General features: G+C 73.5%; 46 protein-coding genes, 1 pseudogene and 1 riboswitch (2 of these 48 running past the window's edge). Of the genes and pseudogenes, 24 read left to right on the top strand and 23 right to left on the bottom strand.

Annotation, left to right across the window (positions count from 1 at the left end; genetic code table 11):
• The 8 genes from ACZ66Z_RS26015 to ACZ66Z_RS25980 all read right to left on the bottom strand — a co-directional run.
• On the bottom strand, nt 1-1,269 hold the 5' portion of the coding sequence (locus ACZ66Z_RS26015) for a glycoside hydrolase family 64 protein (protein ID WP_469937783.1). Its footprint begins 399 nt before the window's first position; the window shows 1,269 of its 1,668 coding nt (coding positions 1-1,269); its start codon is at nt 1,267-1,269; its stop codon lies off the left edge, out of view.
• Nucleotides 1,270-1,411: 142 nt separating this feature from the next.
• Nucleotides 1,412-1,603, bottom strand: a complete 192-nt coding sequence (locus ACZ66Z_RS26010; protein WP_469937782.1) for a hypothetical protein — start codon at nt 1,601-1,603, stop codon at nt 1,412-1,414.
• Nucleotides 1,604-1,980: 377 nt separating this feature from the next.
• Nucleotides 1,981-3,132: a S1 family peptidase gene (locus ACZ66Z_RS26005; protein WP_469937781.1), complete on the bottom strand. Its 1,152-nt coding sequence runs from the start codon at nt 3,130-3,132 to the stop codon at nt 1,981-1,983.
• A 225-nt stretch (nt 3,133-3,357) separates the two neighbouring features.
• A complete protein-coding gene (locus ACZ66Z_RS26000; RefSeq protein ID WP_469937780.1) occupies nt 3,358-4,788 on the bottom strand; it encodes a cellulose binding domain-containing protein in 1,431 nt (476 codons plus the stop codon).
• 47 nt (nt 4,789-4,835) lie between these two features.
• Nucleotides 4,836-6,320: a beta-N-acetylhexosaminidase gene (locus ACZ66Z_RS25995; protein WP_469937779.1), complete on the bottom strand. Its 1,485-nt coding sequence runs from the start codon at nt 6,318-6,320 to the stop codon at nt 4,836-4,838.
• A 9-nt stretch (nt 6,321-6,329) separates the two neighbouring features.
• A complete protein-coding gene (locus ACZ66Z_RS25990; protein WP_469937778.1) occupies nt 6,330-7,163 on the bottom strand; it encodes a carbohydrate ABC transporter permease in 834 nt (277 codons plus the stop codon).
• On the bottom strand, nt 7,160-8,143 hold the full coding sequence (locus ACZ66Z_RS25985; protein WP_469937777.1) for a carbohydrate ABC transporter permease: 984 nt from the start codon (nt 8,141-8,143) through the stop codon (nt 7,160-7,162). The genes ACZ66Z_RS25990 and ACZ66Z_RS25985 overlap by 4 nt, the downstream gene beginning before the upstream one ends.
• Nucleotides 8,140-9,399 carry an extracellular solute-binding protein gene (locus ACZ66Z_RS25980; protein ID WP_469937776.1) on the bottom strand — a complete coding sequence of 420 codons (1,260 nt, stop codon included), beginning with the start codon at nt 9,397-9,399 and terminating at the stop codon, nt 8,140-8,142. Before ACZ66Z_RS25980 ends, ACZ66Z_RS25985 begins: the two co-directional genes overlap by 4 nt.
• Before the next feature lie 174 nt (nt 9,400-9,573).
• Between ACZ66Z_RS25980 and ACZ66Z_RS25975 the strand changes: the two genes are divergently transcribed.
• On the top strand, nt 9,574-10,341 hold the full coding sequence (locus ACZ66Z_RS25975) for a GntR family transcriptional regulator (RefSeq protein ID WP_469937775.1): 768 nt from the start codon (nt 9,574-9,576) through the stop codon (nt 10,339-10,341).
• Nucleotides 10,342-10,376: 35 nt separating this feature from the next.
• The gene (locus ACZ66Z_RS25970) at nt 10,377-11,141 is read left to right on the top strand and encodes a GntR family transcriptional regulator (protein WP_469937774.1); all 765 of its coding nucleotides are present in this window, start codon (nt 10,377-10,379) and stop codon (nt 11,139-11,141) included.
• A gap of 255 nt (nt 11,142-11,396) precedes the next feature.
• Here the strand turns inward: ACZ66Z_RS25970 and ACZ66Z_RS25965 are convergent, their stop codons facing one another.
• From ACZ66Z_RS25965 to ACZ66Z_RS25950, 4 genes are all read right to left on the bottom strand, one after another.
• Nucleotides 11,397-11,876: an MSMEG_6728 family protein gene (locus ACZ66Z_RS25965; RefSeq protein ID WP_469937773.1), complete on the bottom strand. Its 480-nt coding sequence runs from the start codon at nt 11,874-11,876 to the stop codon at nt 11,397-11,399.
• 126 nt (nt 11,877-12,002) lie between these two features.
• Complete coding sequence (locus tag ACZ66Z_RS25960; RefSeq protein WP_469937772.1) at nt 12,003-12,320, bottom strand: YkvA family protein; 318 nt, start codon at nt 12,318-12,320, stop codon at nt 12,003-12,005.
• Nucleotides 12,321-12,540: 220 nt separating this feature from the next.
• Nucleotides 12,541-13,740, bottom strand: a complete 1,200-nt coding sequence (locus ACZ66Z_RS25955) for an acyl-CoA dehydrogenase family protein (protein ID WP_469937771.1) — start codon at nt 13,738-13,740, stop codon at nt 12,541-12,543.
• 23 nt (nt 13,741-13,763) lie between these two features.
• On the bottom strand, nt 13,764-15,329 hold the full coding sequence (locus ACZ66Z_RS25950) for a class I adenylate-forming enzyme family protein (protein WP_469937770.1): 1,566 nt from the start codon (nt 15,327-15,329) through the stop codon (nt 13,764-13,766).
• Nucleotides 15,330-15,502: 173 nt separating this feature from the next.
• On the opposite strand from ACZ66Z_RS25950, the gene ACZ66Z_RS25945 reads away from it, so the two are divergent.
• Nucleotides 15,503-16,099, top strand: coding sequence for a TetR/AcrR family transcriptional regulator (locus ACZ66Z_RS25945; RefSeq protein ID WP_469937769.1), 597 nt, complete (start codon nt 15,503-15,505; stop codon nt 16,097-16,099).
• A 48-nt stretch (nt 16,100-16,147) separates the two neighbouring features.
• Here ACZ66Z_RS25945 and ACZ66Z_RS25940 read toward each other — a convergent pair whose 3' ends face one another.
• Complete coding sequence (locus tag ACZ66Z_RS25940) at nt 16,148-17,500, bottom strand: MFS transporter (protein ID WP_469937768.1); 1,353 nt, start codon at nt 17,498-17,500, stop codon at nt 16,148-16,150.
• A 195-nt stretch (nt 17,501-17,695) separates the two neighbouring features.
• On the opposite strand from ACZ66Z_RS25940, the gene ACZ66Z_RS25935 reads away from it, so the two are divergent.
• From ACZ66Z_RS25935 to ACZ66Z_RS25915, 5 genes are all read left to right on the top strand, one after another.
• Nucleotides 17,696-18,883, top strand: coding sequence for a serine hydrolase domain-containing protein (locus ACZ66Z_RS25935; protein WP_469937767.1), 1,188 nt, complete (start codon nt 17,696-17,698; stop codon nt 18,881-18,883).
• 176 nt (nt 18,884-19,059) lie between these two features.
• A complete protein-coding gene (locus ACZ66Z_RS25930; RefSeq protein WP_469937766.1) occupies nt 19,060-21,294 on the top strand; it encodes an MMPL family transporter in 2,235 nt (744 codons plus the stop codon).
• A 174-nt stretch (nt 21,295-21,468) separates the two neighbouring features.
• Nucleotides 21,469-22,992 carry a streptophobe family protein gene (locus ACZ66Z_RS25925; protein ID WP_469937765.1) on the top strand — a complete coding sequence of 508 codons (1,524 nt, stop codon included), beginning with the start codon at nt 21,469-21,471 and terminating at the stop codon, nt 22,990-22,992.
• A 70-nt stretch (nt 22,993-23,062) separates the two neighbouring features.
• A complete protein-coding gene (locus ACZ66Z_RS25920) occupies nt 23,063-23,809 on the top strand; it encodes a response regulator transcription factor (protein ID WP_469937764.1) in 747 nt (248 codons plus the stop codon).
• The gene (locus ACZ66Z_RS25915; protein WP_469937763.1) at nt 23,806-25,449 is read left to right on the top strand and encodes an ATP-binding protein; all 1,644 of its coding nucleotides are present in this window, start codon (nt 23,806-23,808) and stop codon (nt 25,447-25,449) included. The genes ACZ66Z_RS25920 and ACZ66Z_RS25915 overlap by 4 nt, the downstream gene beginning before the upstream one ends.
• Nucleotides 25,450-25,595: 146 nt before the next feature.
• Here ACZ66Z_RS25915 and ACZ66Z_RS25910 read toward each other — a convergent pair whose 3' ends face one another.
• On the bottom strand, nt 25,596-26,957 hold the full coding sequence (locus ACZ66Z_RS25910) for a helix-turn-helix domain-containing protein (RefSeq protein WP_469937762.1): 1,362 nt from the start codon (nt 26,955-26,957) through the stop codon (nt 25,596-25,598).
• Nucleotides 26,958-27,110: 153 nt separating this feature from the next.
• Here ACZ66Z_RS25910 and ACZ66Z_RS25905 point away from each other — a divergent pair, with 153 nt between their 5' ends.
• The gene (locus ACZ66Z_RS25905) at nt 27,111-28,463 is read left to right on the top strand and encodes a M64 family metallopeptidase (RefSeq protein WP_469937761.1); all 1,353 of its coding nucleotides are present in this window, start codon (nt 27,111-27,113) and stop codon (nt 28,461-28,463) included.
• Nucleotides 28,464-28,938: 475 nt separating this feature from the next.
• Here the strand turns inward: ACZ66Z_RS25905 and ACZ66Z_RS25900 are convergent, their stop codons facing one another.
• On the bottom strand, nt 28,939-29,712 hold the full coding sequence (locus ACZ66Z_RS25900; protein WP_469937760.1) for a hypothetical protein: 774 nt from the start codon (nt 29,710-29,712) through the stop codon (nt 28,939-28,941).
• A 290-nt stretch (nt 29,713-30,002) separates the two neighbouring features.
• Between ACZ66Z_RS25900 and ACZ66Z_RS25895 the strand changes: the two genes are divergently transcribed.
• From ACZ66Z_RS25895 to ACZ66Z_RS25885, 3 genes are all read left to right on the top strand, one after another.
• A complete protein-coding gene (locus ACZ66Z_RS25895; protein WP_469937759.1) occupies nt 30,003-31,478 on the top strand; it encodes an FAD-dependent monooxygenase in 1,476 nt (491 codons plus the stop codon).
• 263 nt (nt 31,479-31,741) lie between these two features.
• Complete coding sequence (locus ACZ66Z_RS25890) at nt 31,742-32,674, top strand: ScbA/BarX family gamma-butyrolactone biosynthesis protein (RefSeq protein ID WP_469937758.1); 933 nt, start codon at nt 31,742-31,744, stop codon at nt 32,672-32,674.
• 17 nt (nt 32,675-32,691) lie between these two features.
• A complete protein-coding gene (locus tag ACZ66Z_RS25885; RefSeq protein WP_469937757.1) occupies nt 32,692-33,531 on the top strand; it encodes an NAD(P)H-binding protein in 840 nt (279 codons plus the stop codon).
• A 127-nt stretch (nt 33,532-33,658) separates the two neighbouring features.
• Here ACZ66Z_RS25885 and exaC read toward each other — a convergent pair whose 3' ends face one another.
• A complete protein-coding gene (gene exaC / locus ACZ66Z_RS25880; protein ID WP_469937756.1) occupies nt 33,659-35,182 on the bottom strand; it encodes an acetaldehyde dehydrogenase ExaC in 1,524 nt (507 codons plus the stop codon).
• A gap of 44 nt (nt 35,183-35,226) precedes the next feature.
• Nucleotides 35,227-36,720 carry a GAF domain-containing protein gene (locus ACZ66Z_RS25875; protein ID WP_469937755.1) on the bottom strand — a complete coding sequence of 498 codons (1,494 nt, stop codon included), beginning with the start codon at nt 36,718-36,720 and terminating at the stop codon, nt 35,227-35,229.
• Nucleotides 36,721-36,812: 92 nt separating this feature from the next.
• Nucleotides 36,813-36,920: riboswitch (ZMP/ZTP riboswitch) on the top strand.
• Nucleotides 36,921-36,948: 28 nt separating this feature from the next.
• On the opposite strand from ACZ66Z_RS25875, the gene ACZ66Z_RS25870 reads away from it, so the two are divergent.
• Complete coding sequence (locus ACZ66Z_RS25870) at nt 36,949-37,803, top strand: bifunctional 5,10-methylenetetrahydrofolate dehydrogenase/5,10-methenyltetrahydrofolate cyclohydrolase (protein ID WP_469937754.1); 855 nt, start codon at nt 36,949-36,951, stop codon at nt 37,801-37,803.
• 356 nt (nt 37,804-38,159) lie between these two features.
• Nucleotides 38,160-38,957 (top strand): hypothetical protein, encoded by a 798-nt coding sequence (locus ACZ66Z_RS25865; RefSeq protein WP_469937753.1) that lies wholly within the window; start codon nt 38,160-38,162, stop codon nt 38,955-38,957.
• Here the strand turns inward: ACZ66Z_RS25865 and ACZ66Z_RS25860 are convergent.
• The gene (locus ACZ66Z_RS25860) at nt 38,938-40,392 is read right to left on the bottom strand and encodes an SWIM zinc finger family protein (RefSeq protein WP_469937752.1); all 1,455 of its coding nucleotides are present in this window, start codon (nt 40,390-40,392) and stop codon (nt 38,938-38,940) included. The two genes, ACZ66Z_RS25865 and ACZ66Z_RS25860, sit on opposite strands and share 20 nt — an antisense overlap.
• Nucleotides 40,389-43,511 carry a DEAD/DEAH box helicase gene (locus tag ACZ66Z_RS25855; RefSeq protein ID WP_469937751.1) on the bottom strand — a complete coding sequence of 1,041 codons (3,123 nt, stop codon included), beginning with the start codon at nt 43,509-43,511 and terminating at the stop codon, nt 40,389-40,391. The genes ACZ66Z_RS25860 and ACZ66Z_RS25855 overlap by 4 nt, the downstream gene beginning before the upstream one ends.
• Before the next feature lie 300 nt (nt 43,512-43,811).
• Here ACZ66Z_RS25855 and ACZ66Z_RS25850 point away from each other — a divergent pair, with 300 nt between their 5' ends.
• Both ACZ66Z_RS25850 and ACZ66Z_RS25845 read left to right on the top strand, forming a co-directional pair.
• Complete coding sequence (locus tag ACZ66Z_RS25850) at nt 43,812-44,900, top strand: fatty acid desaturase family protein (RefSeq protein ID WP_469937750.1); 1,089 nt, start codon at nt 43,812-43,814, stop codon at nt 44,898-44,900.
• A 90-nt stretch (nt 44,901-44,990) separates the two neighbouring features.
• On the top strand, nt 44,991-45,536 hold the full coding sequence (locus ACZ66Z_RS25845; RefSeq protein WP_469937749.1) for an MOSC domain-containing protein: 546 nt from the start codon (nt 44,991-44,993) through the stop codon (nt 45,534-45,536).
• Nucleotides 45,537-45,554: 18 nt separating this feature from the next.
• Here ACZ66Z_RS25845 and ACZ66Z_RS25840 read toward each other — a convergent pair whose 3' ends face one another.
• The 4 genes from ACZ66Z_RS25840 to ACZ66Z_RS25825 form a co-directional block, all read right to left on the bottom strand.
• Nucleotides 45,555-46,943, bottom strand: a complete 1,389-nt coding sequence (locus ACZ66Z_RS25840) for a tannase/feruloyl esterase family alpha/beta hydrolase (protein WP_469937748.1) — start codon at nt 46,941-46,943, stop codon at nt 45,555-45,557.
• Nucleotides 46,944-47,109: 166 nt separating this feature from the next.
• Entirely contained in the window at nt 47,110-47,931 is an 822-nt protein-coding gene (locus tag ACZ66Z_RS25835) for a hypothetical protein (protein WP_469937747.1), read from the bottom strand.
• A 99-nt stretch (nt 47,932-48,030) separates the two neighbouring features.
• Nucleotides 48,031-48,366: a hypothetical protein gene (locus ACZ66Z_RS25830; protein ID WP_469937746.1), complete on the bottom strand. Its 336-nt coding sequence runs from the start codon at nt 48,364-48,366 to the stop codon at nt 48,031-48,033.
• A gap of 138 nt (nt 48,367-48,504) precedes the next feature.
• Nucleotides 48,505-49,110 carry a class I SAM-dependent methyltransferase gene (locus ACZ66Z_RS25825; protein ID WP_469937745.1) on the bottom strand — a complete coding sequence of 202 codons (606 nt, stop codon included), beginning with the start codon at nt 49,108-49,110 and terminating at the stop codon, nt 48,505-48,507.
• Between the two features lie 160 nt (nt 49,111-49,270).
• Here ACZ66Z_RS25825 and ACZ66Z_RS25820 point away from each other — a divergent pair, with 160 nt between their 5' ends.
• From ACZ66Z_RS25820 to ACZ66Z_RS25785, 8 genes and pseudogenes are all read left to right on the top strand, one after another.
• The gene (locus tag ACZ66Z_RS25820) at nt 49,271-50,104 is read left to right on the top strand and encodes an MHYT domain-containing protein (protein WP_469937744.1); all 834 of its coding nucleotides are present in this window, start codon (nt 49,271-49,273) and stop codon (nt 50,102-50,104) included.
• A 158-nt stretch (nt 50,105-50,262) separates the two neighbouring features.
• Nucleotides 50,263-53,430: a sensor histidine kinase gene (locus tag ACZ66Z_RS25815; protein ID WP_469937743.1), complete on the top strand. Its 3,168-nt coding sequence runs from the start codon at nt 50,263-50,265 to the stop codon at nt 53,428-53,430.
• Nucleotides 53,427-53,861 (top strand): roadblock/LC7 domain-containing protein, encoded by a 435-nt coding sequence (locus ACZ66Z_RS25810; RefSeq protein WP_469937742.1) that lies wholly within the window; start codon nt 53,427-53,429, stop codon nt 53,859-53,861. Before ACZ66Z_RS25815 ends, ACZ66Z_RS25810 begins: the two co-directional genes overlap by 4 nt.
• Nucleotides 53,862-53,874: 13 nt before the next feature.
• A complete protein-coding gene (locus ACZ66Z_RS25805; RefSeq protein WP_123458101.1) occupies nt 53,875-54,291 on the top strand; it encodes a DUF742 domain-containing protein in 417 nt (138 codons plus the stop codon).
• Nucleotides 54,272-54,889, top strand: coding sequence for a GTP-binding protein (locus tag ACZ66Z_RS25800; RefSeq protein ID WP_469937741.1), 618 nt, complete (start codon nt 54,272-54,274; stop codon nt 54,887-54,889). Before ACZ66Z_RS25805 ends, ACZ66Z_RS25800 begins: the two co-directional genes overlap by 20 nt.
• Nucleotides 54,890-55,062: 173 nt before the next feature.
• Nucleotides 55,063-55,476: a roadblock/LC7 domain-containing protein gene (locus tag ACZ66Z_RS25795; protein ID WP_469937740.1), complete on the top strand. Its 414-nt coding sequence runs from the start codon at nt 55,063-55,065 to the stop codon at nt 55,474-55,476.
• Between the two features lie 138 nt (nt 55,477-55,614).
• Nucleotides 55,615-56,286 (top strand): annotated as a pseudogene (locus tag ACZ66Z_RS25790) (DUF6397 family protein); the annotation flags it as partial.
• A 464-nt stretch (nt 56,287-56,750) separates the two neighbouring features.
• Nucleotides 56,751-57,098: the beginning of an ATP-dependent DNA ligase gene (locus tag ACZ66Z_RS25785; RefSeq protein WP_469937739.1), read on the top strand. The gene runs 1,200 nt beyond the window's last position; 348 of the gene's 1,548 nt are visible here — the first part of the coding sequence; it begins with the start codon at nt 56,751-56,753; the stop codon falls past the right edge of the window.

Genomic DNA, 57,098 nt, shown 5'->3' with positions numbered 1-57,098 from the left:
GGCGCTGACCCCGCCGCCCGTGGCGGTGGCGGTCGGCGTCGGGGTCGGCGTGCCACCACCGCCGGTCATGCCGCCGACCGTGATGGTCCAGCGGCTGGGGCTGCCGGACTGCACCTTGCCCTCGAAATCGACTCCGGCCGGGTGCACGTCGTCGTAGGGGAAGGCGTACCCGAGGTGGTCGGGGGTGGTGCCGTGCAGGATGCGGGCGTAGTGGTTGGTGCGCGGCCGGGTGTAGAAGGCGGCCGGGTTCTCGGAGGTCGGCTGGTGGGGGTTGTCCAGCAGGGTGGAGCGGTTGAAGGCGGCGGCGAGCCGTGCGCTGAGGTTGCCCATCAGGTCGTTGCCCGTGGTGAAGGGCGCGTCGCTGCAGGAGAAGATCGAGAGGGTCGACGGCCTGGCGAAGACGCCGACTCCGGGGAAGGCGAGGGTGTCGCCGTTCACCCGGCCGGTGACGGTTCCCCAGGTGAACTGGGTGTCGATGCGCAGGTCGGTGGAGCGGTACTTGTTCCACACCTCGTCGACGTAGCCGTCGAAGTAGCCCCGGAACAGGGCGCTGTTGCCGCGGATCGCCAGGTTGGGGCTGAGGACGCGCAGGTCGCCGCCGCCCTTGGTGACGATCAGTCTGCTCCAGTCGCTGCCGTCGGCGGCGGACTGGGCCCGCAGCGCGGCGGCGACCCGGGACAGTCCGTCGGCGGGCAGCCCGCGCACGGTCTGGGTCCCCTGCCCGGTCTCCAGCTGGAAGGCGATCGGCAGCGAGACCATGTCGACGAACGTGATGTTGGCGTACAGCTGGTCCCTGTTGAAGGTGAATTCGCAGAAGTCGTGGGGGACGTTCGCGTTGGGGTCGGTGGGGTTGCTCACCGACGGCAGGGCCAGGCCGCCGCCGCGGTTCATCAGGAAGGTGAGCTTCGCGCCGACGGAGAAGTAGACGCGGCCGCTGTCCAGGTGCGGCAGCGTCACCCTCCGAGCTCCGGCACCGGACGCGTTGAGCGGGACGGCACAGTCGACCCCGAGCGGGGTCTGGTCGGCGGCCGGGGCCGGCGGGTGGTGGAGGGTGGAGCCGTCGGCCTGGATGAAGGCCCAGGTGCCGCCGGCGGCCGGGTCGCGGCCGAGCACGTAGGCGTACACCGTGTTGTTGCCGGTGGTGTTGACCAGGTCGAGGGGGAGCGTGGCGGCGGTGGAGGCGTTGGCGCCCCCCTCGAACCAGGTGGCCGCTGCGGGCACCGCCAGGGCCAGGCCTGCGGTCGTGGCGAGGAGTTTTCTGCGGGACATCGTTCGCTGGTGGCGTGCCGTCACGGTGGGGGTCCGTTCTTCGTGAGGTCGGGTGGGGTCGGGTGGGGTCGGATGGGGGAGCGGCCGGATGCGAGGACGGAAGGGGAGAGGGGCGGGCATGCCGGCCGGCGGGGCGGGACGGTCAGCCGACCGCCCCCTTCTGGTCGACGGCGCCGTCGAACTCGTCGGACCGGGTCTGCGCGGCGACCGCGGCGCCGGCCCGCGGGGCGACCGAGCCGGTGAAGGGGACGGGTGACGCCGCGACCGGAGCGCCGGTGACGACGCGCCCCACCCCGCCGAAGGACCGGCGTCGTGCGCGATGAGCGGCGGCCATGGGCATGCATCCTCGTCTGGGAGGGGGAAGGGACGACCGGGCGGAGCGGATCGTTGGGCCAGTGTGTGAGAGCGCTCTCAGGAATGACGTGGCGTCACCCGTCGGGCAGTGAGTATCACGGAGGAACAACTCCCGTGGCAACGCCAGGCGTCGTTCCGTGCACGCCTCTGAACTGCGGTTTTCTCTCACGCCCTGGGGCTTAACGCTCCTTTAAGGCTGCCTTGAGGGAGTGAGGGGGCGGGTCGGACCTCCCGGGGCGATCGGCCGGACAGCCGTCGCCCGGTGCTCCGCGCGGGCCGTACGGCTGCCGTACGGCTGCCGTACGGCGGGTCCTTCCGGGCGTTCGAGTCCGGAAGGACCCGGTCGCCGTGTCGACCTCAGGCGGTGTGGAGCCGCAGGCCGTACCGGCCGAGGATCTCGTTGACCGGCTGGAACCACGTCTCGCCTCCGGAGGAGCAGTTGCCCCAGCCGCCGGAGGTGACGCCCTGGGCCTGGTCGCCGCTGAGGAACGAGCCGCCGGAGTCGCCGCCCTCGGCGCAGACGCTGGTCTTGGTCATCTGGTACACGGCGCCCTGGCTGTAGTTGACCGTCTCGTTCTTGGCCAGGACCGCGCCGCAACGCCAGTGCGTGGTCGAGCCGGAACGGCAGATCGAAGCGCCCACCGGGGCCTCGGAGGAGCCGCGGACCAGCTGGTCGGGGACGGTGCCCCAGCCCAGCACCACGGGCACGGTCCACCAGCCGCTGTGGATCGAGACGTACGCGTAGTCGTCGCCGGGGAACGACGAGCCCTGGAAGGTGCCCATCGCGGACCCGTCCCAGCCGCGCACCGCCGCGCCGGGCTGCCCGCAGTGTCCGGCCGTCACGAAGCCCCCGTACACGGAGAAGCCGATCGAGCAGCGGACGTTGCCGGTGTAGTAGGGGTCACCGCCGACGGTTCCGGCCGCGTACGTGCGGGGCGCCCGTGCCGTCTCGGCGACGGTGACCGGGCCGCCGGCCCGGGCCCTGGCCACGAAGGACCGGACGTCAGGGGCCTGCCGTTCGGTGCGCACGACGTCGACCACGATGCTGTTGGTCCTCGGGTCGACGTGCCAGCCGGCCACTCCCGCAGGCGCGTGGAGTGCGTCCAGGCGGGCCTTGGCGCGGTCCAGCGCGGCGGCGCTGTGCCGGACCAGCCGGGTGTCGGCACCCAGCGCTCGTACGTCCGCCTCCTCGGCGCGGTCGGTCACGGCGACGACCAGCCGGCCGGTCGCGGGATCGAACCACGAACCGCCGTAGGCGGCACCCGTGCGCTGACGGGCGGCCTTCTCCACCTCGGCGGCGGCCTTCTCCGCGCTCAGCCGATCCTCTGCCTCGGCCGCGGTGAGCCCGAGGTCCCGGCGCATGGCGTCGAGCAGTCCGGCCGAGGCGGGCGCCGCCGGGGCGGGCTCCGGAAGCGGGGCCGCGCTCGCCGCGCCGGAATGGGCGGCGCCGAGGCCGACCGTCAGGAACAGGGCGGCGACGGCGGCGCGCAGGGGGGTGGTGCGTTTCACGGGACCTCCTGGTGTGGGGCGACCAATCCTTGAGAGCGCTCTCACCGAGCGCAGCCGTCACGTTAACCGGCCGCGCTTGTCAGGTCCATACCAAGTTTCGGACGTCGTCGCGGTGGCCCCGCGCGACCGCTCCCGGGCACGGCGAGTCCCGGACCGCGGACCCGCGTCCGCGATCGGCTTCCCCCGGCCGGGGGCCCGGTCCGGTGGGGACCGGGCCCCCGGGGGTCACGGTGCGGTGGGGACGGTGTCCTCGAAGGTGGTGCCCGCGGAGCGGTAGGCGCCGACCTTGGCGGCCACCTGGGCCGGTGTGAGCACCTGGTCCTTGACGTGCAGGACGTAGTCGACCTTCTGGTCGTAGGCGCGGGGAGTGGTCGACGTCTGGCCGGCCAGGTCGATCAGCCACTGGTTGAAGTTGATGGACATGGGGCGCTCGGGGAGGTAGCGGGCGTCGTGCCGGCCGAACTCCCGGCCGTCGATGTAGTAGACGATCGCGTTGCCGTCGATGGTCAGGACGAGGTCGTGCCAGCCGTCGTGGCTCGTGCGGGACTCGGAGTGCTGGTTGACGGCCTCCCAGGGGTCGGGCCGGTAGGTCTCCCACGAGGTGGTGTAGAGGATGTCGGCCGGCTCGCCCCAACCGCCGTTGGGCAGGTACTCGAAGTCGTACTCGGCGTAGTCGTCGGCCATCGGGGCCTTGAGGTCGTTGATGGTGAAGAAGGTCTGGACGACGTGGTCGCCGTCCGGGCCCGAGAGCGGCGCGTCGGAGAAGCGGACGCGCGCCGCGTAGGTGCCGTTCCTGAACTTCGAGGCGCGGGTGAGGACCTCGGTGTGGCGGGTGGACTCGCCGGTCCCCGCGGTGGAGGTCCGCAGGTTCATGATCGAGTTCGTGCCGTCCTTGGCGAAGGTGACGTTCTCGGGGGCCCAGGTGGCGCCGGCCACGCCGGGGCCACCGGAGTGGGAGCGCACGCTCCAGCCGTGGGCGCCGATCGCCGGGTCCGTGTGCCCGGTGTAGTCGAAGTCGTCGAAGAGCACGGCCCCCGTGGGCGGTGGTGTGGTGGGGTCGGTCGGGGTGGGGGTCGGCGTGGATTCGTTGCCGGCGGGCGCGGCGCCCCATACCGGGACGCCGGCGACGGTCGCGGTGATCTTGGACCAGTCGGCGTACGTGGTCCGGCCGGGACCGAAGGAGTAGTCGTCGTTCTGGTCGAGCGGCTGCCAGTCGGAGCGGTGGAAGCGCAGCTGCATGTCGCCGGTGTCGGCGCCGGGGGCGAGCGAACCGGCTCCGGCGGTGAAGCCGACCTCCAGGTAGCGGTCCGCGGTCGCGGTGGGCCGGGCGAGGGCGCCGAAGGTGCCGGTGAGGTTGGCGCAGCCCTTCACGGCCCACGAACAGGCGTAGGTGTACGACGCCCCGGCGTCGGCCTTGAAGTAGTAGCGCACCTTCACCTGGCTCAGCGGGACGCTCGACGCACCGGTGTTGACCACCTTCAGCCAGGGCTCGACCTGGTCGCTGCCGGTGGCGCTCTGCCGGTACTGGACGGTGACGGCCTCACCGGCCGCCTCCGCGGGAAGCGCGGCGAGGGCGGTGGCGCCGAGCCCGGTCACCGTGGCGACGACGAGCGCGGCACGGATCCGCGGCTTCCTGTTCCTCGACGGGTCGCTCATGGGGGTTCCTCTCCTGTGAAGGGGGTGGAGCGGGGGTACGGGGGCGGTCACGGGGACACGGGGGAAAGACGGCGCGGCACCCCGAGGGCGTCGAGCCGGGTCCGGTGGTGGCGGAGGCGTTCCTGGAAGCCGGGCCAGTCGTGCCGGCCGGTCCAGACGACCTCGGCCAGCGCGCAGAGCCGGGGGAAGGTCAGGTACTCGGCGTGCGCGGCGGTGGGCACGTACTCGGTCCACAGCTGGACCTGGGAGCCGAGGACCCGGTCGGCTTCCTCGGGGCTCCAGTCGGCCGGTGCCGGGTCGTTGCCGTGGACGGCGCGCAGGTCGACGACCCGGCCCGTCTGGCCGGGCGGCTCGGCCGGGCTGGTGGACTGGGGGTAGTCGAGGTACGTGGTGCGGTGCGGTGCCATGACGACCTGGTGTCCGCGGCGGACCGCGGTGCGTCCGTGGTCGGCGTCGCGCCAGGGCATGACGGTGAAGTACGCGGGGAGGTCGGCGCCGTTCTCGGTCCAGCCGAGCGGCCTGCGGCCGGCGTCGAGGAGGTGGCGTCCGATCCGTTCCATGAACCAGCCGTGCAGGGCGTCCGGGCCGGACAGCCCTTCCTCGGCGGCCCGGCGGCGGGCGGCGGGGGAGGCGTGCCACTCGGTGGCGGGGCACTCCTCGCCGCCGACGTGGACGTACGGGGACGGGAAGACGTCCATCACCTCGTCCAGGACGGTGCGGCAGAAGGCGAGGGCCCCGTCGTGGACGCCGAGGACGGTGTCGCAGACGCCCCAGCGGTCCCAGACGTCATAGGCGCGGCCCGGGTGGTTGCCGAGCTCGGGGTAGGCGGCGAGGGCGGCGCGGACGTGGCCGGGCATCTCGATCTCGGGCACGACGGTGACCCCGCGCCCGGCCGCGTACGCGACCAGGCCGGTGAGCTCGGAGCGGGTGTACGCGCCGCCGTGCGGCAGGCCGCCGATCTCGGTGAGCCGGGGCAGGGCGCCGACGGGCATCCGCCAGCCCTGGTCGTCGGTGAGGTGGAGGTGGAGGACGTTGAGTTTGTGGAGGGCGAGGAGGTCGACGTACCGCCGGAGGAAGGAGACGGGGCGGAAGCGGCGGGCGACGTCGAGCATGGAGCCGCGCCAGGGGAAACGGGGGACGTCGGTGATCTGCGCGCAGGGGACCGACCAGGCGACGTCGGGCACCGGCTCCGGGTGGAGGGCTTCGACGGGCATGAGCTGGCGGAGGGTCTGGACGCCGGAGAGGAGGCCCTGGGGGCGGGCGGCCCGCAGCAGGATCCCCCCGGTGCCGACGGTCAGTCCGTACCCCTCGTCGCCGAGGCCCGTGAGGGCGCGGTCGAGGGCCAGGACGACGGAGCCGTCGGGGCGGGCGGGCAGGGGCAGCCCGGTGGCCGGCCCGAGGAGGGTGCGCAGCAGGTCGGCGGCGGCGTCGGCGCCGGGGGAGACCTTGAGCGCGGTCGTGGCGTCGAAGGTGAAGCGGCCCGGGAGGACCGAGAGGTGGGTGGGCTCGGGGACGAGGTGGGGCACGGGCATCGCGGTGCGTTATCCCTTCACGGCTCCGCCGGTCGTTCCGGCGGCGACCCGGCCCTGCAGGACCAGGAAGAGGACGAGGACGGGCAGGGCGAAGAGGGTGGAGGCGGCCATGGTGGCGCCCCAGTCGGTGCCGAAGACGTTGGAGAAGGACGAGAGCCAGACGGGCAGCGTGCGGTCGTCCTGGTTCTTGATGATCAGCATGTTGGCGAAGGCGAACTCGTTCCAGGCGGTGATGAAACCGAACAGCGAGGTGGCGAGGAGGCCCGGGGCGAGCAGGGGCAGGGTCACCCGGCGGAACGCGGCCGCGCGGGTGCAGCCGTCGACCTGCGCGGCCTCCTCGAGCTCCGCGGGCACACCCGCCAGGAAGGAGCGGAGGGTCACGACGGTGAAGGGCAGGGTGATCATGAAGTAGACCAGGCTGAGGGTCGCCAGCCGGTCGAGCAGGTCGGCGTCCCGGGCGATGACGTACATCGGGATCAACAGCGCTTCCCAGGGGGCCACCTGGGCGAGGAAGACCATGAGCAGGAAGCCCCGTCGGCCGTGCCAGCGCAGCCGTGCCACGGCGAAGGCGGCGGCGAGCGCCACCACCAGGGCGAGCAGGACGCACCCGGCGGTGACCAGCAGGCTGTTGCGCCAGAAGGCCCAGAAGCCGTCCGCCGCGACCGCGTTCCGGAAGTGCTCCAGGGTGACGGAACCGGGCAGGAAGCGCGGGGTCTCGGACTGGATGTCGCGGGTCGGACGGAAGGCGGTGAGGACCATCCAGTAGACCGGGAAGACGGTGAGGACGAAGACGAGCGTCGCCGCGGTGTTCAGCGGAAGCCGGCGCAGGGCGCGGGGTGTCACCGTTCGGCCTCCTGTCGGAGCAGCTGGCGGAAGTAGGCGATGAGCACGGCCACCAGGAGGAGGACGGTGAGGGTCGAGACGGCGGCACCGAGGTCGTACCGGTGCAGGGACTGCGCGACCCGGTAGGCGTAGACGGGCAGGGTGGTCGTCGCCTCGCCCGGACCGCCCTTGGTGACGGCCCAGATCTGGGCGAAGCAGCGGAAGACCCAGATGACTTCGAGGCAGAGGACCAGTCCGAAGACCGGTCTCAGCAGGGGCAGGGTGATCGACCGGAAGATCCGTCGCCCGTCGGCCCCGTCGAGCCTGGCCGACTCGTACAGTTCGGCCGGGACGGTGAGCAACGCCGAGTGGAGGGTGATCGCGACGAACGGCACCGACTGCCACACCACGAGCAGGACGAGGACCGTGAACGCGGCGGGACCGCCGGCCAGCCAGGAGTAGCCCTCGAAGGACGAGAACCCCAACCGGACGAGGACCCAGTTGACCACGCCCAGGCGGGACGCGAAGAGCCACTGGAAGACGGTGGTGGTGGCGATGACGGGACTGGCCCAGGCGAGGACGAGCCCGCTCGTCACCACGAACCGCATCCGCCGGCCGAGCCGCCGCATCATCAGGGCGACCAGAGTGCCGATCACCATGATCAGCGTGACGTTGACCAGGGTCCACCAGAGCGTGCGCCGGACCACCTCCCAGAACTCGGGATCGGCCAGCACCGTCCGGTAGTTGCGGAACCCCACGAAGCCGGCGCCCCCGCGGATGAGTTCGCCCATGCCGTACTCCTGGAAGGAGATCAGAAGGTTGCGCACCAGGGGGTAGCCGAGGAGGAGCGCGCCGCCGAGGACGGTGGGGGCGACCAGGAGATAGGGCCGGAGCGCCGGTCCGAGCGGCGGCCTCGCCCGTCGGGGCCCGGGTGGCGCGAGGGGGCGTTCCCGCGGAGCGATCCGCGGTGGGCGGGTGGCGAGCCGGCGGTCGTGACTCACGAGCCGAGCGTCCTGGTGATGCTCGCGGACGCGGTCGCCGCCGCGCGAGCGGGGTCGGTTCCGGTCAGGACGGCGGTCATGTACTGCTTGATCGGGTTGGTGGCCTCGACGGCGGCCCACTGCGGGGAGTTCGGCGTCGCACGGCCACGTGCCGCGCCCGCGGCCATGGCCGCCGTGCCCTCGTCGTCCTGGATCACGCGGGCGAGAGAGGTGCGGTTGGGGACGTAGCTCATCGTCTTGGCCATGTCCGTCTGCCACTTCTCGCCGGCCAGCGCCTTCACCACCCGGTAAGCGGCGTCGGGGTGGCCGGAGGCCTCCGGGACGACGAGGTCGGAACCGCCGGTGAAGACGGCGCCGGGCTGGGCCGCCGTCCGGCCGGGTACGGGGAAGAAGCCGAGCTTTCCCTTGAGGGCGGGATTGATCTCCTCGACGATCTTCGCCCCGCCGGGGACGGCGACGATCTGGGCGACGTCGCCCTTGGCGAAGACCTCCGCCTGCGGGGGCTTTGCCTCGTCGGAGTCCTTGGGGCCCTTCCCGAGAGCCTGGAGCCGTCGGTAGAAGTCCATGCCGGCGAGGGCCTGCGGGGTGTCGAGCGCGCCCTTCCACGTCGTGCCCTCCCGGACGGCGAGGTCGCCACCGGCCTCCCAGACGAAGCCGGAGAGCGTGTACCAGTTCTGGCCGGGGAGGTAGATGCCCTGGGTCCCGCCGCGGTTGAGCCCCGCGGTGACGGCGAGCCATTCGGCCTGGGTCTTCGGCGGGGCGGTGACCCCCGCCCGGGCGAAGAGGTCCTTGCGGTAGATGACGACGCGGTTGGCCGCGTACCAGGGGATGCCGTACTGCCGGCCGTCGACCTTGCCGGGTTCGGCGAGCCCGGGCAGCCAGTCGGCGCCGTTCAACTCGGCGGTTCTGGAGCTGAGATCGCGCACCCCTCCGCTCGCCGCGTACTGGGCGACCTGGGTGTTGCCGACCTCGATGACGTCCGGGGCGTCCTTGCTGGCGAGGGCGGCGGTGACCTTCTCGCCGATGCCGTCCCACTCCTGGATCTGGACGTCGAGGTCGATGTCCTCGTGCTCGGCCTCGAAACCCGTGCGGAAGCGGGTGAGGAAGGCGTCGGTGACGCTGTCCTTCATGATCCAGACGGTGACCTTCTGCGATCCGCCGGAGGCCGCCGGATCGCCGGGGCCGCCGCAGGCCGTGGTGGCGAGGGCGATGGCCGCCGCGAGGGCGACGGAGCCGGCGAGGGGACGAGTCTTCACGGGCACCTCGATGCATAGTTGACCAATTGGTTAAGTGGTCAGGTGTGTGACCAGAAGGTGGCACGGACCATGGAGGGCGTCAATCCCTTGGAAAACATGCGCTGTTCACCCGGTGACAGGTCAGTACATCCCGCTACTATCGGCCTTACCAGTTGACCAGTCAGGGAGAGTGGCATGAAGGACGGCTCCTCCGGCGGGGTGCTGAAGCGGGAGCGGGTACGGGAGCACCTCCTCGGCCTCGTCGAAGGCCTCGGCCCCGGCGACCCGATCCCCTCCGAGCGCACCCTCTGCGCCGGCCTGGGCGTCTCCCGGCCCACGCTGCGCGCCGCCGTCGACGAACTCGTCGCCACGGGCGCGCTGGTACGGGAGCACGGCCGCGGCACGTTCGTCGCCCCCGCCAAGATCACCCAGCGACTCGCCCCGGACGAGACGGCCTTCGCCGTACCCAGGGCCTCCGGCGATTGGTCCAGCACCGTCCTGGAGTCCGCCACCGTCCGGGCCGGCGCCCGCATCGGCCGCAGGCTCCGCCTCTCGCCCGCCGCCGAACTGCTCTACGTCGCACGCCTCCGCCTCGTCGACGGAGCACCCATGGCCATCGAGCACCTGCACATCCCGGCCGACCTGGTGGGCGCCGCGCTCAGCCCGGAGGAACTCGAAGCGGGCGACCTCTACGACCACCTGAGGGAGCACCACCGGGTGCACGTCAAGGAGGCCACCCAGTCGATCGAACCGACCGTCGTCAGCGAGGACGAGGCCGCACTCCTGGACGTCCCCGTCCTCTCGCCCGCGCTGCTGATCGAACGCCTCACCCTCGACACCGCCGGCCTGCCCGTCGAGTACGTCCACTCCGTCTACCGGGGGGACCGCTACCGCATCGTCTCCCGCCTCGACTTCACCCGCGACGGCCTGGTGACGTCCTCGACCGAAGGGGATGCATACTGACCGGCGGGCGGACGGCGCACCGGCGGGGGGACGGCATGGAACTGAAGCGGGCACGGGTACGGGAACACCTGCTGGCGGTGATCGACGGCCGCCGCCCCGGCGACGCCATCCCCTCCGAGCGGACCCTCTGCGCCACCCTGGAGGTCTCCCGGCCCACGCTGCGCGCCGCCGTCGACGAACTCGTCGCCACCGGACTGCTGGTACGGGAGCACGGCCGCGGCATGTTCGTCGCCCCCGCCAAGGTCACCCAGGAGCTCGTCGCCGACGACCACCCGGCGAGCGCTCCCCGCAGTCCCGGCGGCTGGACGAGCACGGTGCTCGAACTCCGCACCACACGGGCCGGGGCGCGGATCGGCCGCAAACTCGCGATCTCCCCGGCGGCGGAGCTGGTGCACGTGACCCGCCTCCGCCACGTCGACGGCGCGCCGATCGCCCTGGAACAGCTGCACGTCCCCGCCGACCTGGTCCCCGGACTCACCGCCGCCGACATGGAGGGCGGCTTCTACGCCCATCTGCGCGAACGGCGCGGCATCCGGACGGCCCACGCCGTCCAGTCCATCGAGCCGACCGTGCTCAGCGAGGAGGAGGCGGCCCTCCTGGAGGTGCCCGTCCTCTCGCCCGCCCTCCTCTTCGACCGGATCACCTCCGACACGAACGCCCGGCCGGTCGAGTACGTCCGCTCCCTCTACCGCGGCGACCGCTACCGCGTCGTCACCCGCCTCGCCCTCGACGACGGCGCGCCCGACCACCCGGCGGCGGACGCCACCCGGGGCGGGGCGTGGTGGGGAACGGTGGGGTGACCCCACCGCGCGGAGCAGCGGCACGGCATCGGAGGCGTCACGACAGCACCGCCCCCCCGGCGTCGCGGGAGGGCGTCCGGACGAACTGGGCGCGGGGGAAGCGCGCGATGATCTGCCGGCCCCGCCAGGACGCGGCGGCGGCCGGTTCCCCGGGGTCACGTCGCCCGCCTCGCTCCACTCCGCTTCGCCGCTCGCCCTCCCCGGCCTCTTGAGCCGTGACCGAGGCGTTCGCCCCGGTCTGCGAAGCCCCGGCCCTCACCTCGCTCCGCCGCCCTCCCGGTCGGACGCCGGCCAGAGGTAGGGAAGGTCGTCCGGTACGCCGGGGAAGTGGGGGCGGTAGTGCGCCGGGTCCTTGCGCAGCAGCGCGGACTGGTGACTGCGGTGGAAGGCGGGATCGCCGAGCCAGGGCGGCAACTCGCCCGCCGCCGCGAGCGCGCTCTGCTCGCGCACCTCGGCCGACGGGCGCCAGGCGCGGTAGTCGTCCATGAGGGTGACGGAGCAGGTGTCGGCACGGCCCTCGGCGGTCCAGGTGTCGCAGACGTCCAGGCCGTACCGCACCAGGGCCTCCTCGTACCCGGCCCACATCCGCACCGCGGGGTGCCGTCGCCACCCGTACGTCGGCACGGTCAGTCCCCGGAACACCTGAAGCGCCTCGACGCGCTGCTTGCCGAGGCGCCTCTGGTCCAGGACGACGGCCGAGGCGGAGAAGTTCGCATAGGGGAGAAATGTCTGCATGCATGCCTTTTTCCCGCCACGAGGCGCCCGCTCACCCGGGCGGCACCCCGGGCGGGAGGGGCCGAGGCGGCCAGGGGCGCCGGCGGGCCGTCTTCGACGGCCCGCCGGAGCCCCTGCCCCGATCCGTCAGCGGCGCCCCTTGCCCAGGCGCTCCCAGGCGCCCCCATCGGGATGCGCCCCGCTCCCGGCGGCTGCCGCGTGCAGCGCCCGCAGCGTGACCAGGAGCACGCCGACGTCGTCCAGATAGACCGGGTCCGGGATGAGGTCGATCGGCGAGATCGTATAGATCACCGCCGCCCAGAACAGGGCCTTGGACCGCAACGGGACACCGGCGTCCAGGAGCATCCTGCGAGTGCGGAACACGCGCACGAGCAGAACGGCCGCGGTGCCTGCCACCACGAGCGCGAGAACCACGGCCATGACGAGCCAGAGGGTGCTGTCCATGCCGCTCTCCTACCCCGTAACGGCTCCGGTCGCGCCGGGGCACGGGCAGACGGTGCGCGCCCCCTCCGGCGGTGCCGCGGCCCTTGACGGGTTCGGGCAGGGACGGCGGTGGTGCGCGGTGCGACGGCGGTGCGGACGCCGGCCGGCGCCTCGGAGCGGGCCCCGGGTCCACGAGGACGCGGCGGTCATGGCGGAGGACGCCTTCCGGTCGGTGTGCGGATCAGTGGTTGAAGGCCAGGAGCTTGGCGATGCCGTTGCGCTGGATCTCGGAGGTGCCGGTGAGGACGCGGAACATGCGGATCTTGCGGAAGAGGTACTCGATCTCGTTGCCTTGCGTGAGCCCCTCCTTGCCGTGGATCTGTACGGCTTCGTCGAGGATGCGGAAGGCCGACTCGGCGACGAACAGCTTGCACATGAGCGCTTCGGCGTGGACCTCGCGGCCCTCGTCCAGCGCCGCCAGCGCGTTGTACGTCATGGAGCGCGCGGCGTACAGCTCGGTGGCCATGTCGGCGATCTTGTGCTGGATCGCCTGGAGCATGAGCAGCGGCTGGCCCGCGACCTGCCGGGTCCGGGTCCGGTCCAGCGTCAGCTTGACGGCGCGGCGGGCGGCGCCGAGCACGGTGGGGCAGTGCAGGAGGCGGTTGCCGGTGACGCGGCCGAGCGCGATGCGCATGCCTTCGCCCTCCTCGCCGAGGAGGTTGGCGGCGGGGACGTGGCAGTCGTCCAGGACGACGTCGCTCTCGATGTGCTCGCCGGACATCGGGGTCGCCCCCTCCTCGACGCGGCAGCCGGGGCTGTCGAGGTCCACGAGGAACGCGGAGAACAGCGGCTTGTCGCCTTCCTCCTCGCCGGTGCCGGCCATGCGGGCGACGACGATCGCGAAGTCGGCGAAGGGGCCGGCCGAGGAGAACACCTTGTGTCCGGTGAGGCGGTAGCCGTCCCGGTCGTCGTCGCGGACGGCGACGGTGCGCATGGAGCGGACGTCGGAGCCGGCGTCGGTCTCGGTGAGGGAGAAGCAGCAGGCCCGCTCGCCGCGGACCAGCGGCAGCAGGTACGTCTTCAGCTGGTGCTCGGTGGCGTGCTTGAGGATGTCGCCGGCGCGGAGCGGCCCGCCCATGTCGCCCAGGACGCTGTGGGACAGGACGCGCCCGCTGGCGCCCACCTCCTCCTTCAGGGCGGCGAGCTGGGTGTACGTGAGGTTCCGGCCGCCGTACTCCTCGGGCAGGTGGATCCCGTAGAAGCCGAGTTCGCGGCTGCGGCGCCAGACCGGTTCGAGGTCGGCGCGGGTGAGGCGGGTGGCGGGCGTGATGCCGCGCTCGCGTTCGTGGTCGGCGAGCTCGCCGTCGAGGTAGTCGCGCAGGCGCTCGACCAGTTCGGCGGTGCGCGGGTCGTCGTAGGTGGGGCGGAGGGAGAAGGTCACCGGGGACTCCGTTGATCAGTGGGTCAGTTGACGCGGCGGGCGGCGTTCGCCCAGTACGGTTCGCGGACGGCCTTGCGGTCGAGCTTGCCGTTGCGGTTGTGGGGGAGCCCGGTCACGAAGTCGACGGAGCGGGGCTTCTTGAGGCGGTCGAGCCGGTCCGCGCAGAAGGCGATCAGCTCGTCGGGCGTGACGATCCTGTCGGGGTGGATCACCACGACCGCCTTGACGGCCTCGCCCCACCGCTCGTCGGGCACGCCGACGACGCACGCCTCCTGGACGGCCGGATGCTCGTACAGGGCGGCCTCGACCTCGGTGCAGTAGATGTTGAAGCCGCCCGAGATGATCATGTCCTTCTTGCGGTCGACGAGGAACAGATAGCCGTCCTCCCGCATCCACGCCAGGTCACCGGTGTGGACCCAGCCGTCGCGGAAGGTCTCGGCCGACAGCTCAGGTTCCTTCCAGTACGCGCGCACGCAGTCGGGGCCGCGCACGATGACCTCGCCGACCTCGCGCGGGGCGAGCTCACGGCCCGCCTCGTCGACGACGCGTATCTCGGTGTCGTACGTGGCCCGCCCGCACGACTGCAGCAGCTCGGCGTCCTCCTTCACCGCGTGCGCGATCTCCTCGCCGGTCAGGCCCGCCACCACGCTGGTGGTCTCACCGAGGCCGTAGCCCTGGGCGACGACAGGTCCGAAGAACCCGACCGCGTCGCGCAGGCGCTGCGGCGAGATGGGCGCGCCGCCGATCCGCACGCTCGTCAGGGAGGAGAGGTCGTACCGTTCGGCCTCCGGGTGGGCGAGGACCGTGTTCACCATGGCCGGCACCAGGAAGGTGGTGGTGATGCGTTCCTTCTCCACGGTCTCCAGGAAGCTCTGCGGGCTCCACGTGGGCAGGACGTATGTGGTCGAGCCGCCGAACACGCCGGCCAGCAGACCCATGCCGGTGGCGTGGGTGATGGGGCCGCAGGCCAGGTAGCGGGTCCCGGGCCGGGGTCGGGACTCGTCGGCCATGAGCAGCTTGCGCATGTTCGCGAGACGGTTGCCGACCGTCTGGACCGCCGCCTTCAGGGCCCCGGTGGAGCCGGAGGTGAAGTTCAGGACGCACGGCTCCGACTCGTCGACCTCGACGAGGAACGGTGCCTCGTCCCCCTCGGCGAGCAGCGCGTCGTAGGACACCTCGCCCGGACCGGCCGCGTGCGAGGCGTCGAGCGGGACGGGCAGGCAGTCGGTGCCGGCGGCGGAGATCGCGGCGAGCGCGTCCTCGCGGTGGGCCGCGTCGAAGACCAGGGCCCGTACGGGGGCGTAGCGCAGGATGTGCTCGATCTCGCCGCGCCCGAGCCGGGCATTGATCGGAGCGCGCGTCAACCCCGCCTTGCAGAGGGCGAATTCGACCTCCACCAGTTCACCGCGGTTCCACGCGAGCGACGCCACGGCGTCACCGGGCCCCAGCCCCCGGGCGGACAGGGCGGAGGCGAGGCGGTCGGTCGCGCGGTCGAGTTCGGAGAAGGTCCAGGACCGTTCGCCGCACACGAGGGCGGGAGCCTGGGGCCAGTAGCGGGCGCTGCGCGACAGATAGGTGCCGAGGTTCATCAGGTGACCTGCTTCCGGGCGGAAGGGGAAAGGAGTGCCGGGGCGGCACGGCGACCGACCCGCAGAGTAATTGAACTATCTGATCAATTACAGACAGCTTGTTCAGTAACGTGTGAGGTGTCAAGAGTCCCTAGACTGGGCACGCACGCGGAGCGACGATCGAGGAGGGGCCGATGGCCGAGGACAGACGGACGAGGCGGTCACGCCGTGCCCTGGGGGCCGCCTTGGTCGAGCTGGTCCTGGAGCGCGGTTTCACCGCGCTGACGGTGGAGGACATCACCGAGCGGGCGGACGTGGCGCGCGCCACCTTCTACGCCCACTTCCGCGACAAGGAGGACCTGTTCGCCCGTGTGACGGCCGATCTGCTGGACGAGCTCGGCGAGCGGCTCGCCCCCGCCGTCGCGGACAGCGCCGTCGGCTTCACGGGCAAGCCGGTCCTGGAGATGCTGCGGCACGCGCGCGAGGAGCGCGACCTGTACCGGATCGTCCTGCGCGGCGACGGCGACGGCAAACCGCTGCAGATGTTCACGGAAGCCTGCGCACGGGCCACCGCGGACGAGTTCCGGGCCCGTGCGGAGCGCAACGCCGTTCAGCCGCGCATCGATCCCGAACTGCTCGCCCGGGTGTGGGTGGGCGAGCAGATCGCCGTGCTCCGCTGGTGGGTCGAGCAGGAATCGCCGTCCCTGCCCGCCGAGGAGGTCGTGCGCATGCTCCTCGACCTGGCGCTGCACGGACGGTACTGGGCCAGCGGCTTCGAACAGCCGGCCTGAACCGCGCGGCGGGCGCCGCGCAGTCGTCCGCCGGGCTGCCCACCCGCCTCACCGCACGGGACCGGCCGCGGCGGTCGGAACCAGTCGCCGTGCGTCGTGCTCCGGCCGGATGGCGACCAGCGCCACGAGCCCGCAGGTCGCCATGACGACGGCGGACAGGAGGAACGATCGGGTGTATCCGGCGCTCTGCGAAGAAGCGGAGTCCAAGAGGCGCCCGGTCAGGTACGGGGCGATCAGCCCGGGCAGGGTGCCCGTCGCCGCCACGATGCCGAAGACCGCCCCGCGCTGGAGCGGGGGCACCACGGCGGAGGCCGTCATGTAGTGCAGGGGGAACGCGATGGCGTGCCCGCCGAACGCCAGGGCGAGCAGCGACAACCGGGCCCCGCCCTCCGCGAACGGGAAGGCGGCCATGGCCGTCGCCGCGACGGTGACGGCGATGCCCTGGGGGGCGCCGCTGGACCACCGGCGTGAGAGGCCGCGCCGGTGCAGGAGGTCGAGGAGCGGGGGCACCGACAGCAGCAGGACGAGGCTGAACGCGGAGACGACGCTGATGAGTGTGGCCGCCGTACCGGGCGTCATGTCGAGTTGCGTACGCAGGTAGACGGGCAGCCAGGCGTGACTCAACGCCATCGCCCAGGAGGCGCCGAACGCACCGGCGATGCTCCCGAGCACCGTGCCGTTCAGCAGCAGGCGCCGGTACGGGAGTCGCTGCCCGGCGGAAGGGCCGTGCGCGGTGCCGACGGACGGGCGGGCACCTCGGGCGCGCTCCTCGTCGTACGGGCCGTCGTGCCCCGTCCGCCACCACACCAGGCTCCACGCCAGGCTCGCCGTCGCGAGCGCCGCGCACGCGGAGCGCCAGCCGAAGTCGGTGATCAGCCACGTCAGGACCGGTGCCGCGATCAGCGTGCCCAGCGCGGCACCGCTGATCTGCAGGGCGGACGGCAGGCCGCGCCGGCCCTCCGGGAACCACTTGTACAGGGCGTGCATCGACATCGAAGCCGCCGGTCCTTCGGCGGCACCGAGCAGCACGCGCCCCGCGATCAGGGCCGGTACCGACGCCACGAACAGCACCGGCAGCTGGGCCACCGCCCACAGGGCCGCCATCGCGAAGAGCAGGAACCTGCTGGAGACCCTCGCGGAGAGGAAGCCGACGATCAGCCCGGACAGGCTGAACAGCAGCGCGAACGAACTGGAGACCAACCCGTACGTGCTGTTGCTGATGTCCAGCTCGTCCATGATCGGCACGGCCGCGAGTCCCAGGACGGCCTTGTCCGCGTAGTTGATGAGCATGAACGTCACGATCAGCGCGGCGATCAGCCAGGACCGCCGCCGGTCGAACACCGGGTGCGGTGGCGCTCCGGCGGTCTCGCGGAGCGGTGCGGGCGGGGACGGTTCGACCACGGGGAACTCCTGCGGCTCGGCGGGAAGGGCGCGGAGGCGGTGCGAACGGGCCGATCCGGTGGGGCGGTCGACGGTTCACGCGGAAACGCGCACGGCAGGCATGTGGCGATCGACATCGGGTCTGTCGCCTGCTGTTGAACAGGTTGTACGTTAACGGCTCACTTGTTCAAGACCTCTGCGGTACGGAGTATCCCCATGACCGACCTGCCCCGACTCGGTGATCTCTCGTGGACCCGCGGCTACACGGACCCCGCCTGGATCCGCCGCTTCACGTCCGCGGGCCGCGAGCTCACCCCGAGCCGCCGCGTGTGGCGCGGCTCTGAGCCCGCCCGCCCCCTGTTCGCCCGGCCTGAGGACCTCGACGCACTCGACATCGAGCTCGGCGGCACCACGTTCGGGCTGGAGGACCTGTTCGCGGCGGCCCGGACGGACGCGTTCCTCGTGATGCACCGCGGCGCCGTCGTCCACGAGACCTACCGGCACGGCACCGAGGCACACACCCCGCACTTCAACGCCTCGGCGGCCAAGTCCTACATCGGCCTGATGGTGGCGACCCTGGCGCACCAGGGCCACCTGGACCGCTCGGCCCCGGCATCCGCCCACGTCCCCGAGCTCACCGGTACGGCCTTCGGCGACGCCACGATCGAGGACCTGCTGCACATGGGCACCCAGGTCAGCTACGCGGGCCGGCCCTTCGACAAGGCGATCGAGGCGCAGCGGTACTTCGCCGTCATCGCCCCGCAGCTACGGCCCTACGGCTACAACGGCCCGACGACCATCCGCGAACACCTCCTGACCGCCCGCGCCACCGGCCGGCCGGGCACCGGGTTCCGCTACGAGAACGGCAACGTCGAGACGCTGGCCGAGGTCCTGCGCCGGATCACCGGCCTGACCACCTCCGCGCTGCTGAGCGAGATGATCTGGTCGAAGATCGGCGCGGAGGAGGACGCCTACTACATCCTCGACGGCGACGGCGTCGAGGCGGCGTGCGGCGGCTTCAGCGCCACGGCGCGCGACGTCGCCCGGCTCGGCGAGATGCTCCGCTGCGGCGGGGCCGTCGGCGACCGGCAGGTCGTTCCCGAGGAGGTGGCGACGACGATCACCAGCGGCGTCCCCGACGGCTGTCCCCGGCGCGTACGGTTCCCCGCCGCGCCGCCCGACTCGCCGGCCACGCTCTCGTACCACGACCTGTGGTGGGTCCCCAACGACCCGTACGGCTCCTACCTGGCCAGCGGCATCCACGGCCAGCGGCTCTTCGTCTCACCAGGCCTCGACCTCGTCGCCGTCCACTTCGGCTCGCAGGTCGTCTCCCCGGACGTGCCGGTCGCCCCGCTCGTCCAGGCGTTCCTGCGGATCGGGACCCACCTCGAAGCGACTCGGTGAACTTCCTGTGAATCGGGCCGCGGTGACGGTGGCCCTGCCGGAGTTCCGGGCCTCATCCCCGAGGTGGGGCCCGGAACTCTCAGGAAGTTCCCAGGATCTCTCCGGAGGCGATCAGGAGAGGCTGACAGCGTTCGGCACCTGTTCCGGTACACCTCGACCGACGTGGAGCGTCTGCTGTGGCCACATTCCTTTCCCGGCTGGGCCGGTTCTCCTTCCGGAGGCGTCGGCTGGTCGCGTCGCTGTGGGTGGTACTGCTCGTGGGGACGGGGGTGACGGCAGGGAGGGCGCCCGCCCCGCCGCCCAACGACTTCTCGATGCCCGGCACCGAGGCGCAGCAGGCCTACGACCTCCTGGCGGCGGACTTCCCCCAGCTGAACGCCGACGGCGCGACGGCCCGGGTCGTGTTCCGGGCGGAGGACGGCAGGATCACCGCCCCGGAGGCGAAGAGGGCCGTCCAGGAGACGGTCCGGGAACTCGGCGGCGATCCGCAGGTCAAGCGGGTCACCGACCCGTACGCCACCCGGTCGGTGAGCGTTGACGGCTCCACGGCCTACGCCCAGGTCTCCTACGAAGTACCCGCCTCGGAGCTGGAGGAGAGCTCGCGCACCGCGCTGCAGGAGACGGTGGAAAAGGCGGGCTCGACGGAACTGCGGGTCGAGGTCGGCGGCAATGCCGTCAACGCGGTCGCCGGCGGTCGTTCCTCCGAGGCCCTGGGCCTGGCGGTGGCCGCCGTGGTGCTCGTCATCACCTTCGGCGCACTGCTCGCGGCCGGGCTTCCGCTGCTCACCGCCCTTCTCGGCGTGGGCATCGGCGGCCTGGCGATCAAGGTGCTGGCGGAGCCGCTCGGGCTCGGCTCGACCACGAGCGGTCTCGCCACCATGATCGGCCTCGCGGTCGGCATCGACTACGCCCTGTTCGTGGTCTCCCGCTACCGTGCCGAGCTCGCCCGTGGCCGCAGCCGCGAGGAGGCGGCCGGGCACGCGGTCGGCACCGCGGGATCGGCGGTCGTGTTCGCGGGGCTGACCGTGGTCATCGCCCTCGCGGGGCTGGCTGTGGTGGGCATTCCGCTGCTCACGCAGATGGGCCTGGCCGCGGCCGGCACGGTCGTCGTCGCGGTGCTCATCGCCGTCACGCTGATCCCCGCGCTGCTCGGGATCTGCGGCCGCCGGATCGCTCCGCCCCGCGCGAAGCGGCGTCGAGGCGAGGACGAGAGCCCGAAGCCGTCCATGGGCGTGCGCTGGGCCCGCTTCGTCGTCCGGCGGCCGGTCGCCGTCCTCCTGGGCGGCATCACCCTGCTCGGTGTGATCGCCGTGCCGGCGGCGTCACTGGAGACGGGGCTGCCGGGCGACGAGAGCAAGCCCGCCTCGACGACGCAGCGCCGCGCGTACGACCTGGTCGCCGACGGCTTCGGCCCCGGCTACAACGGCCCGCTCACCGTGGTCGTCCAGGCCGACGGCGGCAGCAGCGCCAAGGCCACCGCCCAGAGCGTGGCCGAGGACATCCGCGGCAGGAAGGACGTCGCCGCCGTCGGACAGCCGAGGCTGAGCGAGGACGGCGACACCGCCGTCCTCGACGTCGTCCCGGCGACCCCGCCGTCGAGCGCCGAGACGGCCGACCTCGTGCACGCGCTGCGCGACCCGGCACTCGCGAGCGACAACGACGCCCACGTCCTGGTCGCCGGATCGACGGCGATGAACGTGGACGTCTCGCAGAAGCTGTCCGACGCACTGCTCCCTTACCTGGGACTCGTGGTCGGCCTGGCGTTCCTGCTGCTCATCGCCGTCTTCCGCTCCCTCCTCGTCCCGCTCAAGGCAGCCCTGGGCTTCCTGCTCTCCGTCCTCGCCGGCCTCGGCGCGGTGGTCGCGGTGTTCCAGTGGGGCTGGCTGTCCTCGGTCCTCGGAGTCGCGGTACCGGGGCCGGTGATGTCGATGATGCCGATCTTCATGGTGGGCGTGGTCTTCGGACTCGCCATGGACTACGAGGTGTTCCTCGTGACGCGGATGCGCGAGGCGTACGTCCACGGGCAGTCGCCGAAGGACTCCGTGGTCAGCGGATTCGGGCACAGCGCGCGCGTGGTGACCGCGGCGGCCGTGATCATGATCTCGGTGTTCGCGTCCTTCATGGGCAGCGACGAGCAGATGCTCAGGACCATCGGCTTCGGTCTCGCCGCCGCCGTCCTCTTCGACGCCTTCGTCGTCCGCATGGCGCTCGTCCCGGCGGTCCTCGCCCTGCTCGGCCGGCGTGCGTGGCGGCTGCCCCGCCGGCTGGACCGGCTCGTGCCCGACCTGGACGTCGAGGGCGAGCGACTCGAACGGGACCGGGCGGACCCCACGGGTCCAGGCATCGACGCGGCATCCGACGGCGGCCGGGACCTGGCCGTCGAAACCACGGGAAGCGGCAGCGGCCACTGAGCCCGCGCCCCTGAGCGGGGCTCGTACGCCTCGATCCCGCATCCGCGTCCGCGTCCATGCGCTCGCGTCCACGCGCCCGCGTCGACGTGCCCGTGTCCACGGGGCGGCGACCCCCTCCCGCCGCCCCGTGCCCCACTCCCGTACCCCGTCATCTCGTACACAGGAGCCCGCCCCGTGTCCTCCGCCCCGCCGTTCCCCCGCCCACCCGGCTCGCCCTGGCGCCACGCCCTCGAAGGAGCCCTCTCCGTCGCGACCGCCGTCCTGGCGATGACAGCTGCCGCGTCGGCGGCACTGACCGTGCTCGGCGCCGGAACGATCGCCCCCGTCTCCCGTCTCGTCCCGACGATGGTGAGCATGGCCGTCGGGGGCCGCGTCACCGTGGAATCAGTGCCCTCCGCCGAGTCCGCCGACGGCGGCGGACTCGATGGAGGCCTCGGCGGGCTGCTCGGGGGACCGGGCGGCGGCGGTGGGGGCCTGAGCCTCGGCCTGACCGGTGAGGCGGCGGTGACGCCCCTGATGCTGACGTTCCTCGGCACGGCCGTCCTGGCGATCGGCTTCTTCCGGCCCCTGCGCCGACGGCAGCGGCCCACCCCGGCGCTGCTGTGGGCCCGGTGCGGCGGCGCGCTGGCGACCTCGGCAGTGGTCCTCCCGATCCTGGCCGGCGTGGCCCAGGGCACGGCCCGGCTGCCGGAGAGCGTGACGGAGCGCTTCGGGAAGGGCGCCTCGTCCGGAGCGTCGAGCCGGTTCGGGGGCGGCGGGGGCGGGGGCCTCACCAAGAACCTGTCGTCGGTGATGTTCGAGACCGACACCGCGGCGACCGTCTTCTTCGGCCTGCTGGGGGTCGGCGCCGTCCTCGCCCTCGGCTGCCTCGCCACCCGCCGTACGACCCTGCCGCGTCCGGTCGCCCTCAGCCGCCTGCGCCTGAAGTGGAACGCCGTCACCTCCACCCTGACCGGAATCGCTGCCGTGCTGTGCTGTTCCACCCTGGTCCTCGCGTTCCCGGCCGGGGCCGCGGCCCTGACCGGCCGGGACCAGGCGGCCAAGGCGGCGGGCCTGCTGCTGCTCCTCGGCCCCAACCTGATCGCCGTCCTGCTCACCGCCGGCCTCGGCACCTCCTGGCAGGCGGGCATGCACCGACTGCAGCCCGAGGGCGGCGGGATGCTCGGCATGCTCGGCGGCGCGGGCGCGGCCCAGGGCGACACGGCGGGCTCGGACAGGTCCATCGACCTCGGAGGCTGGTCGGGCGCCGGGATGCCGCTGTGGCTGATCGCCATGGTCCTCATGCTGTTCCTCCTGGTGATCGCCGGGTACGTGGCCTCCGCCCGGACTCCGGCTCGCACCCCGCGCGAGGCCTCCGAGGCACTGCTCGACCGTCACGCGGAGATCGCCCTGCGCACGGGCGTCGTGGTGGGCGTCTCGGCACTGCTGCTTCCCCTGCTCGCGCAGGGGTCGGTACGGATCGGCATCAGTCTCATGGGCAACGAGATGGGCGGCATGACCGGGGGACTGGACGGAGGGACGGGACTGTCCGCACTGACCGGCTTCGTCCTGGCTGCCCTCGCCTCGTACGCCGGCAGCCGCCTGCGCAGCCGACGGGCCCGGCGTTCGGGCCCCACCCCGCAGCGGCGCGGCACCACGGGCGGCCGCTCGTCCGCCGCCCGACCCGCCCGCCGCGTCCCGTCGGACACGGTGTCGTGAGCTCCGTGTGATCTCCTGAGAAGGCCCCTGTCAGCCCAGTCCCCAGTCCGTGAAGGCGGCGATCCACACCATGGCGGCATCCGCACCCACCCCGCACTCCGCGGGTCGCCCCGACCGGCACCACCTGCTCGTCGTCGACGACGAGCCCACCGTCCGCGAACTGCTGCGCACCGCACTGCGCTACGCCGGCTTCGACGTCGACGCCGCCGCCACCGGACAGGAGGCCCTCGACCTCGCCGCGGCCCGCACACCGGACCTCGTCCTGCTGGACGTGATGCTCCCGGACGTGGACGGCTTCGAAGTGATCCGCCGCCTGCGGGCCGAGCCCCGCTCACCCCTGCCCGGCCGGGGCGGCGACGTGCCCGTACTGTTCGTCACCGCACGAGACGACCGCCAGGACAGGCTCCACGGCCTGCGCCTCGGCGGCGACGACTACGTCACCAAACCCTTCGACCTGGAAGAACTCATCGCTCGCATCCACGCCGTACTGCGCCGCACCCAGGGTGAGCAGCCGGCCCGGATCACCGTCGGGGACCTGGCCCTGGAACCCGACAGCCACCACGTCACCCGGGCGGGGCGGACCGTGCGGCTGTCCCCGACCGAGTTCCGCCTCCTGCACTTCCTCGTCGCCAACGCCGAACGGACCATGACGAAAAGTCAGATCCTGGACACCGTGTGGGAGTACGACTTCGGCGGCGACCCCAGCATCGTCGACACGTACATCAGCTATCTGCGCCGCAAGGTCGACCGGGTCGAGCCCAAACTGATCCACACGATCCGGGGCGTGGGCTACGTGATCCGCGGGCCCCGGCCGTGAAGCGCCCGACCCGGTGGCCGGCCAGGAGGCGACCGAGCAGGCTGTCCCTCCGCACCCGCCTGCTGTGCCTGTCCGTCGCCCTGGTCGCGGTCGGTCTCCTCGGCACCGGCGTGATCGTCACCACGGCCCTGCGCGGCTACCTCCAGGACCGCGTCGACGACCGGCTCGTCCTCACCGGGCGGATCGCCGCCCGCCTCACCCCGCCCGCGGGCACCGACACCCCGCCCGGCGTGCAGGCCCTCAGCGTCCTCGGCGACACCACCGTGACGTACCTGGACGACGACGGTGCCACCCGCAGGACGTTCGAGACGAGCACCGTGCCCCCGGGCGGCGGCCCCGAACTCCCGCTCCTCGACCGTGCGGCCGTCCTCGCCCGCGAAGGCCACCCCTTCACCGTGCGCGCGAAGGACGGCGACCACGAGTGGCGGGTCATCGCCCTCACCCGGCCCGCCCGGGTCTTCCCACCCGAAAGGGCGGAGGACCGGGGCAGCGTGGTCGTGGCGACCTCCCTCGACGAGGTCGACCGCACCGTCACCCAGACCCGCAACCTCTCCCTGACCGTGGGCACCGTCCTGCTCGCGGTTCTCACCGTCGCCGGCTGGTTCGCCGTCCGCTCCGGGCTGCGCCCCCTGACCCGTATCGAGGAGACCGCGACCGCCATCACCGCGGGCGACCACTCCCACCGCGTCCCCGAACTGGCCGCCCCCCACACCGAGGTGGGACACCTGACCGCCTGCCTCAACCAGATGCTCGACCGGATCGACACGGCCTTCCGGGCCCGAGCCGAGGCCGAGGCCCGCACCCACCGCTTCTTCGCCGACGCCGGACACGAACTCCGCACCCCCCTCGTCGGCATCAAGGGCTACACCGACCTCTACCGCATGGGCGCCCTGCCCACCCGAGAGGACGTCGACCAGACCATGACCCGGATCGCCGCCGAGTCCGAACGTCTCACCCGTCTGGTGGAGGAGATGTTCCTCCTGGCCCGCCTGGACGAGGACGCGGTCGCCGCCCGCGAACCCGTTCTCGATCTCGACGTCGCCCCCATGGACCTCCGCACGCTGGCCGCCGACGCGCTGCACGACGTACGCGCCCTGGACGCGACCCGTCCGGTGACCCTCACGGGTCCAGGCGGCGGAAAGCCCGCCACCGCCCCCGCGGTCGCCGACGAGGCCCGGCTGCGCCAGGTCGTCACCAACCTCATCGGCAACGCCGTCACCCACACCCCGCCCGGCACGCCGATCCGCATCGGCGTCGGCACGGCGGCCGACCGGGCCGTCCTCGAAGTCGCCGACGAAGGCCCGGGCCTCACCCCGGCCGAACGCGACCGCGTCTTCGACCGCTTCTACCGCACGGACGACTCCCGTGCCCGCACCACCGGTGGCTCCGGCCTCGGTCTCGCCATCGCCCACGCCCTCGTCGCCGCCCACGACGGCAGACTCATCCTCGACACCGCGCCCGGCCAGGGCTGCACCTTCCGCATCGAAGTCCCGCTGCCCGACACGTCCCATCGGACAGACGCAGACGCAGACGCAGACGCAGACGCAGACGCAGACGCAGACGCAGACGCAGACGCAGACGCAGAGGCGGACGCAGAGGCAGACGCAGAGGCGGACGCAGAGGCAGACGGGAGGGCGTGAGGCAGGAGTGCGAGGCGCCCGTATCACTCTCTGTGATGCAGCCATGCGGTCGGTGCGCGCTCCCTCGGCTTCGACGGCCTCGCACAGAGCCTCGGTACGGCGGTCGACGGACTCCGGGCCTTCGGTCGGCCGCCGTGTCCACCGCTTCACCAGGAGTCGCGGAAGGGCGGTGCCGTGGGCGCCGGGCCCAGGGTGGTGGTGCCCGGCGCCGCCCGGTGGCCGAGTCCGGTGCGGTACGCGTCGAGCGCCGCCTCCGTACGGCCCGTACGCCGCAGCAGATCGCCCAGCAGTCGGCACAGATCGGCCAGATCGCCCGCCGCCCCGGTGCGCTCCAGCAGGGCGAGGGCCATGACGTAGTGCTCCTCGGCGCGCTCGTCCGCGCCCTCCTCCTCGGCGATCAGTCCCAGCAGCCGGTGTGCGCCCGCGGCGTGGACGGCGCCGCGTCCGTCACCGAGGTCCGTACCGAGCTCCAGCAGCCGGGACAGCAGGGCCACTGCCTCCTCGCGCCTTCCCCGGCGGCGCAGCACATCGGCCAGTTCGACCTCGACCTGTGCGGTGTAGAGGGCGGCGCTGCGGGCGGCGAGCATCTCGCGGGCGGTGCGCAACTCGCGCTCGGCAGCTTCCAGATCGCCGTTCTGGGCGTGCACATAGCCGCGCATCCAGTGGCAGTGGGCCAGCTCGGTACGGGTCTGCAGCTGCTGGTAGAGGTCCTGGGCCTTGGCCAGTGAGGCATCGGCCTCGGCGATCCGTCCCTCGGCGAGCAGGGTGCGTGCCACGCTGCGATGCATGCCGGCGACGAGGGCCGGGTCGGAGACCCGCGGGGCCAGTGCCAGGGCGAGTTCGGCGGCCTGGGCGGCGCGGGCGTGCGCTCCCATGTCCATGTACGGGCCGATGGAAGAGGCGTACAGCAGCACGAGGGCATCCGGATCGTGCAGGCCCTGGGCGTTCAGTTCGTCGATGGCGGTCTCCAGCACGTAACAGGCGTACCGCAGTTCACCGGCGAGAAGGTGGGTGACGGCCCGGCCGCGCAGGGCGCGGGCCCGGCGGGGGAGCGGCTCGCCGGCCGAGGCGAGGATCCGTTCCGCCGCCTCGAAGTGCTCGCGGGCGACGGTCAGTTCACCGCTCTCCAGGGCGCATTCGCCGAGCCCGGTGAGTGCTTCGACCCGCTCGGACGCCAGGTCGAGTTCCTCGGCCTCGGCGAGCAGTTCCCGGTAGCGGGCGGCCGCCTCGCCGGGGGTGCCGGTGGCGAGCAGACGACGGGTGTCGGTGAGGGCCAGACGCAACTCGGTGGCGAGGCGAGCGGGACGGCCGGTGGCCAGTTCCTCGTACGTCGTGCCGAGCCGTTCGGCCAGGAAGCGCAGGGCGGTCTCGGAAGGGCGGACCTTGCCGGACTCCAGCGTGGAGACGTACGAAGCCGTGTACGCGGGCTCGGCCAGTTGTCGCTGCGTCAGGCCGCGTCCCGTACGCAGGCGTTGCACGCGCTGCCCGATGACAGCCGATTCGTCCATGGTGCGGTCCTCTCCCTGCGGTTTCCCCTCCGCAAGGGCATTGTGCGGCACCTGCGGAGGGCCCTAGGTTAAGCGTCTTGTTAAGCGCATTGATGAACGTACTTAAGTCGCTGCTCCGGGGAGAGACCGTTGCGCCCGTCCATACGCAGATCCATGGCGGCGGCCACGATGGCCGCCGCCGTCATGACCGCCCTCGCCGTCGCTCCCGGCTCCGCTTCCGCGGGCCCCGGGCCGGAGGCGACCGGGCGGGTCAAGGTCGAGATACCCGGCCACGAACGCGCCGCGCGCGGGGAGCACGGCCATCACGAGGCCGGCTCCGGCTACACCTGGGTGCCGTCCGCCAAGGGCGGCCCCGGGGCCCGTGCCTCCGCCCCGCTCTCCGCGGCCGAGACCCGGGCCGACGGCGACGTCACCCGGGTCATCGACAACGGCCCCACCGCCGACCGTCTCGACGTGGTCGTCGTCGGCGACGGCTACACCGCCTCCGAACAGGCGCAGTTCCACGCCGACGCCCTGCAGAAGTGGGCCGAGGTGACGGCCGTCGAGCCGTACACCACCTATCAGAACCTCTTCAACGTCTGGACCGTCGACGCCGTCTCGAACGACTCGGGCGTCTCCGGCGACCCGGGCCGCGACGTCGTCAAGGACACCGCACTCGGCTCGTACTTCTGGTGCGAGGACATCGAGCGGCTGCTCTGCGTCGACGAACGGAAGGTCGACGCGTACGTCGCCGAGGCCCCCGAGGCGGATCTCGTCATCGTCCTCGCCAACAGCACCAAGTACGGCGGCGCCGGTTACAACACGCCCAGCAAGGTGCTCGGTTACGAGGGCATCTCCACCGCCTCCGCCCGCAACGACAGGTCCGGCCAGGTCGCCATCCACGAGACCGGCCACTCCCTCGGCAAGCTCGCCGACGAGTACTTCTACCCCGGCACCCCCGGATACGAGCGGTACACCGGCGAGGAGCCGGACGAATCCAACCTCTCCACCCTGAGCGCCGAGACCATGGCCGCTCGGCGGACCAAGTGGTACCGCTGGCTCGGCGAGAGCTCTCCGGACGGCGGCACGGTCGGTGCGTACGAGGGCGGCGGCTACTACGTGGCGGGCCTCGACCGGCCGACGGACGCCTCGATCATGCGCGTACTCGGCAAACCCTTCAGCCTCCCCGGCCGCGAAGCGATGATCGCCGGCTTCTACCGCCACGCCTCCCTCGCGAGCCCCGCCGCCCCCGCCGACCGGACCCTGCGCCGGTTCGACACGGCGCGCGTCGCGGTGCCGCGGCTGGTGGGCGAGCGGCAGCCCGACATCCGGTGGTACCTCGACGGCAAGCCGTTGGCCACTCAGGCGGGCCGGACCGCCGTGCCCGTCGCCGCCCTCCACCTGGACTCGCGGGACGTCCGCAGCCACCGCCTCACCGTCGTCGTCACCGACCGCACGGACGCCGTGCGCGCCCCGGAGATCGCCACGACCCTCGAGGACCGGCAGTCCTGGACGGTCCGCCACTGACCCGTGGCCTGTCGGGACGGGGTGGCCGCCTCGCGGGCGGCCACCCCGTCCGCTGCGGCGATCCCTCCGTGGACGACCGCTGCCGGATGCTCCACCGAACACCACGGAGCGCCCGCGGCCGATGCCCGACTGGTTGTGGCCGCCGAAGGCGGGTGACCAGGGGTGACGACGGATGAGGAACGGCTTGATCACTGGTTGCAGCGGGCTCGACCCTCTCGGGCGCGACTCTGGAGCGACTCGGGGAGCACCTGACCGAGGGAGAGGGGGAGTGATCGCCGGCCGGCGGCCGAGCTGCTCACCCTCGAACACCGTCTCGCACGGGAACGCGATCCAGTCGACCCGGCCGTCGGACTCCTGCCATCGGGTCCGCGCGGCCACCGGCCGGGTCGGGGCCGGTGGAGGTCGATCTCCGCGCCCACCGCACGTCAGTCGATGACAGACCAGACCGACCATCAGGTGATCGGAAGGAAACGCCCTAGCCGACATCCTCGGACTTCAGCAGTCGGCGTGCAGCCGTCACCAGCTCGCCGAGAGCGACGTTGAGGCTCTCCTCCTGGTTCCGTCGCCGTTCGCGAAGGTGGAACCGGTATGTGTCGTCGAGCAAGAGGAGCCTTTCGTCGTCACTCATGTCAGGCAACTCCTCCAGCACCGTACGGGCCGCCGATCTGAACGCCGCGTACTCATTGCCGTCACGGGCGAGGTTGGCGGCACGTGCGGCGTCCAGCGCGCGGAGCGCTCGCTGTGCCGGGACATGGTGCGGCGACATCACGGGGGTGGCCTCCAACCTGCGGCGGACTCGCTCTGCCGGCGCACGGTCGTCTGCGAGGTCCATGCAGCTCTCCACCACCACGACGACCCGGCGAGCCAGCTCCACCAGGCTCGCCGGGGCGATCAGTTCAAGCTCTGCCTGCTTCTGCGACAGCTCCAGATACGCAGTCCGGACAGCCGCCTGACCAGCCCCCTCCTGGTCCCGCTGGTACAGCGCCTTCGCACAGGACACCGTCTCCCGCGCCTTCTGTACGAACCGGGCTGTCTCGCGCCTGCGGTCGTCCCGCAGGGTTGCCAGCCGCTGTGCCTCTGCCGTGATGCGAGCGGCGTCCCGAGCGGCGTCCGCTTGAGCACGGCCACCCCGCAGCTGGATCCGCGCACCGATGAAGTTGCCGAGGATGCCCCCGCCGATCCCGATGAATGCCACCACCGCGGCGAAGATCTCGGGATTCCCCTTGATCGCTTCGATGACTCCGTTCATGACGGTCATCGTGCCGCGAACTACCGGACGACGCCGACTGCTTGCCGGCCCGCATCTCCGGTCCTGAGGTGTGGGTGATCGACGATGTGTCGTTCCCCAGGTCCGGCACTGCTTCGGCGGGGGTCGGGCGGCGCATGGCCGTGACCGGCACGCGCAGCGGCACTGCTGTACTAGATTCGATCACGACGGCTGAACGGGAGTCCCGGAGAAGGCCCGGCGGATCGGCCTGAACCACGAGGAAAGGGACCGCAACCGCCGCACACGTCGACCGGCGGAGGAGCGAACCTGCCATGCGCACTACTACGCACACCGAGATAGTCGTCGTCGGAGGCGGGCCGGTCGGCATGCTGATCGCCGCCGAGCTGGGGGCGTACGGGATCGATGCCGTGGTGCTGGAGGAGAAGAGCGCGACATCCGGTCGCCCCAAGGCCGGGACCGTCCACGCCAGGGCCGTGCAGGCGCTGGCCCGGCGGGGCTACCTCGGGCTGCCGCGGTTCTCGGACGCTCCGGTGACCGAGCAGTTCCACTTCGCCGGAATGCCCGGGCTGACGATCACGGTTCCCGCGGCCGAGCCGGAACCCGTCCTCAAGCGCGCACAGGCCGATCTGGAGCGGGAGTTCGAGGAACGGGCCCGGGATCGCGGGGTGACCGTGCTGCGCGGCCACCGGGTGACCGCACTGCGCCAGGGAACCGACGGGGTCGAAGTGGTGGCCGAAGGGCCCGGGGGCGAGCACGCGTACGGCGCCGGCTTCCTGGTCGGGGCCGACGGCGCGCGCAGCACCGTGCGCCGGGAGGCCGGCTTCACCGAGGACACCCACCCCGCGACGGTCTCGGCGATGATGGGCCTGGTCCGGCTGATCGAGCCCGACAAGGCGCCCCGGGGCTGGTGCCGTACCGAGCGGGGCTGGGTCATCGCGAAGCCCGTTCCCGACGGGCACACCCTCGTACGCACGCTCGACTGCGACGGGCCCCATCCCCACCGGCACACACGGGCGACCGTGCGGGAACTGCAGGACGAGGCATCGCGGATCGCCGGATACGACATCCCGATGGAGGATGCGCCCTCCGTGACGCGGTTCAGCGACTTCACCCGGCTGGTGCGCCACTACCGCAAGGACCGCGTGTTCCTGGTGGGGGACGCCGCACACGTGCACTTCCCGATCGGGGGGCAGGGGTTGAGCACCGGACTGGTCGACGCGCTCAACCTGGGTTGGAAGCTGGCCCACGCCGTGCGTGGAACGGCGGGCAGGGGGCTGCTCGACACGTACGACGACGAGCGCAGGCCGGCCGCTCAGCGGGTCATCGACAACACCCGCGTCCAGCTGACGCTGATGCGCCCCGCCCCCGAACACGACCCGCTCCGCGCGATGGTCGCCGAGCTGCTGACGCTGGAGCAGACCCGGCGACACCTGGGCGACTTGATCAGTGCGCAGGAGACGGTGTACCCGGCTCGCTCGGGCTTCGCCTCCCGGTGGGAGGGGCGGTTCCTGGAGAACGTCGCGGTGAGGGACGGCGCGGAGCCGCAGGACGTCACGGGGCTGCTGGCCGACGGCCGGCCCCTGCTTCTCCTGTCCGGCGAGCAGGCTGCGGCGTACGGTGAGTCGGCCCGGGGCTGGGCCCATGTGCTGAACACCGTCGTCGCCCCACCGGATGCGGCCCTCCCGTGCGAGGCGATGCTGGTGCGTCCTGACGGCCACATCGCCTGGGCACCGGACGCGGGTGACCTCACCGACGCGCTGCGCCTGTGGTTCGGCGAGCCCCGGTAGGCGTCGGGGACGGCTGCCCGCCTGCGGATCGAGCCCCGGTCGGGGGCGCGACGGAATCGCTGCTGGGCCAGGGCGACCCCCACGGTCTTCCGCCGCGTTCGGGTCGCCCGATCCCGCCTCGCCGCGCCGCCGCCTTCGCGCCCGTGACGTGGATCTCCTCGCTGAATAATGACCTGATCGGCACAATAAGATCATCCGTCTGGTTGGATCTTGTTCCGGGCGCGGCTCGCCTGTCGCTGCCGCTGGAGACCACGGGGGATTCGATGAAGACGACGACGATCGACGAGGGAGGCCTCCGGTCGCCCAGCGGGCCGTTTCCCGCGTCGCTGGCTCAGCTGCATCGCGCCAGGGAGGCCGACGCCTTCCCCGTCAGCTGGACGCGGACGGGGGACGACCGCTACTCGGTCATCGCCCACTGGCCCGGTGAACACCCTTACTTCGTACCGGTGCACGGGCACCGGTACGATCCGCTGCTCGTCACCGAGACCATGCGCCAGGCCACCCTGCTCGTGCTGCACGCCGGGTACGGCGTTCCGATAGGGCACCACTTCCTCCTGACGGAACTGCAGTTCGCCTGCCGCACGAACCGGCTCGTCATCGACGACGGGCCCGGGGAGGTGGAGGTGCGGGTGGTCTGCTCCGATGTGAAGCGGGCACGTGGGCACGTCTCCCAGCTCAGGGTCGACATGGTCGTCCACCGCGCGGGGTCGGCCGTGTCCACGGGCGTCATCACGGGGCGGATCGTCGGTCCGGAGGCCTACCGCCGGATACGGGGCGACCGTGGCGTCCCGGGATTCGAGGTCCCGCGGACGCCTCCCGTGACCGCCTCGCTCGTCGGCCGGTCACGCCCGGAGGACGTCCTGCTCTCGCCCACCCCGCAGGACCGGCTGTGGCAGCTGCGGGTCGACACCGAGCACCCGGTCCTGTTCCAGGGCGAGAAGGACCACGTGCCCGGAATGCTGCTCCTCGAAGCAGCCAGGCAGGCGGCCGAACTGGCGACGCCGTCCCAGCCGTTCGTCCCCTCCTCGGGACGCATGAACTTCCAGCGCTACGCGGAGTTCGGCACCCCCTGCTGGATACGGGCCGACGCCCTGCCCGCATCGCGCGCCGGAACGACCGGCATCACCATCACGGGGAGTCAGGACGACGGCGCGGTGTTCCTGGCCGAGCTCTCCGCGGACCTTCCCACCTGCTGACGGACGGTAACGCAGACATGATCCTTGTCACCGGAGCAACCGGCACGGTGGGGCGGGAGGTCGCCCGCCTGCTGGCCCCCGCCCACCCGCTGCGCATCCTCACGAGGCGGCCCGAACTCGTCACCGCCCGAGGGCCCGCCGTCACCGTGGTCCGCGGCGGCTTCACGGACCCCGAAAGCCTCCACCGGGCGCTGACCGGAGTCCGCGCCGCCTTCCTGGTCACCAACCGGGTGGCGGAGGACGACGCGCGGTTCATCGACGAGGCCCGGGCCTGCGGCGTACGGCATCTGGTCAAACTCTCCGCGGCCGCCGTGGAGGATCCGGGGGCGGACGACCTCATCACCCGCTGGCAGCGCGAGAGCGAGCGGGCCGTGCGGGAATCGGGACTGGCGTGGACCCTGCTGCGTCCCCGCTCCTTCATGTCCAACACGCTGTCGTGGGCACCGGCCGTCCGGTCCGAGGGCGTCGTGCGCGCGCTCTACGGGGAGTCGGCCAACGCCTGCGTGGACCCGCGCGACGTCGCCGAGGTAGCGGTGCACGCTCTGACACAGGACGGGCACGAAGGCCGCGTGCACGCGCTTTCCGGTCCGGAGGCGGTCACCGCGGTGGAACAGACCGCCGTGCTCTCGAAGGTACTGGGGCGACCCCTGCGCTTCGAGGAACTCGGGCCGGAGCGGGCCCGCTCCGCCCTGCTGGACCGCCATCCGGAGGCGATCGCCGAAGCACTGCTGCGCAGCGCCGGACGCCAGCAGGCCGGCGCGAAGGCACGGGTGGACTCGGCGGTGCCCGTGATACTGGGACGCCCCGCACGGAGCTTCGAGACCTGGGCGGCGGACCACGCGCAGGCGTTCGCCTGACCGTCCACCGGCCGGCGTTCGCCCCGACGTTCCGGGGCCTGCGGAGCCGTGCCCGCAACGGCCGTCCCCCGTAGTGAACCGGACGGACGCCGGACAGTCGGCGACCGGTGCACCCTGCCGAGGACGCTCAGAAGAACCCGAGCTTCTTCGGCGAGTAGCTGACCAGCAGGTTCTTCGTCTGCTGGTAGTGGTCGAGCATCATCCGGTGGGTCTCGCGGCCGATGCCCGACTGCTTGTAGCCGCCGAAGGCGGCGTGGGCCGGGTAGGCGTGGTAGCAGTTCGTCCAGACGCGGCCCGCCTGGATCGCGCGGCCCGCGCGGTAGGCGGTGTTCGTGTCGCGGGTCCAGACGCCGGCGCCGAGGCCGTAGAGCGTGTCGTTGGCCGTGCGGATCGCGTCGTCGAAGTCGGTGAAGGAGGTCACCGCCACCACCGGGCCGAAGATCTCCTCCTGGAAGACCCGCATGCGGTTGTCGCCCTCGAAGACGGTCGGCTGTACGTAGTAGCCGCCCGCCAGCTCCCCTCCGTGTTCGACGACCTGCCCGCCCGTCAGGATCTTCGCGCCCTCCTTCTGGCCGATCTCCAGGTAGGAGAGGATCTTGCGGAGCTGCTCGGCGGAGGCCTGCGCGCCGATCATCGTGTCCGTGTCCAGGGGGTGGCCGGGGACGATCTTCTCCGTGCGGGCGACCGCCGCCTCCAGGAAGTCGGCGTAGTGGCCGCGCTGGACGAGGGCGCGCGAGGGGCAGGTGCAGACCTCGCCCTGGTTGAGGGCGAACATCGTGAAGCCTTCGAGGGCCTTGTCGCGGAAGTCGTCGTCCGCCGCCCACACGTCGTCGAAGAAGATGTTGGGGGACTTGCCGCCGAGTTCCAGCGTGACCGGCTTCAGGTTCTCGGAGGCGTACCCCATGACGAGGCGGCCCGTCGACGTCTCGCCCGTGAACGCGATCTTCGCCACGCGCGGGCTGGACGCCAGCGGCTTGCCGGCCTCCTCGCCGAAGCCGTTGACGACGTTCAGGACGCCCGGCGGCAGCAGGTCCGCGACCAGGCTCAGCCAGAAGTGCACGGACGCCGGGGTCTGTTCGGCCGGCTTCAGGACCACCGCGTTGCCCGCGGCCAGCGCCGGGGCCAGCTTCCAGACCGCCATCAGGATCGGGAAGTTCCACGGGATGATCTGCGCGACGACGCCCAGCGGCTCGTGGAAGTGGTACGCCACGGTGTCGTCGTCGATCTCGCTCAGCGCGCCCTCCTGTGCCCGCAGCGCCCCCGCGAAGTAGCGGAAGTGGTCGATCGCGAGCGGGATGTCCGCGGCGAGCGTCTCCCGCACGGGCTTGCCGTTGTCCCAGGTCTCGGCGACCGCGAGGGCCTCCAGGCTGCCCTCCATGCGGTCCGCGATCCGCAGCAGGACGGCCGCCCGCTCCGCCGGCGCCGTCCGCCCCCACGCCGGGGCCGCCGCGTGCGCCGCGTCGAGGGCGCGTTCCACGTCCTCGGCGGTGCCGCGCGCGACCTCCGTGAAGGGGCGGCCGTCGACCGGGCTGGGGTTCTCGAAGTAGCGGCCGTCCGCCGGGGCGACGTACTCGCCGCCGATCCAGTGGTCGTAGCGGGCCTGGTACGACATGAGCGCGCCCTCGGTACCGGGTGCGGCGTAACGGGTCATGGGCATGGCCTCCCTCGGACGCGCCGGCCGTCCCTGGCCGGCGCTCACGCCCGAGTGTGGTGAACCGTGCGTTGCAAGTCCGTTGCACCGGCGGACAGTTCCGCTTCCAGGGAGTCGAGCCTCGCCCGTACGGGAGGGAGCTGCGGTGCCGGTACCGCCGCGCACAGCGCTCGCCAGACCACCACGTCCTCCTCGCCCCACGCGCTGTACGCCCAGTCGGCGAGCAGCCCGGGATCGCCCCGGTCCACCAGCGCCGCCCGCAGCCGGTCCGCGAGCCGCTCCCGCAGCCGCACCACCCCGGGCGCGGTCGACGCGGGGAGCAGCGGGCCCGCGTAGTCCCCGGCCGCCGCCGCGACGGCCCCCGAGGCGACTCTCCGGTCGACCGTCGCGAAGTCCGCGTCCACGGGCCCGGCGAGCCGGTACGGCCGCGACCGCAGCACGTCGGGACCGAGCAGCGCGCGCAGCCGGGACAGCTCCGCCCGCAGCGTCACCGGCGTGACCGAACCGTCCTCGTACAGGAGGGTGAGGAACTCGTCGCCGCCCACCCCCTCCGGTCGGTGTGCGAGGACCACCAGGATCTCGCTGTGGCGGCGGCTCAGCCGCAGCCGCCGGCCACCCACCGAGAGCACCGCCTCGTCCCGGCCGAGCGCCGACAGCCTGATCCGCTCCGGGTCCGGGGCCGGCCCGAGCAGGGCCAGTTGGGACTCGGCCGCGCGGGCCACCGCCTGGACGAAGCCGAGGCTGTGCGGGTGCGCGAGCCGCTCCCCGCCGGTGATGTCGACCGCGCCGAGCACCCGCCCGCTGTGCGGGTCGTGCACGGGAGCGGCGGCGCAGGTCCACGCCCGCACCGGACGCCGGAAGTGTTCGGCGGCGACGACCTGCACCGGCCGGTCGACGGCCAGGGCGGTGCCCGGCGCGTTCGTCCCGGCCGCCGCCTCCGACCAGCGGGCCCCGGCGACGAAGTTCATTCCCCGGGCCTTGCGCAGGGTGCCCGGGTGCCCCTCGACCCACAGCATGCGTCCGGCGGCGTCGCAGACCGCGAGAAGGTGCTCGCCGTCCGTCGCGTACGCCCCCATCAGCTCCCGGATCACCGGCATCGCCGCGGAGAGGGGGTGGGCTTCCCGGTACGCCACGAGCTCGTCCTCGTCCAGTTCCACCCGCGCCGCCCCGTCGGGGCTCACGCGCGCGCGTACGGACCGGCGCCAGGACGCGGCCACCAGCGGACGGGCCTCCCGGGCGCGCGGGCCGGGACCCGCGCGCCGATCGGCCGACGCGCCCGGGCGGGCGTCCGCGCCCCGGCCGGTGCCCGCGCGTCCGTCGGCGTCCCTGCGGCCGGTGTCCGTTCCCCGGTCCTGCGACGCGCCCCTCGCGGTCACCGCGCCCCGGTCGGCCTGCGGACGGGGAGGGGCCTTCGCTCCCGGGCCCGCCGCCGGTGTCCGTTCCGCCGTCGGTGCCCGTTCCCCCGGTGGCCCCGCGGCCCTCCGCACATCGCTCAACTCGGCCTCCTCGTCGAGGTCGTCCCGGCCCGTCGCGCTCATCGTGGTGCGCCCGCGGGCACCCGACAAGCCACCGCGCACCACGGCGTGCGCACCCTGTCCGGGACCTGCCCCCGACCGCTCACGTAGAGTGGGTCCCGGGCCGTGACTGGCGCTTGAGGTGGATCACCACCGGGGAGCGGCCCGGCGGAGCGTGCCGCAACGGCGCGACCGTGCCGATGCCGTGCGCCTGGGCGAACCACCGGTCAGAGACGACGCCCAGGAGTTGCCATGTCCACCAGCACCGCCACCCTCATGGACGGCACGGCCCTCGCCCGCCGCACGGTCGAGGAGACCGCCGCCCGAGCCGCCGAGATCACCCGCCGCACCGGCGTCACGCCGTGCCTCGCGACCGTCCTGGTCGGCGCGGACCCGGCCTCCGTCACGTACGTGAAGATGAAGCAGAACCGCTGCGCGAAGGCCGGAATCCGCTCCAAGCACGTCGAACTGCCCGCCGGGACGACGACCGAGGAGCTCGTCGCCGCCATCACCTCCCTGTCCGAGGACCCCGAGGTCCACGGCATCCTGCTCCAGCACCCCGTCGGCCCCCACATCGACGAGCGCGCCGCCTTCGAGGCCATCGCCCCCGAGAAGGACGTCGACGGCGTCACCATGGCCTCCTTCGCCGCCATGGGCTTCGGCCTGCCCGGCTTCGTCTCCTGCACGCCCGGCGGCATCATGCGCCTCCTCGACGCCTACGACGTCGAACTCAGTGGCAAGCGCGCGGTCGTCGTCGGCCGCAGCGCCATCCTGGGCAAGCCGGCCGGACTGCTCCTCCTCGGCCGCGACGCCACCGTCACCTACTGCCACTCCCGCACCCGGGACCTCTCCTCGGTCGTCCGCGAGGCCGACGTCCTCGTCGCCGCCGTCGGGAAGCCGAACTTCATCAAGGGCGAGGACGTCAAGCCGGGCGCCGTCGTCATCGACGCCGGCTACAACCCGGGCAACATCGGCGACGTCGACTTCGCGTCGGCCGCCGAGCGCGCCTCCCTCATCACCCCGGTCCCCGGTGGTGTCGGCCCCATGACCATCGCCGTGCTCCTCGCCCAGACGGTCGAGGGCGCGGAGCGTCAGCTCGGCCTGTAGGCAGCTGTGACCGGGCGGCGGCGGTGACGGGGGAACGGCGGTGGTGCGGGCGCGCCCGGTCGTCGATCGTCACGATTCTGTACGGGTCGAGCCCGGTGGCCGGTGAAAGCTGGCCGCGCCGCCGCCGAGCGGCGAACCTGGTTCCTGTGTCCCACCCGTCGACCGCCACTCCGCCACCCGAACCGGGCCGCCCGGGCCCGTCCGGTCCCACCGATCCGGATCCCACGGATCCGGGTCCCACCAATACGGGCCCTTCGACGAGGCCGAGCCCGGCCGGCTCAACCGCGTCCATATCCACCGCGCCCGGCTCTGCCGAACGCCGTCCGGTCGAGCGCCTCGCGACCGGTGCCGAGTCCGTGTGGTCGGCCCGCTTCGTGCGGCTCGGCGCGCCGCGGCCGGGACCGGCGGCGCGGCACGCCCGCTGGTTCGGCGCGCCGCTCCTGCCGCTGCTCACGGCCGCCCTGGTGGCCGGCGCCTTCCTGACCGTCCGGGGCGGCCAGGAAAGCGGCGGACTCGCCGACGGCCCGTCGGGCGGGGGCCCGGTCGGCACGCCCTCGCCCGTCGTCACCGACGAGACGGAACGACCGGCCGTCCCCACCCCGACGAGCGGGGCGGGAACGACCGACACGCCGGGCGCCGGAGCGCCCGCGAACTCCACGACGCCGGGCGGCACGCCGAAGCGGACGGCACCGGGGGACCGCGCCGGGCAACAGCGGGGCGGTACGTCACCGGCCCCTTCCCGGTCCCGGATCACCGACCCCGCCACCGGCGCCACCCCGTCCGGCCGCCCTACGGGCGCTCCGGCGCCCGAGCGACCCGTCTCCTACGAGGCGCTGCGCGTCGGCGACTGCTTCGACATCGACCGCGACGCGCCCGGCACCGCCCTCCGGCAGCGCTGCGACGCGCCGCACCAGGCCGAACTCGTCGCCCGCCCCCGCCTGGTCGGCACCTTCGTCACCGATGACGCGGTGCGCGAAGCGGCCACCGTGCTCTGCCGCGAACCGCTTCGCCGCAAGGCCGCCCGGCAGCCGCTCGGCACGCGCTGGACGACCTTCGTCCAGTACCCGTACCGGACGAGTTTCCTCCTCGGCGAGGACGCCGTCGCCTGCAGCCTGGCCGTCACCAGCGGCACGCTCAGCCACCGGCTCCAGTAGGACCGGCTCCAGGGGCACCGGGTTCCCCGGCGCCGGGCTTCCCGGCACCGGCTTCACCGCCACCAGCGGCGAACGCCGTCGCCAGGGCCGCCGCCGGGTCGTGGTCCGGCGGGCCGGCCGGGGACCAGCGGGCCCCGGCCCTCCGGTACGGCCACCAGCGCCCGTCCTCGCCGAGTCGCAGCTGCGCGTCCGCGCCCACGGCCGTCCACCGCGCGCCGCCCGCGCGCCGCAGCGCCGGGCGGTCGTCGTCCACCCACGCCCCGGCGAGCCGGTCCGCGGCCCGTTCCAGCGCCTCGGCGTCCGGCGTCCACTCCTCGTCCAGTACGGCGAGGGCGGCGGCGCCGCCGAACCGCCACGCGCGCGTGGCCGACTCCAGCTCCGCCCGCGACCTGCCCGAGCCGTCGGCGAGCCGCGCCGCGATCGAGGGGGCGGGGGCGCCCGCCGCGAGCCGTACCGCGTCCTGGGCGACCGTCAGGGAGACCGGACGCGGCAGACCCGCCCCGACCGGGGAGGCAGCACCCCCGCCGCCCGTCGACTCCCCGAGCAGCCGGTGCGCGCGTGCCGCCGCGTCGGCCGCGAGGAACTCGAGGGCCGCCGGGTCGACTCCCGGCTCCGGCGGCGTGTCCGTGTCCAGGGACGGCGGTCGGCCCGGTACGGCCCGGGCGACCGGAGGGGCGGGCAGCGGAGGCACGAGGAAGCCCGCCGCGAACGCCTCCTCGGCCGACACGCCGGGCATCCGACCGGCCTCTCCGGGGCCGCCGACACCACCGGCCCCGCCGACCGGCACACCGCCGGTCTCCGCCCCCTCGCGGGCGGACGGCGCGGCGGCCCGTGCGGCACTGCGCTCCTGCAACTGCTCCAGGAGTGTGCGCTCGCCCCGTCCGCGCATCAGGAGGAGCACGAACGGGTCCTCGTCGAGGAGGCGGGCGACCTGATAGCAGAGCGCCGCCGTGTGCGGACAGTGGTCCCAGGCCTCGCAGCCGCACTCCGCGTCGAGGTCCCCGATGCCCGGCAGCAGGTCGAGCCCGGCCGCCGCCGCGTCCTCCACCAGGTGCGGCGGCATCTCGCGGTCGAGGAGTGCGGCGATGTGCCCCGCGCTGTCCACGGCGAGGTCGAGGAGCCGGTCCCACTGCTCCTCCGAGAACTCCCGCACCAGCACGTCCCCGCGGTACGCCGTGCCGTCACGGTCCTTGACCACCGCGGTGATCCGGCCGGGCCGCACCGAGACGGCGCCCACCGCCCCCGCGCGCGCGTGCCGGCGGCCCGCCTTGAGCTGTTGCCCGTCGAGCGCCGTGTCCTCCAGGGCCTTCAGCCAGGCCCGTCCCCACCAGGTGCGGGTGAATCCGCCGCCCTGGGCCGGCGGCAACGCCTCGAAGGTCCGCTCGTCGTCCCCGCGCCCGTGCCCGTGGCCGCGCCCCTGTCCGTACTCGCTCATCGTCCGTCCCCTCGCAGTCGCACCAGCTCCGCCAGTTCGGCATCGGTCAGTTCGGTCAGCTCCGGCAGGGCGTCCCCGCCGGAGCCGAGTACGGTGTCCGCCAGCTCGCGCTTGCGGTCGAGCATCGCGGCGATCCGGTCCTCGATCGTGCCCTCGGCGATGAGCCGGTGGACCTGCACCGGACGGTCCTGCCCGATCCGGTACGCGCGGTCGGTGGCCTGCGCCTCCACGGCCGGGTTCCACCAGCGGTCGTAGTGCACGACGTGTTCGGCGCGGGTCAGGTTGAGCCCCGTACCGGCGGCCTTCAGGGAGAGGAGGAAGACGGGGACCTCCCCGCCCTGGAAGCGGGCCACCATCGCCTCGCGCTCGGCGACCGGCGTGCCGCCGTGCAGGAACTGCGTCCGCACGCCCCGCGCCGCGAGGTGCGCCTCCAGGAGCCGGGCCATCCCCACGTACTGGGTGAAGACCAGGGTGCACGCGCCCTCGGCGAGGATCGTGTCGAGGAGCTCGTCGAGCAGCTCCAGCTTGCCCGAGCGGCCCTCGATCCTCGGCCGTTCCTCCTTGAGGTACTGGGCGGGGTGGTTGCAGATCTGCTTGAGGCCCGTCAGGAGCTTCACGACGAGGCCGCGGCGCTCCATGCCGTCGGCTTCGGCGATCGCCGCGAGGGTCTCCCGTACCACCGCCTCGTACAGACCGGTCTGCTCGGGCGTGAGGGAGACGGTCCGGTCGGTCTCGGTCTTCGGCGGCAGCTCGGGGGCGATGCCGGGATCGGACTTGCGCCGGCGCAGCAGGAAGGGACGGACGAGGGCGCCGAGCCGCTCGGCGGCGGCCGGGTCCCGCCCGCCCTCGACGGCTGTGGCGAAGCGGGTCCGGAAGGCGCCCAGACCGCCGAGGAGCCCCGGCGTGGTCCAGTCGAGGATCGCCCACAGTTCGGAGAGGTTGTTCTCCACCGGCGTGCCGGACAGCGCCACGCGCGCGCGTGCGCCGATGGTCCGCAGCTGACGGGCCGTCGCCGAGTACGGGTTCTTGACGTGTTGTGCCTCGTCGGCGACGACGAGCCCCCAGTCCCGGGCGGCGAGCCGCTCGGCGTCCAGCCGCATGGTGCCGTACGTGGTGAGCACGAAGCCGCCGTCGGCGAGCTCCTCCAGGTCACGGGCCGCGCCGTGGAAACGGCGCACCGGGGTGCCGGGGGCGAACTTCTCGATCTCCCGCTGCCAGTTGCCCATGAGCGAGGTCGGACAGACGACGAGGGTCGGCCCGGCGGACGCCGGGTCGCTCTGCCGGTGCAGGTGGAGGGCGATGACGGTGATCGTCTTGCCGAGCCCCATGTCGTCGGCGAGACAGCCGCCGAGGCCGAGCGAGGTCATCCGGTGGAGCCAGTCGAGCCCGCGCAGCTGGTAGTCGCGCAGGGTCGCGGCGAGCGCCGGCGGCTGGGCGATCTCCGGCCGGTCGCCCTCGGGTTCGGCGAGCCGTTCCCGCAGCCGCTCCAGCCAGCCCGTCGCGGCCACCTCGACGGAGCGCCCGTCGATCTCGGTCGTGCCGGTGAGGACGGCCGAGAGGGCGTCCACCGGTGTGACCTTGCGGTCCTGGTGGGCCCGGGCCCGGCGCACCTCGGCCGGATCGACGAGGACCCAGCGGTCGCGCAGCCGTACGAGCGGCCGTCCCGCCTCGGCGAGCCGGTCGAACTCGGCCCGGGTGAGCTCGTGGTCGCCCACGGCGAAGCGCCAGTTGAAGGCGAGCAGGGAGTCGGCGGCGAGGAAGGAGGGCAGCGCGGAGGCGCGGGCGGCGCCGGCGGCGTCCGCGTCGTCCGTGGCGTACGGCGCGCCCGTGAGGTCCGCGCCGGGACCGAGGCCGTCACGGAGCGCGGAGCCCCCGCGCCCGGAATCCGCGAGTCCGGGGTCCCCGGCACCGGCTTCGGTTGCCTCCGGGCCGATCACCGCACGGGCGGTGAGCCGGCCGGCCGGCTCGCGCGGCCAGTGGACCTGGACGCCCGCCGCCGCGAGGGCCGTGGCCGCCGCTCCCAGGAGCTCCGCGACCTCCTCGTCGGCGAGTTCGACGGTGTCGGGCACGGCCGCCGACAGGAGCGGGGACAGCGGGGGCCAGGCGCGGGCGGCACGCCGGAGGGCGAGGAGGGCGTCCATCCGGGCCCGGGGCCCGAACGCGGCCCCGGCGCGGCCGGAGCCCGCCCACACCTCCGCCGCGTCCGCGACCAGGGTCGGATCGGCGGCCCCGTGCAGTTGGAGCACCGCCCGGAAGGCGGGCGCCTCCCGGGATTCCGTGGTGAAGCCGGGCAGTTCGAGCCGGAGCGAGAGCCGGACGCCGGCGTCGTGCACGGCCGCCACGTCGGCGGCCCACGCCCCTTGCTCGGGCACGGTCTGCGGCGCGTCGGCCGCGAAGGCCGGCCCACCGGCGGCCAGCGGGGCCGCAGGGGTACGGGGCAGCGCGTCGGCCACCGCGTCGGCGAAGGCGCGCAGCAGCGCCTCGGGCTCGGGCAGCAGCAGTGGCCCGTCGTCGGACGGCGGTGCGTCGTCGGCCGGGGACGCGTGGGAGGGCAGGGGCACGGCGTGCGCGACGGGCGGCATCGACGCGGCGAGCGTGCGGAGTCCGGCCAGTTCCTCCGGGCCGAGCGGTCCGACGCGCCACGCGTCGTGGTCGCCGGGCGTGAGACCGGGCAGCAGCAGGCCGCGCGCGACGAGGTCCAGGGCGAACAGGGTCGCGGCACCCCAGAACGCGGTCGCGGGGGAGGCGGTGTCCGAGAACCGGGCGCGGGCGAGGAACGGCAGGGCGTCCCGTACGGACAGGACGCGGGCGTCGACGGTCACGACCTGGAGCGACTCCCCGTCGACGACGGCGATTTCGGTGTCCCCCGGACGACCGATGTCGCCCGGATGGCCCTCGTCACCGGGATGACCGGTGTCGCCCGGGTGCACGGGGCCGTCCGGGTGACCGGCGTGGACGTCCGGCAGGGGCTCGCCGTCCGGTGACCAGAAGGCGATCCGTCCGGCGCGGGGCGGATCGGCGGGCAGGAAGACGGCGGAGTGGCGGAGGAGTGGGGGCGAGGGAGAGAGGTCCTGGGCGGGTTCGCGGGCGGAATCATCGGGTCCGTGCGAGAGCGACAACGCATTCCTCAAATTTGACTACCTGGAGACCGAGTCGCCGAGAATACCCGACGGTTCCCCCGGGAGCGGCTCTCCTCCAAGTGATCCGCGCCACAAGCTCCCGTCTCCTGCGGAGGGGTGGGGCACGCCCCACCCCCGTCCCCCGGTGCGCCCCCGGCAGGGGACGGGTGGTGACGCCATGGCCCCGGACGATCACGGATCCGTACGTTCTCCGTAGCCGCCAGAGACCGGAACCGACCGTGAACCCACGGCACCGACCGTGAACCCACGGCACCGACCGACAGAAAACCGGAGCCCGCCATGTCCCAGGCCACCGTCCTGCCCCCGGCCGCCCTCCCCGTCGCGGCGCCCGTCCGCGCCCGGGGCGGCAGCGAGTTCACCCCGCTCCTGCGGACGGTCAGGGAGCAGGGCCTCCTCGCACACCGCCCCGGCTGGTACGCCCGGGGCATCGTCGTCAACCTCCTCGCCATCGCCGCCGTGGTGGCCGGCCTCGCCCTGACCGGACCCTCCTGGTGGGCGCTGCTCCTCGCCGTCCCCCTCGCCCTGTTCTCCGCGCGCGCCGCCTTCGTCGGCCACGACGCCGGCCACGCCCAGATCACCGCGAACCGCAAGGCGAGCCGCATCCTCCAGCTCGTCCACGCGAACCTCCTCCTCGGCATGAGCCGGGAGTGGTGGAACGACAAGCACAACCGCCATCACGCCCACCCCAACCACCTCGACAAGGACCCGGACGTCGCCGCCGACGTCCTCGTCTTCGCCGAGCACCAGACGGCGGGCCGCACGGGCCTGCGCGGGTTCCTCACCCGCCACCAGGCCCGGCTGTTCTTCCCGCTGACCACCCTGGAGGGCATCGCGCTCAAGGTGTACGGAGTCCAGTCCCTGCTCGCGAAGGACGGCCCGTGCCGCGACCGGCGCGAGCGGCTCGTCGAGGGCGCCCTGCTCCTGGCCCACTTCGCCGGATACGCGACGCTGCTCCTCGCGCTCCTGACGCCCGCCCAGGCCCTCGTCTTCGCCCTCGTCCACCAGATGCTCCTCGGCGTGCACCTCGGCATGGCCTTCGCCCCCAACCACAAGGGCATGGAACGGCCGGACGAGCACGCGGACGGCGACAGCTGGGGACATCTGCGTCGCCAGGTCCTCACCTCGCGCAACATCCGGGGCGGCGCCCTGACCGACTGGTTCCTCGGCGGACTCAACTACCAGGTCGAGCACCACCTCTTCCCGAGCATGCCGCGCCCGAACCTCCGCCTGGCCCAGCCCGCCGTCCGGGCCCACTGCGCCGCGCTGGGCGTCCCGTACACGGAGACCGGTTTCGTGGACTCGTACCGCCAGGCCCTCGGCCATCTGCACGAGGTGGGCGCGCCGCTCCGCGGCGAGGGCGCGGAGTAGGGTCGTACGTCGAAGCGCGATGTGATCATCGGTCCGGGGAGGTGCCGGGGAGCCGGCCCCCGGACCGGGCGAGAAGGGGGAGCCCTCACCATGACCAGCGGCACGGTCACCACGGTCAGCAGCAACGGCACGTACTCGTTCACCAAGCCCAACCGGGAGGGCATCACCCTCCTCGCCGGGCTCGGTGTGGAGGGCGACGTCCACGCGGGCGTGACGGTGAAGCACCGGTCCCGCGTCGCGCAGGACCCCACCCGGCCCAACCTCCGCCAGGTCCACCTCATCCACGCCGAGCTCTTCGACGAGGTCGCGGGCGCCGGCTTCGAGGTCGCCCCCGGCGACCTCGGCGAGAACGTCACGACCCGGGGGATCGACCTCCTCTCCCTGCCCACCGGCACCCTCCTCCGGCTCGGCGCGGAGGCAGTCGTCGAGGTCACCGGACTGCGCAACCCCTGCGCGCAGATCGACGCCTTCCGGCACGGCCTGCTCAAGCAGGTCCTCGGCCGCGACGAGAACGGCGGGATCGTGCGCAAGGCGGGCGTCATGGGCATCGTGCTCACCGGCGGGGAGGTGCGGCCCGGCGACCCGGTCCGGGCCGAACTGCCGCCGGAGCCGCACCGCCCGCTGGAGCGGGTCTGACCCGCCCGAGAACCCCGCTCAGCCCTCCAGGGCGCAGGAGTTGACCACGTCGCCGCTCGCGGGGCGCGCGATCGTGCGGTCCGAGGGCGGCGCCGTGCCCTCCTCGACCCAGCGCATCAGGGCGTCGAACGCGGAGCGGTAGCACGGCAGGATCGGCCGCAGCCGGTCCGGATACGTGTCGTACAGGCCGTCCGTGTGCGTCCCGTCCTGCACCGTGTAGGAGCGGTGCAGCCCGCCCCTGCCCCGTGCGTCGATCATCCGCGCGTACACGTCGGAGTCCGTGGCGATCGGCAGCAGGGCGTCGAGATCGCCGTGGAGCGTGATGAGCGGCTTGCCGATCCTGCCGGTCAGCGCGACCTTCGCGACCGCGCGGTGGACGGACGCCGGCCGCGAGGCGTAGTCGTACGTGGCGTCCGAGGCGCAGGGCGCGAAGATCTGCTCCACGGTCCCGCCGGCGGTGGAGCCGGGGCAGGCCGGGTCGTACGCGGGGTCGAACTCGGCCCGGAAGAGCTTCTGCGTCAGACCCCAGTAGGCCTTCTCGTGGTACGGCCACAGGAAGCGCGAGCCGGGCGCGAAGCCCGCAGCGATCAGGTCCTCGTCATCGGCGAGCCCCTGGGACCGGGCCACCGTCACCGGCAGGCTCGTCAGGAGGTTCGGGCCGCGCGTCGTCCACAGCACGCCCTCCCAGTCGACCCCGCCGTCGTACAGCTCGGGCCGGTTCTCCAGCTGCCAGCGCGTGAGGTAGCCGGCGTTGGAGATGCCGGTCATGTACGTGCGTTCCGGCGCCCGGCCGTAGCGCTGCCGCGCGACCTTCTTGGCGGCTCGCGTCAGCTCGGTCACGCGGCGGTTCCACTCGGCGACCGCGTCACCCGGCTCCCGCCCGTCGGTGAAGAAGTCCGGACCGGTGTTGCCCTTGTCGGTGGCGGCGTAGGCGAAGCCCCGGGCGAGCACCTGGTCGGAGATCAGCGCGTCCGTGGAGTACTGGCGCCGGCTGCCGGGGGCGCCGGTGACGACGAGCCCGCCGTTCCAGTGGTCGGGCAGCCGGATGACGAACTGCGCGTCATGGGCCCAGCCGTGGGTGGTGTTCAGGCGGGAGTCGTCGGGGAAGTAGCCGTCGATCTGGATGCCGGGCACTCCCGAGGGGTTGCGGGTCGCCTTCGCGGCGAGGCCGGCCTGGTCGGCCGGATCGGTGTACGGGGTGCCGGCGAGCCCGGTGGTCGTGAGGTCGTCCAGACAGGCGGACTGCCGGCGCTCGGCGCCGGGCACATGGAGCCGGTCCTGCCGTGCGCAGTGCGCGGCGGCCGGTGCTTCGGCCGGTGCCTCGGCCCCGGCGGGGCTCGCCGGGGCGAGGACGGTGACCCCGGCGAGGAGCGCGGTGATCAAGGAGACGCCTGGGAACAGGCGCATGGCGGGCCTCCGGTGGGACGACGGGAAAGGGGTGCGGCGCCACATCGTGCGGCGCATCCCCGTCGTCGGGCCATGGCTGGGAACCACACCTCGGACCGTCGCCCTATGGGGAGCCAGGACGGGGCCGGGACAGGGCCGAGGCGGGTCCGGGGACGGGTGGAGGCCCTCAGGAGGCGCGCACGGCCATCGCGTCGAGCGCGTCGAGGAGAGCGGGCAGTCGCGGCCCCCGCCTCACGGGCAGGACCTCGCGCGGCAGCTCGTCGAGCAGGACGAACGCCATGTCGTCGACCTTGGCCACGAGCGACCAGCCGGGGCCGTCGGCACGCAGCATCCCGGAGGCCGACCGCACCCGCCCCACGGGCGGCGGCTCCTCCAGATAGCCGCGCAGCTCGTGCAGAACCCTCCTGACCCCGGTGTACGGGCCGGAAGCGGCGGTGTCCGTCTCCTCGGTCTCCGCGCCGGAAGCCGACGCCGACGGCCCTCCGCCCGTACCCCCGTCGGCCACCCGGGCCCGCCAGGCGTCCCACTGGAGCGCCACCTCGTCGGCGCCCAGCCGGCGCTGCACCGGGCCCCACTCCTCGCCGGTGGGCGGGACCAGCGGTGCGGGATCGCCCTCCTCGGGCTCCGGATCGTGCGGGGCCGGGAGGCCCGGGGCGGCGGTCGCCACGGGGAGCGGCCAACCCGGCAGTCCGGCCACCACCGAACGCTCGTCGGGGGACAGGTCGTAGGCCATGCCGCAGTCCCAGGAGGAGATGGCCACCGCGACGAGCGACACGTCGTCGACGACGACCGTCCAGCGGGCCCCGTGCCCGTCCTGGCCGAACACGAGCCCGTACCCCTCGGCGTACGGCCGCAGGCCCAGCGCGGCGCAGGCCGCCGGATAGTCGTCACCGAGCACGCTCGGGAAGCGCCCGGGCGTCAGCAGCGCCGCGGTCAGCACAAACAGCTCGTCGGCGTCGGCCTCGGCGATCGGCTCCGTACCGGCCACGGCGTCCTCCCCATCTGGTCGTCGGCGCACCTTAACCAGTGGGTAACCCGCGCGTCGAGGGTCTCCGCCCCGGAACCTCGCGCCTCGGGGGCGGCTCCGTCACGCGTCGCCGGCCCGCCGGACGGTCGGCTGGTCGCGCAGGCCGAGCAGGGAGCGGGCCACGGCGCGGGGGGACTGGTTCCGCTCCCGCGCGAGGGTGATCAGGGCACGGCAGGCCAGCTCGTTCACGCCGAAGGAGAGCATGCCGGGGGAGACCCGGCTCGCCGCCTCCTCGGCCCGCGCCGGGTCGTCCTCGGCGCAGGCGGCCACGTACTCGGCGGCGGCCTCGAAGAGGTTGTGCCCCTGGCGGGGGCGCGGTGGCGCGGGCGAGGCGGCCTCGGACGCCTTCCGGCCGGAGGGGAGGAGTCTGCGCAGTCTTTCCGGAACGCGTGTCACGGCTCGCCGCCTTTCCCGGGCACGACTGCCCGGCACCTCCACGGTAGACAGCGAAGTGCCGGTAAAGAAGGGGGCGTTGGCATCCGTGGTGGACATGCGGGGGAGCGTCCGACGGGCCCGGTCGCCCGTGGCGGAGGCTCAGCCCTCGCGGACCGCGAGGGCCAGGTAGCGGGCGTCCTCGTCGACGTAGCCGACGAGCCGCCAGCCGGCCTCGGCGAGCAGGGGACGCAGCCGGGGTTCCGCGCGCAGGTCGTCCGGCGTGACCTGCCGGCCGTGACGGGCCGCGAGGGCGGCTCGCCCGATCGGGTGGAAGAGGGCGAGGCGACCCCCGGGCCGTACGACGCGGGCGAGTTCCCGCAGGCCGGCGAGGGGGTCCGCGAGGTGCGAGACGAGCCCCGCCCCGAACGCGGCGTCGAGCGCGCCGTCGCGCACCGGGAGCCGGCCGACATCGGCGAGCAGCAGCGTCCCGCCCCCGTCGCCGCCGCGTCCGGAGGCGACGGCCCGTTCGATCATCTCGGGGGTGAGGTCGGCGCCGAGCACCGTGCCGGAGGGGCCGACGGCGGTCCGGAGCGGTGGGAGCGCCCGGCCGGTCCCGCATCCGGCGTCCAGCACCGCGTCGCCGGGACGCAGGCCGAGCTCGTCCACGGCCGCGGCGTACGCGGGGCCGTCGTCGGGGAACCGGCTGTCCCAGTCGGCGGCGCGGGCGCCGAAGAACTCTCGTACCTGGGTGGGGTCGTCGCTCATGCGTCCATGATCTCGCAGGATCCGATACCCGGAGGGGTGAACGTTCTGTGTGCCCGTTCGAGCTCGGCCCGATCGTTCGGGGCCATCTCTTTGTCATATTCCAGCAGCTTTCGAAATGCGCCCCCGGTGCGCCCCTTATGCGCACTAGCGTCCCCGAGCCATGGGACACCTGGACCACGCCACCTTCGGCTGGCTGACACCCGCGCTGTCGTACGCGATGGCCTGCATCGGCGCCGCCCTCGGGCTGCGCTGCACCGTGCGGGCGCTCGACGCGACCGGCCGGTCACGGCGCAACTGGCTGCTCACCGCCGCCTCCGCCATCGGCACCGGCATCTGGACGATGCACTTCGTGGCGATGCTCGGATTCGGCGTGACGGGCACCGACATCCGTTACGACGTTCCGCTCACGCTCCTCAGCCTCGTCATGGCGATGGCCGTCGTCGGGGTCGGCGTCTTCGTGGTCGGCCACGGACGCGACCGGCGCCGCTCGCTCCTGATCGGCGGCCTGACCACGGGCGTCGGCGTGGCGAGCATGCACTACCTGGGCATGGCCGCACTCCGGCTCCACGGGCAGGTGCGGTACGACCCGTTGCTCGTCGGCCTCTCCGTCCTGATCGCCGTCGTCGCCGCCACGGCCGCGCTCTGGGCGGCACTCAACATCCACGCGCCCGCGGCCGTGGCCGTCGCCTCCCTCGTGATGGGCGCGGCCGTCACCAGCATGCACTACACCGGCATGCTCGCCGTGCGGATCGAGGTCGTCCCCTCCGGCGCCCCTCTCCCCGGAGCCATGCTCATGCAGTTCGTCTTCCCCCTCGCCGTCGGCCTCGGCTCGTACCTGTTCATCACCTCGGCCTTCGTCGCCCTCACCCCGACGGCCGGTGAACGTGCCGCGTACGCCTCCGCCGGACGCCTCATCGAACCGGACGAGCGCGCGGTCGACGTCGCCCCGCCCGGATTCCGCGCCGGGGAAGCGACCCGCACGCCCACGACCTGAGCCGACCCCCGGCACGCACCACGCCACGCCGTACCGCACCAGAGTCCGACCCCCGGCACGCACCACGCCATGCCGTACCGCACCAGAGTCCGACCCCCGGCACGCACCACGCCATGCCGTACCGCACCAGAGACAGACGCAGCCGGAACGAGGAGGCCATGCGAACTCCCCGCAAGACCAAGGGCGCCGAGGCGGCCACGCCGCCACCGGCGGCCGCGCGCGGGCGGCGCGCACACGCGGGCCCGCCCGCCGACGAGCCGGGGGAGCGGACCCCCGGGACCCCGCCGCCGGCGGGGCACGCGGGCACCTCGACGCGGGATGCCGCCACCGGAATCGCCGGCGCGTCCGCACAACCCTCCGGGCCGGTCCCCGGGGGGTCTTCCGGACGGCCCTCCGGTCGGCCTTCCGACCAGTTCCCCGGCCGGCCCTCGGGGCAGTCCCCCGGGTGGTCCTCCGCACGGCCGGGGGCCCCCGCCGGGCCTCCGTCGGCCGACGAGCACCGCGGCCGTCCCGCGCTCCACGGGCTGCGCCCGCGCTCGGTCCGCGCCAAGATCGTCTCGCTCCTGATGGTCCCGGTCGTCTCGCTCCTCGCCCTCTGGGGCTTCGCCACCGTCACCACCGCGCAGGACGTCGCCCGGCTCCGCCGGCTCCAGCGCATCGACGCCGAGATCCGCGAGCCCGTGACGGCCGCGCTCGCCGCGCTCCAGGCCGAACGACGCGCCGCCGTACGGCAGGCCGCGGCGCCCGGCACCGCCCGGGCCGCCGAGCTCAAGGACCGGATCCGCCGGACGGACGACGCCGTCGCCCGGCTCCGCCTGGACGGCACGCACACCGTCGGCGACACCGGAGCCCTGCCCGGCGACGTCGCCGGCCGGGTGAACGCGTTCGTCGGCAGGGTCGAGGGCCTCGCCCGGCTCCGTACCGCCGCGGCCGACGGACGCGCCGACTGGGACCAGGCGTACGAGGAGTACACGGACACCATCTCCGCCGCCTTCGCGGTCGACGGCGCCCTCACCGGAATCCAGGAGGCCGAGCAGGGGGCCGACGCGCGCGTACTCCTCGAATTCGGCAGGGCCGGCGAGATGCTGTCCCGCGAGGACGCCCTCCTCACCTCCGCCCACCTCACCGGCCGGCTCTCCCCCGACCGGCTCCGCGACTTCGCCGGGGCCGTCGAGACCCGGCGGACCCTCACCGACTCGGCCACCGTCGACCTCCCCGCCGCCGCACGCGCCGCCTGGGCCCGCCTCTCCGCCGACGGCGACCACGCCCGGCTCACCCGGGCGGAGGACCGGGTCAGCGCCGCAGCCCCGGGCCGCCCCGCCGCCCAGGCGGTCACCTCCGCCGAGTGGGACGACGCCCTCGCGGCCGTACACGGCGGACTCGTCGCGATCGAGACCGACGCGCGCCGCGCGACCGCCGACCGCTCCGATCCCTTCGCGGGCGGTGCCCTCACGGCGGGCGGTGCGGCGGTCGTCCTCGGCCTCGCCGCCGTCGCCGCCTCGCTCGTCATCTCCGTACGGATCGGGCGCGGCCTCGTGGTCGAGCTCGTCGGCCTCCGCAACACCGCCCTCGGCATCGCGCGCCGCAAACTCCCCGCCGCCATGCGCCGGCTCCGTGCGGGCGAGGAGATCGACGTCCAGGCCGAAGCGCCGCCCGGGCCCGCCTCCCAGGACGAGATCGGCCAGGTCGGCGAGGCCCTCACCACCGTCCACCGCGCGGCGCTCTCCGCCGCCGTCGAACGCGCCGAACTCGCCAGCGGCATCTCCGGGGTGTTCGTCAACCTCGCCCGCCGCAGCCAGGTCCTCGTCCACCGCCAGCTCAACCTCCTGGACAGCATGGAACGGCGCGCCGACGATCCCAACGAGCTCGGCGACCTCTTCCGGCTCGACCACCTCACCACCCGTATGCGGCGCCACGCGGAGAGCCTGATCATCCTCTCCGGAGCCGCCCCGGGGCGCGCCTGGCGCATGCCCGTCCCCCTCACCAACGTCGTCCGCGCCGCCGTCTCCGAGATCGAGGACTATGCGCGCGTGGAGGTGCGCCGGCTCCCCGAGACGGCCGTCGTCGGCGGAGCCGTCGCCGACCTCACCCACCTCCTGGCCGAACTCATCGAGAACGCCGCCCAGTTCTCCCCGCCCCACACCAAGGTCCGGGTCAGCGGCGAACCCGTCGGCAACGGCTACGCCCTGGAGATCGAGGACCGGGGGCTCGGCATGGGCAAGGAGACCCTCGCCGAGGCGAACGCCCGTATCGCCCAGTCCGAGGCCCTCGACCTCTTCGACAGCGACCGGCTCGGCCTCTTCGTGGTCAGCCGCCTCTCCTCCCGCCACGACATCAGGGTCCATCTGAGAACGTCCCCCTACGGCGGCACCACCGCCGTCGTCCTGCTCCCGACCGACCTGCTCCAGGGCGCGCTGCCACCCGGTCGCGGCGCACCGGGGAGCGACCCCGACACGTCCCACGACGGAACCCCGCGCGCGGGGAACCCCCGTCCCCACGCGTCGGGCGGACCGGCCGCCGACGCCGTACGGCGCGGGTTCCGGACCGAAGGGACCCCGCACGGCGACAACGGGCGCGCCGCACGGGAGCGCGAGGAGGCGCAGCGCGCCGAAGCCCGCCGCTTCGGCCGCCCCCCGATCGCACGCCCCGCCCCGCCCGCCCCGGCGCCCCACGCGCTCTCCGGGGACCCGGCGCCGTCCGCCTCGTCCGCCTCGTCCGGGCACCGGGCCGCACCGCAGCCGGAAACGCGCCCCGCGGGCCTGCCGCGGCAGACCGACGGACCGCGACAGGCGGGCCCGCCGCAGTCCCCTCCGGCCTCCCGCCCACCGTCTCCTCCGGCCCCTCACCCACAGCCGCCGACGCGCCCGACCGCCGTGCCCGCGCTCACGGCACGGCAGGAGCCGGCGCCCGCCACCGCCACCACCTCCGCGTCCGCCTCCCTTCCCGCGGAGGTGACCGAACTCCGCCGCCGCGCCCCCTCCCCGCCGGCGCCGCCGACGGGGCAGCCGCCGACCGCGCCGGCCGACCGGACCGACACGGGGAGCGAACTGCCCCGCCGCGTACGGCAGGCGAATCTCGTCCCGCAGCTGCGCGAGGCGCCCGCCCCGGCGCCGGTGACCGCACCGGTCGCACCCGGCACGGATGCGCGCACCCCGGAACGGGTCCGGGACCGCATGGCGGCCTACCGGGACGGCTGGCAGCGGGGCGGCGGCGCCGCCCCGGGCACCAGGCGCCCCCTCGGCACGGGCTTCGGAACCGACACGGGCCACGACCCCGACCGCGGCACCGCACCCCTCGACCCTCGCTCCGAAGGAGACGACGCATGATCGACCACGAGCGGATCTCGCACCACCGGTCCGGCGAACTGGACTGGCTCCTCGACGACCTCGTCATGCGGGTCCGCGAGGTCCGCCACACCGTGGTGCTCTCGAACGACGGCCTCGCCGTGGGCGCCTCCAACGGGCTCAGCCGTGAGGACGCCGAGCACCTGGCCGCCATCGCCTCCGGCTTCCACAGCCTCGCCAAGGGCGCCGGACGGCAGTTCCACACCGGTGGGGTCCGCCAGACGATGGTCGAGATGGACGACGGCTTCCTCTTCGTCGCCGCGGCGGGGGACGGCTCCTGTCTCGCCGTCCTCAGCTCCGTGAGCGCCGACATCGGCCTCATCGCCTACGAGATGGCCCGGCTCGTGAAGCGCGTCGGCGAGCACCTGCACACCCCGCCGCGCCTCGCGGCGACCCCGCCGGCCGCCGGCTGACCCGGAGCGACCCATGAACGACGACAGCACCGGCGACGGCCCGCCCGTGCCGGGCAGCCAGTGGTACGACGCCGACGCGGGACCCCTCGTCCGTCCGTACGCGATGACCGGCGGACGGACCAAGCCGGGCCCCAGCAACGTACGGTTCGACCTCATCGCCCTCGTCGTCGTGGACGACGAGCCGCCCGGACCGGCAGAGGAGGCGCTCCTCGGCCCCGAGCACCGGTCCCTGCTGACCCTGTGCAGGGCCGAGACCCAGTCGGTGGCCGAACTCGCCGCCGACGCCGACCTGCCCGTCGGGGTCGTCCGGGTCCTCCTCGGCGACCTCCTCGAATCGGGCTTCGTGCGCGTCAGCCGGCCCGTACCGCCCGCCCAGCTCCCTGACGAAAGAATCCTGAGGGAAGTAATCGATGGCCTACGAGCGCTCTGAGAGCACCGGCACGGACGACGACGCGGACACCTCCGCCCTCGCGCTGAAGATCCTGGTCGCCGGCGGATTCGGCGTCGGAAAGACCACCCTCGTCGGCGCGGTCAGCGAGATCCGGCCCCTGCGCACGGAGGAACGGCTCAGCAGGGCCGGTGAACACGTCGACGACACCGGGGGCGTCGACCGGAAGACCACCACGACCGTCGCCATGGACTTCGGCCGCATCACGATCCGCTCGGGGCTCTCGCTCTACCTCTTCGGCACGCCCGGCCAGGACCGGTTCTGGTTCCTCTGGGACGAGCTGTCGCAGGGCGCCCTGGGAGCCGTCGTCCTCGCCGACACGCGGCGCCTGGAGGACTGCTTCCCGGCGGTCGACTACTTCGAACACCGGAAGATCCCCTTCGTGGTCGCGGTCAACTGCTTCACGGGCGCGCGTGCGTACGGGGCGCACGACGTGTCCCGCGCCCTCGACCTGGACCGCGGCACGCCCGTCGTGCTGTGCGACGCGCGCGACCGCGACTCGGGGAAGGAAGTGCTGATCCGCCTGGTCGAGTACGCGGGGCGGATGCACACCGCCCGGCTCCTGGACACGGTCGGCTGAGGAGCCGCCGACGCGTCCGCGGCACGCGCGGACGCGGTGGAGTGCTTGCCCTGTCCACGACAGTGCGTAAGGCTTGCGGCGATACGCGGACCACGACGGGACGTACCACAGGGCTTCGAGGACCACCGGGGTCCGGGCCGAGGGGGACGCACCGGCTAGGGGGAGGACCACTGATGGCGTTGGACAAGGAACTGGACTGGCTCCTGGACGACCTGACGCAGCGGGTCGGACACATACGGCACGCGCTGGTGCTGTCGAACGACGGCCTGGTGACGGGCGCGAGCAGCGGACTCGTCCGCGAGGACGCCGAGCACCTGGCGGCGGTCTCCTCCGGCCTGCACAGCCTCGCGCGGGGTTCGGGCCGGCACTTCCGGGCTGGCCGGGCACGGCAGACGATGGTGGAGTTCGACGACGCGCTGCTCTTCGTGACGGCGGCGGGCGAGGGCAGCTGCCTGTGCGTCCTGAGCGCGGCGGAGGCGGACGTCGGCCAGGTGGCCTACGAGATGACGCTGCTGGTCAACCGGGTCGGCGAGCACCTCGGTGTGGCGGCGCGGCAGCCCGGCGTCCCGGGCGGCGGCGTGCTCTGACGCCGCTGTCGGGCAGGTTGTCCACAGGGCGTCGTCCACAGGGCGTGCGAGTGTCGTCACTCTGCGTTACGTTCTTCCGTGTGGGTCCGAGAGGCCCGCTGTCCGAAGGGGACACGGACGCAGGGGGAGGGACGCGAAATGACGGTGGACGAAGGAACGCGCACGGTGGCACCGGGACGGGCCGCGCAGGAACTGGAGTTGAGGCGCGACGAGTTCCGGCTCGCGGTCCAGCTCGGACTGGTGAGGACGGCGCCGGCCGGCGAAGGCGGTCGGAGGCGGGTCGAGCGGGGCGAGCTCGACCGCCTCAGGGCCGCCCCGGACTTCCCCGCAGGCCTGCGCGAGCGGGTGCGCGCGGTCGGTACGGGGGAGGCCGCCGCCCTCCTCGGGATCACCGCCGACCGGTTCACCCGGCTGGTCCGGACGGGGCACATCAGCCCGGTGCGGTTCTCGCTGAACCGCTACCGGGCGGTGGTGTGGATGTATCTGGCACAGGAGGTCGCCGAGTTCGGTCTCGCCTGTCCGGCCCTCCTCGCCGGGCGGCTGCCGCCGCACCTCCGCGAGCGCCTTGCCGCGCACGAGGACCTGCGGGCGAGGAACTGGCGGGCGAGGCGGCTCTCCCTGTTGCTCCGCGCCACCGAAGACCCCTGGGCGCGGGCCGCCGCCATCGCCTCCCTGCTCGACCCGGTCCAGGTGGCCGAGGTCGTCGACGATCCGTACGAGCGCACGTACCTCGGCCGGTTGCGTCCGCCTCCACCGCCCGGGATGCCGGTGCCGCAGGCCGCGCGTGAGATCGCCGAACGGCTGGCGCTGGCCGACGACCCGGACGAGATCCTCTGGCACCGGCTGAGCCTCGCCCTGGCACCGGCTGAGCCTCGCCCTGGCGCTGGACGAGGCACGCGCGGAGCGACAGGCCCCGCATCCCGGCGGGACGGCCCGGATGGAGACGGCGCCGGTCAGCACGGAGGCGGCGCCGACGGTACCGACCGGCGCGGAGGCGGCGCCGACGGTGCCGAACGACGCGGGGGCGGTCCGGGCGGAGGCGGTACCGCTGGGCGCGGGGCGGCCCGGGGTGATCGACCGGCCGCCGGGTCGTCCGGTGCGCGCGAGGTTCCTGGAGCGTTTCCGGCGGGGGAGGACGTCGGGTGCGAGTGCGGGTGCGGGCACGGGCGCGGGGGCGAGGCCGACGCGGCCCCGACGGCGGAGGCGTTCGACGGCCTGGCCCTGACGGGGCGCTCTGACGTGCGGTCGGGTCGGGCGGTGGAGAGGATGGGCCCATGCTGCTGGCGCGTGTCGCGGAAGTGTCCCGGGAAGTCACCGCCGCCTCCGCGCGCTCGCGCAAGATCGCTCTGCTGGCCGAGCTGTTCGCCGAGGCCGGACCCGACGAGAGCCCGCTCGTCATCGCGTATCTGTCCGGGCGACTCCCGCAGGGGCGGATCGGGGTCGGATGGAGCGTCCTCAAGGGCGTCGTCCCACCGGCCGTTCCGCCTGCCGAAGGCCCCGCCCTCACGCTCGGGCAGGTCGACGCGGCGATGACGGAGCTCGCCGCCGTGTCCGGCACCGGAGCCCGCGCCGAGCGGAGCCGGCTCGTGCACGGGCTGTTCTCCGCCGCCACCCACGAAGAG

It is taken from the genome of Streptomyces sp. NPDC107498, from assembly GCF_055582805.1.
The sequence above is the reverse complement of the archived record's forward strand: the minus strand, read 5'-3'. Positions and strand labels throughout refer to the sequence as shown.

What these genes read in the sequence shown, in the direction of transcription:
- ACZ66Z_RS26010 (WP_469937782.1), bottom strand. Translation starts at nt 1,603, where the DNA reads ATGGCCGCCGCTCATCGCGCACGACGCCGGTCCTTCGGCGGGGTGGGG.
- ACZ66Z_RS26000 (WP_469937780.1), bottom strand. Translation starts at nt 4,788, where the DNA reads ATGAGCGACCCGTCGAGGAACAGGAAGCCGCGGATCCGTGCCGCGCTC.
- ACZ66Z_RS25995 (WP_469937779.1), bottom strand. Translation starts at nt 6,320, where the DNA reads ATGCCCGTGCCCCACCTCGTCCCCGAGCCCACCCACCTCTCGGTCCTC.
- ACZ66Z_RS25975 (WP_469937775.1), top strand. Translation starts at nt 9,574, where the DNA reads ATGAAGGACGGCTCCTCCGGCGGGGTGCTGAAGCGGGAGCGGGTACGG.
- ACZ66Z_RS25970 (WP_469937774.1), top strand. Translation starts at nt 10,377, where the DNA reads ATGGAACTGAAGCGGGCACGGGTACGGGAACACCTGCTGGCGGTGATC.
- ACZ66Z_RS25965 (WP_469937773.1), bottom strand. Translation starts at nt 11,876, where the DNA reads ATGCAGACATTTCTCCCCTATGCGAACTTCTCCGCCTCGGCCGTCGTC.
- ACZ66Z_RS25960 (WP_469937772.1), bottom strand. Translation starts at nt 12,320, where the DNA reads ATGGACAGCACCCTCTGGCTCGTCATGGCCGTGGTTCTCGCGCTCGTG.
- ACZ66Z_RS25950 (WP_469937770.1), bottom strand. Translation starts at nt 15,329, where the DNA reads ATGAACCTCGGCACCTATCTGTCGCGCAGCGCCCGCTACTGGCCCCAG.
- ACZ66Z_RS25945 (WP_469937769.1), top strand. Translation starts at nt 15,503, where the DNA reads ATGGCCGAGGACAGACGGACGAGGCGGTCACGCCGTGCCCTGGGGGCC.
- ACZ66Z_RS25935 (WP_469937767.1), top strand. Translation starts at nt 17,696, where the DNA reads ATGACCGACCTGCCCCGACTCGGTGATCTCTCGTGGACCCGCGGCTAC.
- ACZ66Z_RS25920 (WP_469937764.1), top strand. Translation starts at nt 23,063, where the DNA reads ATGGCGGCATCCGCACCCACCCCGCACTCCGCGGGTCGCCCCGACCGG.
- ACZ66Z_RS25910 (WP_469937762.1), bottom strand. Translation starts at nt 26,957, where the DNA reads ATGGACGAATCGGCTGTCATCGGGCAGCGCGTGCAACGCCTGCGTACG.
- ACZ66Z_RS25905 (WP_469937761.1), top strand. Translation starts at nt 27,111, where the DNA reads ATGGCGGCGGCCACGATGGCCGCCGCCGTCATGACCGCCCTCGCCGTC.
- ACZ66Z_RS25900 (WP_469937760.1), bottom strand. Translation starts at nt 29,712, where the DNA reads ATGAACGGAGTCATCGAAGCGATCAAGGGGAATCCCGAGATCTTCGCC.
- ACZ66Z_RS25895 (WP_469937759.1), top strand. Translation starts at nt 30,003, where the DNA reads ATGCGCACTACTACGCACACCGAGATAGTCGTCGTCGGAGGCGGGCCG.
- ACZ66Z_RS25890 (WP_469937758.1), top strand. Translation starts at nt 31,742, where the DNA reads ATGAAGACGACGACGATCGACGAGGGAGGCCTCCGGTCGCCCAGCGGG.
- ACZ66Z_RS25885 (WP_469937757.1), top strand. Translation starts at nt 32,692, where the DNA reads ATGATCCTTGTCACCGGAGCAACCGGCACGGTGGGGCGGGAGGTCGCC.
- exaC (WP_469937756.1), bottom strand. Translation starts at nt 35,182, where the DNA reads ATGACCCGTTACGCCGCACCCGGTACCGAGGGCGCGCTCATGTCGTAC.
- ACZ66Z_RS25875 (WP_469937755.1), bottom strand. Translation starts at nt 36,720, where the DNA reads ATGAGCGCGACGGGCCGGGACGACCTCGACGAGGAGGCCGAGTTGAGC.
- ACZ66Z_RS25870 (WP_469937754.1), top strand. Translation starts at nt 36,949, where the DNA reads ATGTCCACCAGCACCGCCACCCTCATGGACGGCACGGCCCTCGCCCGC.
- ACZ66Z_RS25860 (WP_469937752.1), bottom strand. Translation starts at nt 40,392, where the DNA reads ATGAGCGAGTACGGACAGGGGCGCGGCCACGGGCACGGGCGCGGGGAC.
- ACZ66Z_RS25850 (WP_469937750.1), top strand. Translation starts at nt 43,812, where the DNA reads ATGTCCCAGGCCACCGTCCTGCCCCCGGCCGCCCTCCCCGTCGCGGCG.
- ACZ66Z_RS25845 (WP_469937749.1), top strand. Translation starts at nt 44,991, where the DNA reads ATGACCAGCGGCACGGTCACCACGGTCAGCAGCAACGGCACGTACTCG.
- ACZ66Z_RS25840 (WP_469937748.1), bottom strand. Translation starts at nt 46,943, where the DNA reads ATGCGCCTGTTCCCAGGCGTCTCCTTGATCACCGCGCTCCTCGCCGGG.
- ACZ66Z_RS25825 (WP_469937745.1), bottom strand. Translation starts at nt 49,110, where the DNA reads ATGAGCGACGACCCCACCCAGGTACGAGAGTTCTTCGGCGCCCGCGCC.
- ACZ66Z_RS25820 (WP_469937744.1), top strand. Translation starts at nt 49,271, where the DNA reads ATGGGACACCTGGACCACGCCACCTTCGGCTGGCTGACACCCGCGCTG.
- ACZ66Z_RS25815 (WP_469937743.1), top strand. Translation starts at nt 50,263, where the DNA reads ATGCGAACTCCCCGCAAGACCAAGGGCGCCGAGGCGGCCACGCCGCCA.
- ACZ66Z_RS25810 (WP_469937742.1), top strand. Translation starts at nt 53,427, where the DNA reads ATGATCGACCACGAGCGGATCTCGCACCACCGGTCCGGCGAACTGGAC.
- ACZ66Z_RS25805 (WP_123458101.1), top strand. Translation starts at nt 53,875, where the DNA reads ATGAACGACGACAGCACCGGCGACGGCCCGCCCGTGCCGGGCAGCCAG.
- ACZ66Z_RS25800 (WP_469937741.1), top strand. Translation starts at nt 54,272, where the DNA reads ATGGCCTACGAGCGCTCTGAGAGCACCGGCACGGACGACGACGCGGAC.
- ACZ66Z_RS25795 (WP_469937740.1), top strand. Translation starts at nt 55,063, where the DNA reads ATGGCGTTGGACAAGGAACTGGACTGGCTCCTGGACGACCTGACGCAG.